Source organism: Rhodococcus sp. KBW08 (assembly GCF_003852455.1).
GTDB classification, from domain to species: Bacteria; Actinomycetota; Actinomycetes; order Mycobacteriales; family Mycobacteriaceae; genus Rhodococcus_F; species Rhodococcus_F baikonurensis.
On sequence record NZ_QAJJ01000004.1, the window covers coordinates 1 to 57,339 of the forward strand.

Annotated in this window: 59 protein-coding genes, 2 tRNA genes and 1 pseudogene (1 of these 62 only partly in view); 48 read left to right on the top strand and 14 right to left on the bottom strand. The window is 61.8% G+C overall.

Features of this window, described 5'->3' with window-relative positions:
* From DBV08_RS04160 to DBV08_RS04190, 7 genes are all read left to right on the top strand, one after another.
* A partial coding sequence (locus DBV08_RS04160; RefSeq protein WP_148090782.1) for an MspA family porin occupies window positions 1–354 on the top strand: 354 nt, incomplete at its 5' end.
* A gap of 128 nt (window positions 355–482) precedes the next feature.
* Complete coding sequence (locus tag DBV08_RS04165; RefSeq protein WP_124566633.1) at window positions 483–878, top strand: hypothetical protein; 396 nt, start codon at window positions 483–485, stop codon at window positions 876–878.
* A gap of 84 nt (window positions 879–962) precedes the next feature.
* Window positions 963–1,304 (top strand): hypothetical protein, encoded by a 342-nt coding sequence (locus DBV08_RS04170; RefSeq protein ID WP_260395296.1) that lies wholly within the window; start codon window positions 963–965, stop codon window positions 1,302–1,304.
* Complete coding sequence (locus DBV08_RS32205) at window positions 1,301–3,421, top strand: hypothetical protein (RefSeq protein WP_185564446.1); 2,121 nt, start codon at window positions 1,301–1,303, stop codon at window positions 3,419–3,421. Before DBV08_RS04170 ends, DBV08_RS32205 begins: the two co-directional genes overlap by 4 nt.
* A 33-nt stretch (window positions 3,422–3,454) precedes the next feature.
* Complete coding sequence (locus tag DBV08_RS04180; protein WP_124566634.1) at window positions 3,455–4,264, top strand: hypothetical protein; 810 nt, start codon at window positions 3,455–3,457, stop codon at window positions 4,262–4,264.
* Window positions 4,261–4,449, top strand: a complete 189-nt coding sequence (locus DBV08_RS04185; RefSeq protein WP_124566635.1) for a hypothetical protein — start codon at window positions 4,261–4,263, stop codon at window positions 4,447–4,449. Before DBV08_RS04180 ends, DBV08_RS04185 begins: the two co-directional genes overlap by 4 nt.
* A 193-nt stretch (window positions 4,450–4,642) precedes the next feature.
* Window positions 4,643–4,996 (top strand): hypothetical protein, encoded by a 354-nt coding sequence (locus DBV08_RS04190; RefSeq protein ID WP_124566636.1) that lies wholly within the window; start codon window positions 4,643–4,645, stop codon window positions 4,994–4,996.
* 571 nt (window positions 4,997–5,567) lie between these two features.
* Here DBV08_RS04190 and DBV08_RS04195 read toward each other — a convergent pair.
* From DBV08_RS04195 to DBV08_RS04205, 3 genes are all read right to left on the bottom strand, one after another.
* Window positions 5,568–6,371, bottom strand: a complete 804-nt coding sequence (locus tag DBV08_RS04195) for a neutral zinc metallopeptidase (protein ID WP_124566637.1) — start codon at window positions 6,369–6,371, stop codon at window positions 5,568–5,570.
* Between the two features lie 210 nt (window positions 6,372–6,581).
* Window positions 6,582–6,962, bottom strand: a complete 381-nt coding sequence (locus DBV08_RS04200) for a hypothetical protein (protein ID WP_030535797.1) — start codon at window positions 6,960–6,962, stop codon at window positions 6,582–6,584.
* Between the two features lie 401 nt (window positions 6,963–7,363).
* Complete coding sequence (locus DBV08_RS04205) at window positions 7,364–7,858, bottom strand: DUF1877 family protein (RefSeq protein WP_124566638.1); 495 nt, start codon at window positions 7,856–7,858, stop codon at window positions 7,364–7,366.
* 251 nt (window positions 7,859–8,109) lie between these two features.
* Between DBV08_RS04205 and DBV08_RS04210 the strand changes: the two genes are divergently transcribed.
* The 24 genes and pseudogenes from DBV08_RS04210 (at window position 8,110) to DBV08_RS04335 (ending at window position 31,248) form a co-directional block, all read left to right on the top strand.
* Entirely contained in the window at window positions 8,110–8,961 is an 852-nt protein-coding gene (locus DBV08_RS04210) for a glycoside hydrolase family 43 protein (RefSeq protein ID WP_260395321.1), read from the top strand.
* A 590-nt stretch (window positions 8,962–9,551) separates the two neighbouring features.
* A complete protein-coding gene (locus tag DBV08_RS04215) occupies window positions 9,552–10,235 on the top strand; it encodes an MspA family porin (protein WP_124566639.1) in 684 nt (227 codons plus the stop codon).
* A 90-nt stretch (window positions 10,236–10,325) separates the two neighbouring features.
* Window positions 10,326–10,724 (top strand): hypothetical protein, encoded by a 399-nt coding sequence (locus tag DBV08_RS04220; RefSeq protein ID WP_069146651.1) that lies wholly within the window; start codon window positions 10,326–10,328, stop codon window positions 10,722–10,724.
* A gap of 62 nt (window positions 10,725–10,786) precedes the next feature.
* Complete coding sequence (locus DBV08_RS04225) at window positions 10,787–11,125, top strand: hypothetical protein (protein ID WP_124566640.1); 339 nt, start codon at window positions 10,787–10,789, stop codon at window positions 11,123–11,125.
* Window positions 11,122–13,908 carry a hypothetical protein gene (locus DBV08_RS32760; RefSeq protein WP_260395299.1) on the top strand — a complete coding sequence of 929 codons (2,787 nt, stop codon included), beginning with the start codon at window positions 11,122–11,124 and terminating at the stop codon, window positions 13,906–13,908. The genes DBV08_RS04225 and DBV08_RS32760 overlap by 4 nt, the downstream gene beginning before the upstream one ends.
* Window positions 13,908–14,585 (top strand): SMI1/KNR4 family protein, encoded by a 678-nt coding sequence (locus tag DBV08_RS04235; RefSeq protein WP_124566641.1) that lies wholly within the window; start codon window positions 13,908–13,910, stop codon window positions 14,583–14,585. Before DBV08_RS32760 ends, DBV08_RS04235 begins: the two co-directional genes overlap by 1 nt.
* A gap of 331 nt (window positions 14,586–14,916) precedes the next feature.
* Window positions 14,917–15,156: pseudogene (locus DBV08_RS04245) on the top strand (hypothetical protein); the annotation flags it as partial.
* Between the two features lie 42 nt (window positions 15,157–15,198).
* Window positions 15,199–15,894, top strand: coding sequence for a hypothetical protein (locus DBV08_RS04250; RefSeq protein WP_003943888.1), 696 nt, complete (start codon window positions 15,199–15,201; stop codon window positions 15,892–15,894).
* 247 nt (window positions 15,895–16,141) lie between these two features.
* Window positions 16,142–16,915 (top strand): hypothetical protein, encoded by a 774-nt coding sequence (locus DBV08_RS04255; RefSeq protein WP_260395300.1) that lies wholly within the window; start codon window positions 16,142–16,144, stop codon window positions 16,913–16,915.
* 532 nt (window positions 16,916–17,447) lie between these two features.
* Window positions 17,448–18,143, top strand: coding sequence for an Imm52 family immunity protein (locus DBV08_RS04265; protein WP_260395301.1), 696 nt, complete (start codon window positions 17,448–17,450; stop codon window positions 18,141–18,143).
* Window positions 18,144–18,235: 92 nt separating this feature from the next.
* A complete protein-coding gene (locus DBV08_RS04270) occupies window positions 18,236–18,925 on the top strand; it encodes an Imm52 family immunity protein (protein WP_260395322.1) in 690 nt (229 codons plus the stop codon).
* A gap of 92 nt (window positions 18,926–19,017) precedes the next feature.
* Window positions 19,018–20,013 carry a squalene cyclase gene (locus DBV08_RS04275; RefSeq protein ID WP_124566642.1) on the top strand — a complete coding sequence of 332 codons (996 nt, stop codon included), beginning with the start codon at window positions 19,018–19,020 and terminating at the stop codon, window positions 20,011–20,013.
* 575 nt (window positions 20,014–20,588) lie between these two features.
* Window positions 20,589–22,268 (top strand): ammonium transporter, encoded by a 1,680-nt coding sequence (amt, locus tag DBV08_RS04280; protein WP_232508993.1) that lies wholly within the window; start codon window positions 20,589–20,591, stop codon window positions 22,266–22,268.
* 51 nt (window positions 22,269–22,319) lie between these two features.
* On the top strand, window positions 22,320–22,622 hold the full coding sequence (locus DBV08_RS04285; protein ID WP_003943837.1) for an urease subunit gamma: 303 nt from the start codon (window positions 22,320–22,322) through the stop codon (window positions 22,620–22,622).
* A gap of 29 nt (window positions 22,623–22,651) precedes the next feature.
* On the top strand, window positions 22,652–23,089 hold the full coding sequence (locus DBV08_RS04290) for an urease subunit beta (protein WP_124566643.1): 438 nt from the start codon (window positions 22,652–22,654) through the stop codon (window positions 23,087–23,089).
* 35 nt (window positions 23,090–23,124) lie between these two features.
* On the top strand, window positions 23,125–24,843 hold the full coding sequence (locus tag DBV08_RS04295) for an urease subunit alpha (RefSeq protein ID WP_003943847.1): 1,719 nt from the start codon (window positions 23,125–23,127) through the stop codon (window positions 24,841–24,843).
* 9 nt (window positions 24,844–24,852) lie between these two features.
* Window positions 24,853–25,500 (top strand): urease accessory protein UreE, encoded by a 648-nt coding sequence (gene ureE / locus DBV08_RS04300; protein WP_019746461.1) that lies wholly within the window; start codon window positions 24,853–24,855, stop codon window positions 25,498–25,500.
* Complete coding sequence (locus DBV08_RS04305) at window positions 25,484–26,197, top strand: urease accessory protein UreF (protein WP_019746462.1); 714 nt, start codon at window positions 25,484–25,486, stop codon at window positions 26,195–26,197. Before ureE ends, DBV08_RS04305 begins: the two co-directional genes overlap by 17 nt.
* 10 nt (window positions 26,198–26,207) lie before the next feature.
* On the top strand, window positions 26,208–26,849 hold the full coding sequence (ureG, locus tag DBV08_RS04310; RefSeq protein WP_019746463.1) for an urease accessory protein UreG: 642 nt from the start codon (window positions 26,208–26,210) through the stop codon (window positions 26,847–26,849).
* Window positions 26,846–27,793 carry an urease accessory protein UreD gene (locus DBV08_RS04315; protein WP_124566644.1) on the top strand — a complete coding sequence of 316 codons (948 nt, stop codon included), beginning with the start codon at window positions 26,846–26,848 and terminating at the stop codon, window positions 27,791–27,793. The genes ureG and DBV08_RS04315 overlap by 4 nt, the downstream gene beginning before the upstream one ends.
* A 34-nt stretch (window positions 27,794–27,827) precedes the next feature.
* Window positions 27,828–28,871, top strand: coding sequence for an urea transporter (gene yut / locus DBV08_RS04320; RefSeq protein WP_095969524.1), 1,044 nt, complete (start codon window positions 27,828–27,830; stop codon window positions 28,869–28,871).
* 104 nt (window positions 28,872–28,975) lie between these two features.
* Window positions 28,976–29,497 (top strand): gluconokinase, encoded by a 522-nt coding sequence (locus tag DBV08_RS04325; RefSeq protein ID WP_185564450.1) that lies wholly within the window; start codon window positions 28,976–28,978, stop codon window positions 29,495–29,497.
* On the top strand, window positions 29,494–30,276 hold the full coding sequence (locus DBV08_RS04330) for an SDR family oxidoreductase (RefSeq protein WP_124566645.1): 783 nt from the start codon (window positions 29,494–29,496) through the stop codon (window positions 30,274–30,276). The genes DBV08_RS04325 and DBV08_RS04330 overlap by 4 nt, the downstream gene beginning before the upstream one ends.
* Window positions 30,277–30,321: 45 nt before the next feature.
* Window positions 30,322–31,248: a D-isomer specific 2-hydroxyacid dehydrogenase family protein gene (locus DBV08_RS04335; RefSeq protein ID WP_124566646.1), complete on the top strand. Its 927-nt coding sequence runs from the start codon at window positions 30,322–30,324 to the stop codon at window positions 31,246–31,248.
* On the opposite strand, the gene nac is transcribed toward DBV08_RS04335, so the two are convergent.
* Window positions 31,242–32,165 carry a nitrogen assimilation transcriptional regulator NAC gene (nac, locus tag DBV08_RS04340; protein WP_030535780.1) on the bottom strand — a complete coding sequence of 308 codons (924 nt, stop codon included), beginning with the start codon at window positions 32,163–32,165 and terminating at the stop codon, window positions 31,242–31,244. The two genes, DBV08_RS04335 and nac, sit on opposite strands and share 7 nt — an antisense overlap.
* Before the next feature lie 191 nt (window positions 32,166–32,356).
* On the opposite strand from nac, the gene DBV08_RS04345 reads away from it, so the two are divergent.
* The 6 genes from DBV08_RS04345 (at window position 32,357) to DBV08_RS04370 (ending at window position 38,168) form a co-directional block, all read left to right on the top strand.
* The gene (locus DBV08_RS04345; protein ID WP_030535779.1) at window positions 32,357–33,160 is read left to right on the top strand and encodes a LamB/YcsF family protein; all 804 of its coding nucleotides are present in this window, start codon (window positions 32,357–32,359) and stop codon (window positions 33,158–33,160) included.
* Window positions 33,157–33,864 (top strand): allophanate hydrolase subunit 1, encoded by a 708-nt coding sequence (locus DBV08_RS04350; protein WP_260395306.1) that lies wholly within the window; start codon window positions 33,157–33,159, stop codon window positions 33,862–33,864. Before DBV08_RS04345 ends, DBV08_RS04350 begins: the two co-directional genes overlap by 4 nt.
* Window positions 33,857–34,930: a biotin-dependent carboxyltransferase family protein gene (locus tag DBV08_RS04355; protein ID WP_124566648.1), complete on the top strand. Its 1,074-nt coding sequence runs from the start codon at window positions 33,857–33,859 to the stop codon at window positions 34,928–34,930. The genes DBV08_RS04350 and DBV08_RS04355 overlap by 8 nt, the downstream gene beginning before the upstream one ends.
* A complete protein-coding gene (locus tag DBV08_RS04360) occupies window positions 34,927–36,261 on the top strand; it encodes an MFS transporter (protein ID WP_020905842.1) in 1,335 nt (444 codons plus the stop codon). The genes DBV08_RS04355 and DBV08_RS04360 overlap by 4 nt, the downstream gene beginning before the upstream one ends.
* A gap of 96 nt (window positions 36,262–36,357) precedes the next feature.
* A complete protein-coding gene (locus DBV08_RS04365; protein WP_124566649.1) occupies window positions 36,358–37,113 on the top strand; it encodes an SDR family oxidoreductase in 756 nt (251 codons plus the stop codon).
* An 11-nt stretch (window positions 37,114–37,124) separates the two neighbouring features.
* The gene (locus DBV08_RS04370; protein WP_124566650.1) at window positions 37,125–38,168 is read left to right on the top strand and encodes an L-idonate 5-dehydrogenase; all 1,044 of its coding nucleotides are present in this window, start codon (window positions 37,125–37,127) and stop codon (window positions 38,166–38,168) included.
* A gap of 59 nt (window positions 38,169–38,227) precedes the next feature.
* Here the strand turns inward: DBV08_RS04370 and DBV08_RS04375 are convergent, their stop codons facing one another.
* From DBV08_RS04375 to DBV08_RS04390, 4 genes are all read right to left on the bottom strand, one after another.
* A complete protein-coding gene (locus tag DBV08_RS04375; RefSeq protein WP_124566651.1) occupies window positions 38,228–38,896 on the bottom strand; it encodes a 4-carboxy-4-hydroxy-2-oxoadipate aldolase/oxaloacetate decarboxylase in 669 nt (222 codons plus the stop codon).
* 25 nt (window positions 38,897–38,921) lie between these two features.
* A complete protein-coding gene (locus tag DBV08_RS04380; protein WP_124566652.1) occupies window positions 38,922–40,130 on the bottom strand; it encodes an aspartate transaminase in 1,209 nt (402 codons plus the stop codon).
* A gap of 160 nt (window positions 40,131–40,290) precedes the next feature.
* Window positions 40,291–40,695 (bottom strand): DUF4259 domain-containing protein, encoded by a 405-nt coding sequence (locus DBV08_RS04385; RefSeq protein WP_124566653.1) that lies wholly within the window; start codon window positions 40,693–40,695, stop codon window positions 40,291–40,293.
* Between the two features lie 25 nt (window positions 40,696–40,720).
* A complete protein-coding gene (locus tag DBV08_RS04390) occupies window positions 40,721–41,341 on the bottom strand; it encodes a LysE family translocator (protein WP_095969527.1) in 621 nt (206 codons plus the stop codon).
* Window positions 41,342–41,740: 399 nt separating this feature from the next.
* On the opposite strand from DBV08_RS04390, the gene DBV08_RS04395 reads away from it, so the two are divergent.
* Complete coding sequence (locus DBV08_RS04395) at window positions 41,741–42,751, top strand: alpha/beta hydrolase family protein (protein ID WP_206029860.1); 1,011 nt, start codon at window positions 41,741–41,743, stop codon at window positions 42,749–42,751.
* 20 nt (window positions 42,752–42,771) lie between these two features.
* Here DBV08_RS04395 and DBV08_RS04400 read toward each other — a convergent pair whose 3' ends face one another.
* The 3 genes from DBV08_RS04400 to hisC form a co-directional block, all read right to left on the bottom strand.
* On the bottom strand, window positions 42,772–43,641 hold the full coding sequence (locus DBV08_RS04400) for an MYG1 family protein (RefSeq protein ID WP_124566654.1): 870 nt from the start codon (window positions 43,639–43,641) through the stop codon (window positions 42,772–42,774).
* 37 nt (window positions 43,642–43,678) lie between these two features.
* Window positions 43,679–45,373: a bifunctional UDP-sugar hydrolase/5'-nucleotidase gene (locus DBV08_RS04405; RefSeq protein ID WP_124566655.1), complete on the bottom strand. Its 1,695-nt coding sequence runs from the start codon at window positions 45,371–45,373 to the stop codon at window positions 43,679–43,681.
* A gap of 100 nt (window positions 45,374–45,473) precedes the next feature.
* Window positions 45,474–46,550, bottom strand: coding sequence for a histidinol-phosphate transaminase (gene hisC, locus DBV08_RS04410; protein WP_124566656.1), 1,077 nt, complete (start codon window positions 46,548–46,550; stop codon window positions 45,474–45,476).
* A 61-nt stretch (window positions 46,551–46,611) separates the two neighbouring features.
* On the opposite strand from hisC, the gene DBV08_RS04415 reads away from it, so the two are divergent.
* The 10 genes from DBV08_RS04415 (at window position 46,612) to DBV08_RS04460 (ending at window position 54,568) form a co-directional block, all read left to right on the top strand.
* Window positions 46,612–47,331: a dienelactone hydrolase family protein gene (locus tag DBV08_RS04415; RefSeq protein ID WP_073512862.1), complete on the top strand. Its 720-nt coding sequence runs from the start codon at window positions 46,612–46,614 to the stop codon at window positions 47,329–47,331.
* A gap of 96 nt (window positions 47,332–47,427) precedes the next feature.
* A tRNA-Ser gene (locus DBV08_RS04420) sits at window positions 47,428–47,519 on the top strand.
* 82 nt (window positions 47,520–47,601) lie between these two features.
* Window positions 47,602–47,674 (top strand) — tRNA-Arg (locus DBV08_RS04425).
* A 187-nt stretch (window positions 47,675–47,861) separates the two neighbouring features.
* Window positions 47,862–48,638 carry an AraC family transcriptional regulator gene (locus tag DBV08_RS04430; RefSeq protein WP_124566657.1) on the top strand — a complete coding sequence of 259 codons (777 nt, stop codon included), beginning with the start codon at window positions 47,862–47,864 and terminating at the stop codon, window positions 48,636–48,638.
* Window positions 48,639–48,793: 155 nt separating this feature from the next.
* Window positions 48,794–49,828 carry an iron-siderophore ABC transporter substrate-binding protein gene (locus tag DBV08_RS04435; protein ID WP_124566658.1) on the top strand — a complete coding sequence of 345 codons (1,035 nt, stop codon included), beginning with the start codon at window positions 48,794–48,796 and terminating at the stop codon, window positions 49,826–49,828.
* On the top strand, window positions 49,825–50,868 hold the full coding sequence (locus tag DBV08_RS04440; RefSeq protein WP_124566659.1) for an iron ABC transporter permease: 1,044 nt from the start codon (window positions 49,825–49,827) through the stop codon (window positions 50,866–50,868). Before DBV08_RS04435 ends, DBV08_RS04440 begins: the two co-directional genes overlap by 4 nt.
* Window positions 50,865–51,917, top strand: coding sequence for an iron chelate uptake ABC transporter family permease subunit (locus DBV08_RS04445; protein ID WP_124566660.1), 1,053 nt, complete (start codon window positions 50,865–50,867; stop codon window positions 51,915–51,917). Before DBV08_RS04440 ends, DBV08_RS04445 begins: the two co-directional genes overlap by 4 nt.
* On the top strand, window positions 51,914–52,729 hold the full coding sequence (locus DBV08_RS04450) for an ABC transporter ATP-binding protein (protein WP_124566661.1): 816 nt from the start codon (window positions 51,914–51,916) through the stop codon (window positions 52,727–52,729). The genes DBV08_RS04445 and DBV08_RS04450 overlap by 4 nt, the downstream gene beginning before the upstream one ends.
* Window positions 52,726–53,355, top strand: a complete 630-nt coding sequence (locus DBV08_RS04455; protein WP_124566662.1) for a pyridoxamine 5'-phosphate oxidase family protein — start codon at window positions 52,726–52,728, stop codon at window positions 53,353–53,355. The genes DBV08_RS04450 and DBV08_RS04455 overlap by 4 nt, the downstream gene beginning before the upstream one ends.
* A 34-nt stretch (window positions 53,356–53,389) precedes the next feature.
* Entirely contained in the window at window positions 53,390–54,568 is a 1,179-nt protein-coding gene (locus DBV08_RS04460; protein WP_124566663.1) for a cation:proton antiporter, read from the top strand.
* A 66-nt stretch (window positions 54,569–54,634) separates the two neighbouring features.
* Here DBV08_RS04460 and DBV08_RS04465 read toward each other — a convergent pair whose 3' ends face one another.
* From DBV08_RS04465 to DBV08_RS04475, 3 genes are all read right to left on the bottom strand, one after another.
* Complete coding sequence (locus DBV08_RS04465; RefSeq protein ID WP_124566664.1) at window positions 54,635–55,834, bottom strand: DUF6461 domain-containing protein; 1,200 nt, start codon at window positions 55,832–55,834, stop codon at window positions 54,635–54,637.
* Between the two features lie 98 nt (window positions 55,835–55,932).
* On the bottom strand, window positions 55,933–57,177 hold the full coding sequence (locus tag DBV08_RS04470; protein WP_124566665.1) for a S9 family peptidase: 1,245 nt from the start codon (window positions 57,175–57,177) through the stop codon (window positions 55,933–55,935).
* An 80-nt stretch (window positions 57,178–57,257) separates the two neighbouring features.
* Window positions 57,258–57,339 carry the 3' portion of a DUF998 domain-containing protein gene (locus tag DBV08_RS04475; RefSeq protein WP_124566666.1) on the bottom strand. 608 nt of this gene lie beyond the right edge of the window, so only the last 82 of its 690 coding nucleotides appear in the window; its start codon lies off the right edge, out of view; it ends in the stop codon at window positions 57,258–57,260.

The following is a 57,339-nucleotide window of genomic DNA, read 5'->3' on the forward strand; positions in this document are numbered from 1 at the left end:
TTGCAGATCGGCTGCCAGATCGATGTGTCCTCCGGACTTGGCTTGGGGCTTGGCTTTTCGCTCGGCCCGTCTGTCGGTGTGAGTATTTCGGGTGTCCCGTCGGCGAACGTGGGTGTGAATGCGTCGGTGAATCCGAGTATTCAGTCGACGATTGCGCCGGGCACGATCACGACGATTCCGTTGGGGAAGAAGGATCTCGAGTCGTCGAAGGCGTCGATCACGGCAGAGAACGTGCACGTGAAGGTTGATGCGTGCATGGGGCCGGTGACGATCCGCTCCTACGCACAACTCGCCGTCTCAACTGCAACCTCGGACAATAGCCTGTTCGTGTATTCCGATCCGACCTGGCTCTAACCCCGAGCAGCCGTCGTCAGCGCTGCATTCTCAACCCACTCTGCGCAGGCCACCATGCCCTCGCACACCCCGTCACACGAGGCCCGAGTCACGGGTTTGCCCATCAATCAGCATCACAGGAGAAGTTCATGAAGATTCGTACCTTGGCCACAGCCGGAGCGCTTACCGCAGGTATCGCCCTCGTCGGTGTTATCGGCGGGGGCGTGGCATCGGCTGCTACCCCGATCGTGCAGCCGGAGCAGGGTCGGATCGGGCTTTCGCTCTCGAATGCGGAGACCGCAGCACTGGCGGCGAGCCCGATCCCCGATGCAATCGCGAACATTGTTCCCGGCTCGCAACGTTGGGTTGGCCGGGCTCCGGGTTCGGTCATCACCAACGTCGATGGCAGGGCAAGCGCCCCCGATCGGGTCGTGATCGCCGAAGCTGCGGCGCATCCGGGTGGCTACGTCAACATCTACGTGTCCGACGCGAACAGCCCCGTCACCGGGGGCTACATCGTGCAGACCTACCAGCACTGGAACTGAACTAGGGCCGGTAACTCCGGACCCTGACTGCTGCCGCCGATCTCGTTGTTTCACTTCACCTATCCGCCGTTTGGAGTTTCTGTCATGACCATCCGCAACGCTGAACACGCTCGGTCCCGCCCGATGACGGAGCCGCCGGCCACAGTGCACAGTGGTCAAAGTGCGGACGTCGACGACTGGGACCCCGACAGTGAGCTGAGCGAAACATCGAAGGCCGTGATCGCCACCGTCTTCGGTCTCGCATTGTTGATTGCGGCGTTCGCGGTGATCGGACGTCTCGGTGGGTGGGCCGCTGATTATGGGACGATTCTGGTGTATCTGGCGTTCTTTCTGTGGATGTCGATCGCGGGCCGGGTGTTCTGGTGGGGCGCGGACAAGCTCATCGCCGAGGCGCGGAAGAAGTCGAACACGGGTGATCGCCGGTGAAGTCCGTGCTGAAGCTGCGCAGGTCCATCGCGGGAGTACTTGCCACCGGAGCGCTGATGACTGGAGTAGCTGGAGCCGTCGGTGCGGGAATCGCACTGATCGCCGCACCTGCGACTGCGGGACCAGCGGAGGACTGTGCGGCGGTGCGGGCACGTGATCATCAGATCTACCTGAATCTGATCGCGTCACTGCCTCCTGGTTCTCCGATCCCGCCTGAGTACATCAACCCGTGCCTGACCGCACCCACCACCACCCCGACGGCCGCCCCGACAACCACCGTCGGACTACCGGGTGCACAGGCTCCGGGCGGTGGCCCGAACGTCGGAGCGAACGCTCCGACGAACTTCCCCACCTACAATGGCACCCCCATTGTTCCCGTGCCAGGTGCGGCGCAACCGGAACAGCCTGGACAACCGAATAGCCCGACACCATCGAGCATCGAGAACCCTGCAGGGATCCCGGTTCCGACGACCACCAGCGGGCCTGCACCGACCACATCGCAACCCGCTGGATCGACCGCACCCGCATCGACCACTGATCGTGGTCCCGGACCGGTTCTCGCGGCGACGCCGAATAGTGCTCCCGGGCAATCGGAATCAACTCCGAATGTCACGACCTCGGGGCTCGACAAAGGCGACGGCCGTGACCGTTACCTCGAACTCGTGTTGGTCGGTGCCGCTGCGTTCACTGCCGGCGGGATCGGGGTACGTGGGCGTCGTTCACCGTTCGGCCCACGCATACCGTTGCGTGGGCGTACGCCGGAATCGATCCTCTCCCAGACAGTCGGTACCCTCGCCTCACCGCTCATGGCGTATGCGAAGGGTGGCCAGTCGAAGATCACGGTCACCGAACCGGGCGGGGGACGTCGTACGTTCTTCCTCATCCACGACGCGACGTCCTCACACGAAGCGGAAATCCCCGTCGAGGTTCCGCCCGGCGGGCATATGAGCGTTGATCCGGACGGCTCAGTCACCGTCTTCGACGCGGACGGAAACCCCGTCTCGGTGGTGGCAGCTCCGTGGGCGTATGACGCCAACGGCAATCCTGTTCCGACTGACTACGAAGTGCGCGACGGCCGCCTGATTCAGACGGTGTACGCCGACGAAGCGACCGCCTATCCGATTTTGGCTGATCCGCCGGAAAAGAAGGCGAAGGCACCCACCTCTGTCGCTTCGAAACAAGTCCAGAAGAATACGAACACCGCCGCACCCAAGCCGAATTCGATGACCTCCCGCACGAGCGCGCAGAAACCGCAAAACAGTGGAAACACGAATTCGGGCAACACTTCCGGTGGGAACACGTCGGCACCGAACTCGATGACCCAGCGCACCCGCGCGAAGAAGCCGCCCGTCAGCGCGGAGCAGCAAGCGACCAACCAACTCGCTGCAGCGCACGGCGAGGTCCCTTCGGGTACAGACACTTCGGGTGCGCCGAACTCGAAGACTTCGCGCACGAGTCCGCAGAACAGTGGGAACACGAATGCGGGCGACACCACTGGCGGGAATACGTCGGCACCGAATTCGATGACAGCGCGCACGACACCTCAAAAGCCATCCGTCAGCGCGGAGCAGCAAGCGGCCAACCAACTCGCTGCAGCGCACGGCGACGTCCCGGACGGTTTCACCGGCAATGTCCCGATCAAACCCGGCACCACCGGCGATGGGGCACCGAATTCGATGACTCCCCGAACGTCACCGCAGGGCAAGCCATCGACCGACGAGAATTGGACTACTCAATTCGGTCCACTCAACGTGATCGGTGGAATTGTTGATACCCCGGGGCAAATGGCAGAACGAGCCACTGCGACGCGAGCGCCGAACGTGTCGACGACACGCGCCGTGTGGCAAGGGGCAGTGAATGGTGTGAAGGGCCTCGCGAAACCGATCCCTGCGCTTGGGTGGATCGTCACAGGAGCAGCGATAGCCTCCGATCTCACATCAGAAAACGGACCTAGTGTCGCCGAATCGGTCGCCACCAACGTGGGAGGAACCGTCGCAGCGGCAGCTGTCGGTGGCGCAGTGCTTGCTGTCAGTGCCGCCCCCGTGGTGGTCGCGGTCGCCGTTGGTGTGGCAGCTGGCTATGCTGCGGCGTGGGCGATATCGAAGTTCTGGGACTAGATGACGAGCTCGGATAGAAGCAAAGGTAGTTCGATGACTTCGAGGACGGAACTTACACGCACCCTCCATGCTCAATGGACCCAGAAACGCGGCGAGCTGGGCTTCCTCGCGTTCATTGTCAGTGTCGTTGTCTTCGCAATCAGTGCGATCGTGATGTACGAGGCGTCCTCGAATGCGGTTTTCGGATTGGGGGCATTTGCTGCGGCCTGCGGCGCTGTGTGCTGCATTTCGCTAGTGACGTTTGTGGCCCTTCCTCCTAAACCCGCGACGAACTCTGAAGAAATAGGTCAAGGCCGCACTTTCACCATGACCGCCGCAACTCGGTGGGCATCGGCGTTGTGGTTGTGGTCGGCGTTGGTCTCCTGTGCTCTGTCTTTCGTCGGTGTCGGTCTTAACTATGCGACCAAATCCGGAGGTAGCTCGTTCAATTCGAATTGGTGGTTGGTGCTCGGCGCTTTATCGATCGGTGCCAGCATTCTCTCTCCCCTGAGGTACGTCGGACGGTTTCGTATCGATATTGACGGCGATGGCATGCGGATGGAACTCGGCCGCGCTTACAGCGGATATCTGCGTTGGTCCGATATTGACAAGATCGAAACCTCCGCCCGCGGGCGCTACGCACTCGACCTCGTGCTCAAGCCAGGTGTCCGTGTCGAGAACACCTCGCACGGATCGTCGCTCTACCGGGTAGGACCGGGAATCATCACCGAAGCCTCGCCCTTTCAAGACGGCTACCTACGCCTCGAATGCGGAGGATGGACGGGTGAGACGAGCGCACTCCCGGAGGAAATCGTGCACCACGTGATCACAGAAGACACCACCGAGCAGAAAGCGGCCTCATGAAGAATCCGGACATGATTGCGCTCGCCGTACTCGGCGCAATAGCAGTTCCCGCAGTGCTGTTCATGGTCTTCTCCGAGTCCGCGTTCGTTTTCGGAGCGTCAATCGCCGCCATTGTCTTCATTGCCGCTCGCGTCGTGCAGATCCTCTTCCAACGATGGCGTCGACAACAACGTCGGGCAGCGTGAGCAACATATCCTGTTCGACGGCCGCTCGGGATTCAGAACCTGGACACGGCAAGAGCCAACAGCTTCCCGCTGTCGCGCTCCTCGGTCTTTGGTTCCAACAGAATCGTCCTGCATGCCGACAACACATCTCCCTACAAGCGACATCATGACCACCGTTTGTGGAATTTGTGCAATCACTGCGGGGGCTGTGGCGATGATCGTATCCACGCCTTACATGATGTACCGCAGTCATGCGAGAGCGATCTACTGGAGTTCGTCGATCCTGACCATCGTTTTCGCCTGGCTCACAGCCCCACAGCGGTCGATTCTCGGACCTGTTCTGTTGTGCGGTTTCGCTGCTGTGTTCGTGGCGTGGTGGTGGACCCCCTTCCTCACGCGAAGGCATCCCACCGGATTCAACGATGTTTTCGGTGCTTGGCTGACACGGGCGCTCTACCGCGAGCAGAAGGATGCACCTCCGGTAAACAGGTACGACAAACTGCACTACAAAGACACTGACCGCCAAGCACGAGATACCGATTCTGACGGAAATCAGGTCAACACCTGAGCCGGCGCGTAGAGCGCTTTGACGTGATGTCCTCAATACGACCCTCGCGCGTACCCGAACAGCTTGTAGCGGGATGCCATGGGAAACAGTACTTTCCACATGGCGGCGTACACCTGCCCGGATGGCGCAAGCTGTACAGCAACCAGGATGACCGGTGGCTCGAAATAGCTCTTCGCGCAGCCCAAGTGGTCCAGTAGCGGTCAGCGCCATCCCGAGCGGTAGCCCTCTTCACCTCAACTCTGCAGGTCATCCCATTTTTCGAGCATCCGCCTCGTCTGGACAGTTAAGTTTGAATGCCATCCACTTGCCTCCGCAGATGCCCCTCACTTGTTCATACAGGTGAGGGGCTTTTTCGTGTCCGATCGTGCCAAGATCGCCGTCGACGAGGTCCGCGTCGGCGCAGAGCGACGTCGCTGCAGTTCCTTCGAGAGCTGGATCCAACCTTTGACAGCGGGATGATCGTTCTTGTCGGGGACTTCCCGCAATCTCGCAACCACTCCACCGCCCCAGTTCCGTCCGAAATGAATGACTATCGATGCCCCCAAAAATGGACTCAGGCCGCGTTACGTATTCACCGAATCTCTGATTCCGGTGCGTTCCACGTGTCGCAGGAGCTGAGTCCCTCCTGCATTCCTCGGTTGAACCACATTCTGTTGTTGGCCTGACTCGGGTGGGTGTCTTCGGGGTCTTCGCCGGGGATGTCGATGTCGTCTTCTTGTACTGACAGTTCGGCGAGGTAGGGCAGGATGTGATTGGCGCTGACGCCGGACAGGCATTCAGCTTGAGCTTCCAGGCGTTGGGTCATCAACATCACCTCGCGGTGATCGTTTTCTCGCGCGGCCAATGACGACAGCTGCGATTCGATCCCCATCGCCTCCTGAAGGTGATGTCCGTATTCGTGGGTGGCGACTCTGACGAGGTCGAGTTCGTTGAAACTGTCGTACGTCCAGATGCGGATGGTCTGGTTTCTGGGGCAGTAGAAACTGATCCCGTAGACGTCTGCGCCTTCTCCGCAGAGGATGGGTGCATCGTCGCCTTCGAGGCGCATGTCGACGTGAGGTGTCACGAGGTTGCCGCCTCTGAGTTCTCTGTCGACAGTGGGGCTCCACATCTCGTCCAGGCAGGCCATCACCCCTTCCGCATACCTCTTTTGACGGGTGATGTCGCCGCGCCAATCGACTGGCGTGCAGTCGATCTCCGGGAACTGCATATCCGTGTCGGTCAATCGTTGGCTGGTTTCGGCGACCGCTTCATATGACGGCAGCACCCGTTTCACCACGGAGGCGGCGAGATTGACCCCGACCACCAGGACGACGACCAGCCCGACCGCGGTGGCGGTCACGATGATCGCTATCTCTTTTCGAGTCCAGCTCATTCGTTCGCCTCAGGGGTCGGTTGTGGATGCGTTATTACGCAGCGGCACAGGGAATTCCCGCACGCATCGGTGCCCGATTGCAGTCCTCGCAAAAGTCGTCCGGGATAACGTCGCCTGTTCAACACTCGGCGACGAACGTGGCCACGGGAAACGAAAAATACTCCGCCCCGCCACAGGAAGAGCGAAGCATCAATTCGACGGCGGAGGGTATTACCAGTTCTGAATGAAGAAGAACTGCTGTGAACCCCTCGCCGGGTTGAGTACGCCGAGAGAAATTTCTCCACCACGGGAGGCTGCTTCGTTGGCGAACTGGTCGAGACGTCCCCAGACGACGTTGGGGCCGCTCTCGAAGCGCGATCCTGGTGCGAGGCGCACGCCGATCTGGGTGGAGTTAGTGATGCTTTCGATCGCAGCGCCGGCATTGAGCTGGCCGAACAATGCCGTCTCACCCTGGTTCAGCTGCACGCCGATGCGCCCGTTGTCGGCGATCGGAGTAACAGCTGATGCTGCGCCCGCGCCGCTGAGTGCGATGGCTGCGATACCGGCAGGTATCAATGCGGCCGCGGTAATCATCTTGCGTAGGTGCGTCATTCGGCTTCTCCCTCGTCGGTGGCCCACTCGAGTTGCGCCTCCACAGGCCACTTTGTCTGATTCTTCCGGTAACAGTCAACGCCATGTCGCAAACAATGAGCAATCCACTGGGTTGGTTTGAGATGCAGCTCACTACTGGAAATCCGTTGAAGAATAAACTGTTTCAGTGAAACTGCTGGTCGAGATCGTGAATGCCAGAGAAGCGCGCGGGCTGTCGTTACGTTTCCGTTACTGCTCGGTCTGGCTGCGAGAAGGACACACACTCGGTCACCCAGAAACGCTGCGGCACAGGAATTGTCACAGCAAGAACCCGCGCAGAGGGTCCTCCACAGTTGAGCGCCACTGTCAAGCGGTCTTTCATTCTTCGAGAGCGCGCTGCTTCGGCGGTGGGCTCTCGACTGTCAGAACCGCATGGTGAATACCACGTGGCGACGCTCTCGGGCCGCGCGCTGGAAAAAGTCCGCCACTTCCCGAAGCCAGCCCCAGGCGTACCCGCGCTCGTCGGAGCCGTACTCCGGGTTGCGGTCGTCGAGTGGCATCGCGTCGTAGCGCACGCCGAACTCGGATTCGGTGATTTCCGCCAGGTACGAGGAGACTTCGGCGACCCGATCGGGTGCCAGGTAGGTGACGAGTTGGTCGTCGGTGTCGGTGTTGAGGTCTTCGTCCCCCAAGATCACGCCGTAGGCCGGCCAGTTCTCGGACACGCGCTCGTACCCCGTGCTGGAGAGGGCGCACAGGATCGGATCCCACGCCTTGTCCGTGTCGCACGAGAACTCGGATCGGCCCGTCTCCTCGATGTCCTCGACCACAGCGCCGAGTTTGTCGTCGTCGCCGCGCGCGTCCAGAAGTTCCGCTGCCACGCTGTCTGACAGCGCGAAATGCACCCCAAGTTCCATGGCGTGATGCTAACGGCCGACCTTGCTGGCGTCCCGCCGTCACTACAAGACGAATCGCCTCAGGTAACGATCCTGCTCTGCCTCCGGCCGAAGTTACCCATGGTGGGCCTGCTGTCATACATACTTCATCGGTGATTCCGACAAAACGGACCGGCCTTTCTGTTGTATCGCTGGTGATCCTCGTCGTCGCGGGGTTGCTGGTCGCAGCCCCTGCCAGCAGCGCCGCGCCGCCGCCTGACTGGAAATACACAATGGTGGCGTTCAGCAATGCCAGCGACCGTGACATGGATGTCTACGAGTCGGCCGACGGCACCGGCTTTCAGCTCGTCCAGCAGTCGGCGTACAGGCCGCCGTCTGGGCTCGTGCGTGATCCGAGCATCTTCCGGAACACGGACGGGTTGTACTACCTCACCTACACGACGGGTGGTGGGGCGAACATCGGGTTCGCACGCAGCAGCGACCGCATCAACTGGACGCCGCTGGGGAACTATCCGGTTCCGTTTTGCTGCGCCTTGATGCCTGGTACGGGAGATGGCACCGGTTCTGCGAGCCCGCCGGGCTTCTCGGGTTCGGCTGGTTTCAGCGACGGGCCGTCGCTGTCACCATTCGTCACCAAGGCCTGGGCGCCTGAATGGTTTGTGGACGGCGATCGTGTCAACGTCATCCTGTCGATGTCGACCGGTGGAGGATTTGTGCCGTATCTGATGACGGCGTTGGAACCGTCGCTCCGGTTGTGGAGCCCGCCTGTTCCGCTCGCCGGGATCGGTGCGGACCACATCGACACCACCGTGGTCAAAGTCGGATCGACCTATCATGCGTTCACCAAGAACGAGACGAGGAAGGTCGTCGAGCATGCGGTCGCTCCTTCGGTGACGGGACCTTATTCGTTTGTGCCGCCAGGGAATTGGGGTTTGCTTGTCGAAGGTCCGGCCGTAGTTCAGTTGCCGAGCGGCGACTGGCGGATCTATCTCGACGCCTATACCGAAGGTAAGTATCTCTACTCCGACAGCACGGACGGGCTGAATACCTGGTCGCCTGTGCAAGAGGTTCCTGGGGTGTCCGGGACTGCACGGCATCTCGGCATCATGAGAGAACCGGCATAACTTTCGACCCCGAGTTGGTAGGGCTCTGATCAAGGACTCCGGTCTTGGTCAGAGCTTTTTCTCGTACTTGCGTACTACTTGTGTGCGTCGCCTGCGCGAATCAGTGATTGACAAGCTAACGATGCGATGCCGTTGGGTCCGACGAGTTCGCGCCGACCACGAAGTGAGCATCTCCGCGTGAGCTGTGCAGAGTTGCGCTCCCAGGCCCCGCTCGGGCACCGTACTTCACGATTGATTGCCAAGTAATGCCTGTTAATTTCATATTCAAGTACGCGCACTGGCTTGATGCCCGCACTTTCGGTCTTCAACTGCTCTGAGGCCCGCGAAATGCGGATTCAATTCGATTTGCCGCACTGTTTCTGACGGATCTTCTCGTCCGTAAACGGTGACCTTGCTCATAGTGGGACCTAGGTCCTTTTCGCTGCTGATAAGCCTGTCGATATATATCTGTTACCGGAAGTTCACCCTAAATCCAAGATGGGGGAGATGGCGCGCTGGCGGGCAAACAGGACGATTGGTACCGTCCGGTAACTAATTCAGTTAGTTGTCGGCTACCGCTCTGGTTGCTGTGTCACGTGGAGGAGCAGTTCATGTCGGTCGAATCGCAAAACGGCGTATCCCATCGTCGATCGAGGGCCGCGGTAGGGCTCGCGGCGTGTGCGGTTGCCGCGCTGTCGTCTGGTGTTGTCTTCGCAGGGAGCGCATCGGCAACGCCGACGGCGTTGGCGGACAAATTCGCGAGTACGGTCACCGATGACGGTTGGTCGTTGGATCTTGCCGCGACGAAACTGTCGGCGAATCCGGTGCCGAATTTGGCGACGACGGCGTTCACCCGTGAGGGGTTTGTGTCGGCGAAGGTGACCGGCACGATTGGTGGTGCGGGCGATTCGGCGGTGAAGACCGGTTATGTCGAGCAGGGATTGCAGATCGGCTGCCAGATCGATGTTTCCTCCGGACTTGGCTTGGGGCTTGGCTTTTCGCTCGGCCCGTCTGTCGGTGTGAGTATTTCGGGTGTCCCGTCGGCGAACGTGGGTGTGAATGCGTCGGTGAATCCGAGTATTCAGTCGACGATTGCGCCGGGCACGATCACGACGATTCCGTTGGGGAAGAAGGATCTCGAGTCGTCGAAGGCGTCGATCACGGCAGAGAACGTGCACGTGAAGGTTGATGCGTGCATGGGGCCGGTGACGATTCGCTCGTATGCGCAACTCTCGGTGTCGACGGCGACGTCGGACAACACGTTGTTCGTGTACTCCGATCCCACCTGGCTCTAACCCACGCAGCCGTCGTCAGCGCTGCTGGCGACTATTCCCGATCCGCCCAGTCCAGGGGTGGTTACTCATCACGCCCACAAAGGAGAAATCATGAAGATTCGTACCTTAGCCACTGCCGGAACTCTCACCGCAGGTATCGCCCTGTTCGGTGTTCTCGGCGCCGGCGTGGCATCTGCCGCAACTCCGATCGTCGAACCTGAGCAGGGTCGGATCGGTCTGTCGCTCTCGAATGCGGAAACCGCGGCGTTGGCGGCGAGCCCGATCCCGGACGCCATCTCCGACATCGTTCCAGGCTCGCAGCGGTGGATTGAGCTCGCACCGGGCTCGGCGCTCACCGTCGGCCCCGATGGCAAGCTCAGCGCCCCCGACCGCGTAGTGATCGGCGAAGCCGCTGCACATGCTGGTGGCTACGTCGATGTCTACCTGGCTGATCCGAACAACCCGGCCAACGCCGGGTACGTCACCCTGGCCTACCAGTACTGGAACTGATACCGCGCCCAGTACCGGCGACTCGTTGTCCCCGCTCTCCCTTCCTGTTTGGAGTTCCAGCCATGACCGTCAACAACGCCGAACGTCGCAGTGTGCAAACGGAACCCGCTGCCGTCGACAGCAAAGACGTTGCAGACGTTGATGACTGGGATCCGGACAGCGAACTCAGTCCTTTTTCCAAGGCTGTGATCGCTACGGCAGTCGGACTGGGGTTGCTGATCGCGGCATTCGCGGTGATCGGGAAGCTTGCCGGCTGGGCGAACGACTACGGGACGATCCTGGTTTACCTGGCATTCTTCTTGTGGATGTCGATCTCCGGACGGTTGTTCTGGTGGGGCGCAGACAAACTCATCGCGCTACTCCGAACGAAGAAGAGTGACAATCGTGGTGCGCACCGGTGAAGTCCGGTAGACGACTTCGCCGGACTCTCGCGGGAGTGCTTGCCGCTGGGGCGCTGTTGACCGGAGCGGCCGGAGCGATCGGTGCGGGAATTGCACTCTCCGCCGCTCCGGCGAACGCGACGCCGGAAGAAGACTGCGCGGCGGTGCGGGCACGTGATCATCAGATCTACCTGAATCTCATTGCGTCGCTGCCACCTGGCGCACCCATCCCGCCAGAGATCATCAACCCGTGCCTGAGCGCGCCGTCCACGACGGCGACGGCTGCGCCGACGACCACCGTCGGGCTCCCCGGTGCGCAAGCTCCAGGCGGTGGCCCGAATGTCGGGGCCAATGCTCCGACGAACTTTCCCACCTACAACGGCACCCCCATCGTCCCGGTTCCGACGATCGAGGTTCCGCCCATTGCTTCCGAGGCCTCGGCCTCGGAAACTGGTGTCGGTGCATTCCCCAATGCATCGGCATCAGCGGTTCCCTCACCCACACCCACCCCGGGTGAGGGAACCACCACCGATCGTGGTCCCGGACCGATCCCCGCGGATTCGGATTCGAATATCGCACCGGCCCAAACGGTTCCGGACCCGGCAACAGATGTTTCCACCGCCGGGGAGGACTCGGGCCGTGACCGGTATCTCGAACTCGCCCTGATCGGCGCTGCAGCGTTCACCGCTGCGGGTATCGGAGTGCGCGGGCGGCCGGGACCTTTCAGCCCCCGCACGCCCGAATCAGTACTCTCCCAGGCGGTCGGGACTGTCGCGTCGCCGTTGACTGCGTACGCACCTGGCGGGCAGTCCTCGTTGCGGGTGTTCGATCCGATCACCGGCGGAAGCCGGTTCTTCTTCCTGATCCACGACGAAACGTCGTCGCACGAATCCGTGATTCCGGTGACGGTGCCGCCCGGCGGTCACATGAGTGTCAACCCCGATCGCACGGTCACCGTCTTCGACGCCGACGGGAATCCGGTCTCGACAATCGATGCCCCGTGGGCGTACGACGCCAACGGCACACCCATCCCGACGCATTACGAGATCCGGGACGGGCAACTCGTGCAGGTCGTCGACACCACGGGTATCGAGAACGTGCTGTATCCGATTTTGGCGGACCCGCAGGATCGCACACAGAGCGGCAAGAAATCCTCTGCTCCGGCGCGCCCGACCAAAATCTCCGGTGAGGACGACGGCACCCGCTCAGATGACGGTCCACATTGGAACGAGACACCGCAGGTCGAAGGCCACAAGGCCCCCAATCCACCAGTCCAGAAACCGAAACCCACTCAACCACCAGTCCCACCCGCGGTCGAGCCCGAACCACAAGTCCCTGAGCAGGCACCGGCGCAAGTCCCTGAGCAGGCTCCGGCGCAAGTGCCGGAGCAGATCCCGCAGCAGTCGCCGGCCGAGGACATCGGCGGGGACGGACCAGGTGCCGGGACATCCCCATCCATCGACCCAGCGCCCGCTACACCGAACGAAACCGACACACCGCAAGCAGAATTGGCAGGAATTCCGATCATCGGCGGCATCTTCAGTGCAGCCGAAGCCGGGCTCATGCTCACCGCTGGAATCGCAGCTTTGTTCGCGCAAATCCTTGCAGGTGTGGGTCTGGGGGATTCGGAACTGTTCGGCCGCATGGAAAGCCTCGAGGAATGGGCGCTCGAGGCCGGAGTAGATCTCGCCGAAGTGCTTGTGAAGGCTATAGCCCTGCTTTCTCCGCAGGATCAGGCACTTCTTCGCACTGTCCTTTCTCCGTTCGTGAAACTGCCCCCAGCGCATGAGCAGGACACTCCCGGCCACACCCAGCCCGGGCCGGCCGGACCTGCCGCGAAGCCGCCGCCTCGGAGGCCCACGCCGCGGCCTGTACCGCGTCTGCCTGGTGATCACGATCCGACCCAGCCGCAAGATCCCTCCAGCGAGCCGGATTCAGGCGATCCGGCAACACCGTCGGATCCGGGTTTCGAACCACCAGTAGACCCCGGCACCACCACACCTGGATTAGTTGACCCCGAACAACCTTCGGCTCCCGAACCTGGCGAGCAACCGGCCGTCGATCCGGTCAACCCAGGCCACATTCCGGTCGATCCCGAGACTCCCGGTGCGCCGACCCAGCCCGGACCCCCGGAGTTCGACCCCTTTGATCCCGACCCGAGCACGATCGCCGATCCGACGGTCCGCCCAGATCCCACCGAACGTTCATCCGTCGAGCGGGTACTAGCGTCGAACTTCATTCACGCGGTGCAAGAAGTCGTAGATTCACTCACCGATGGTGCCGAGACAAGTCCAGAATCACCTCCGCAGCAGTCATCTGATTCGGGTGAGGCTGCACCCGAGGATCCTCGCTTGGATTCCGAAGGCAACCCGCTGACGGCCGCTGACTTAGCTCAATTGTATGCGTCGCTGCGTCGAAAAACGCCGACAAATGTGATCCGCGACATAGTTAACCTTGATCACGAAGGTGGCGGACCGGACCCGGTTCTTCCCGGGCTCACATTGCCCGACGTCCTCGAGGCGGATCACACCGTACCGATGAGGGTCATATTCGACATGCCTGGTTTTACGCAGTTGACCTTCGAGCAGCAAATTCAAGTATTGAACTACGTCGATAACTTCCTGGGTTTGAGCCCGACTGCGAATACGTCAAAGGGCGCCAAGAGTTGGGCAGACTGGTGGGGCTATGTGAAGGGCGGAATCCCGGTTTCCCCTGAATTCCGGGATGCTATGATCGAAATCGAAACTCATCTTACTGAGGAAATTCGTCAAATGATATCTAGTATATTGAATGGAGTTCAGTAGTGGATCTGGTCAAGATTTCGCGGTATATCGACTCGCCCGTGCTTGTGGAGATTGACGACTTGACACCACTTGAACGTACGGCGCTTCCGAATTATTGGTTGGATGCACTAAATGGTGACCTTGCAGCTCGAATTTCGGGGATATTGGACCAATGGGATGCATTTGGGCGACCGATATTGGGCGACACTTACAGAAACATTAAAGAGAATCTATCCGATGTTCGGTTGCTCAGGTCTGAAAATAGGTTTTTTCTTCTATATAAAATTAAAATGGCAGACGGGACCGATCTCTACTATTTGGGTACGCCACCGGTAGTGGATGGTGATGAACTTCCAGGGTATTGGAATAAATTCCCCCCCAGTCTAAAGAATTTCTATTCAAATTTGCACAACGGTTGGTACTATATTGCCGGTAAGACTGTCGGGCCACTGCCTCTTGAAGATATGTTTCGAATTGACAGCTTTGAATGGTCTATTCTGGACGGGCTGTCCCCTGAAGAATACCCAGATCCGGCTCGTTGCATCGCGACATTCAGATCGGGCGGCGGCGGTTATCTTTGCTTGTACTTTGGTGAGGAATCGACAAGGGGTGTTGTGTGGTCATCGACGGAACCCCCTGAATTGGTCGATTACTCCACTTACCTTGATATCTGGACCAACGTCGGACTCGGTGCCTAGAGCCTGCGCCTTGGATATCCAGACTGGAGACAGTCTAAGAAATTTGTGTGCGGTCTTGCCCCACGTGGCACGTGTCTGGGATCCAGTCTCCCAAGAGCAGATGATCAATTTGTCTGACCAAAAGGGATCTCGAGGTCATGATCGGTTTCGGGGGGTACCTCACGCATCGACTCGTTTTCCTGCACCATTGCCGACGAATCGCTGATTGCGCTGGCGTTCAGGGTCGTACAGGGGCTGGCCGATATCTGGGACTCTCGCGTCACCGTGCTCTACCACCGGACCGAATCATCGCCTCAGCGCAAGGTACCCGGCGACGCGATCGTGGGCAGTTCGGGCTCGGTGGAGCATCGGCGACTACCGGCACCTTCAGAATCGGTCGAAAGGTGAGGTGGAGGTGGGATGGGAAACATACTTCCATTCAGGAGTTACGTTCGATCGCAGCAAACTCCCCCAATCTGCGGTGGTAGAGGAGCTGCCCACTGGCACGTTGATTCGGTTGGGGGACAAGCCAATGGAGGTCGATGCCGCCGACATCGTGGCGGTGCGGGCGGCGTTGGGTTACCCGGTGTAGCGCCAGAGACTGTTCCGATTGGTCGATCGTCTTCGAGCAGGAGTGACGTTGTCTGCTTCATCTTTACGTCGCGATCCGGCGTCCGGGTTGACCGTGAAAGTCATGGCGCGGAAGGGGCCGCCGGAAGCCGAATCGGTCACCGCAGTGCTGGCAGCGCGGTCACTGCAGTTCCTTCGAAAGCTTGACCCAGTCTTTGACGTCGACATGTATCGCTCCGTGAGGAATGACCTTCCCGACGGCGTTACGGTCGAGCAGGCTCTGGCATTGAATGGTGGGCGGATCCTCACGCCTCAGGCAGAAGGCCTCCTCGAGGCCGCAATGATCGAGAGCAGAAAGTCTCCTGATGCCGCAGGCGGGATTTACCCACTCTCATTCGGGCATCAACTCAGGTTGTTCACCGACAACGGAAACATCGAAATTCTCATCGGATTCGGGGGTACGGCAGGAGCAGGTTCCTTACTTTGCACCTTCATCTGGCCGTACCCAGGGGGCTTCGCCGATGAATCTCTGATCTCACTGTCATTGAAACTCGTCCAGGGTATGGCCGATATCTGGGACGCTCCCACGGCCGTGCTCTACCGGGATGCGGAGCTCACACCTCAGTACAACGTGCCCGGCGACGCAACGGTGGGCAGTTGCACCTACTTCGGCCCTGAGATGCCGATCAACGAAACGCAGATCCCACCCACTGTCGAAGCTTTTCCGTACAAGAGAAGGAACGATCGTCATCCAGCGTGATCCACGCGCCCCGTTGGTTGCCGACGATATCCGAAGCATCCGTGCAGCAGTCGGCCTGCTGACCGAACGACCGGAGGTTCGCCTACCGAAAGGCTCGCGCCGGCTGTGACACCAGAAGTTACGGCCAAGCTCACGTCCGCAGGTGATGGTGTTCTTAAGAACAAGCTGCTCAGATAATGGAGGATGCGTTCGACGAGGTCATCGGGATGGAGAACATCAACATCATCGTATTTGGAGGGGAGTGAAAGTGCCTACGTCATCACTGCGCCGCAATCCTACGGTGGGCTTGACAGTGAAGGTCATTCCACGAAAGGGTTCGCCTGAAAGCGAAACCGTCACGGCCGCGCTCGTTGCACGTTCGCTACGATTGCTTCGCGACATCGATCGTGTCTTCGACGTCGACTTGTACCAAACAGTAGGCGATGCCCTCCCCGACGGTGCCGGAGTCGAGCAGGCCTTGGCGTCGAATCTCCGTCAGATCCTTGTACCTTCGACGGAAAAATCGATCGAAGCCGCATTGATCGAGCGCAGACGATCCCCCGATGCCACCGGCGGTATGTATCCCCTCTCATTGGGACGACATATGACCCTGTATTCACCCGCTGGAGACGTCAAAGTCGTTGTCAGTTTCGGGGGCACCTCAGGGTCCGGCGCATTCGCATGTGCCTTTGCCGACGAATCACTGATTTCGCTGGCATTGAAGCTCGTTCAGGGGCTAGCCGATATCTGGGACTCGCGTGTCACCGTGCTCTACCGCCGAACCGAATCATCGCCTCAGTTCAACGTACCGGGTGACGCGATCGTGGGCAGTTGCACCTACTTCGGTCCTGAGTTGCCGATCGAGGAAACGCAGCTCCCGCCCAGCGTGGAGGCATTTCCCTACCAGGACGGCACAATCGTCATCCAGAAGAATCTGTCCACGCCGTTAACAGTCGAGGACATCCGAAGCATCCGCGCAGCAGCAGGACTGCCGACCGAACGACCGGAGATTCCTCTACCCAAAGGTTTCAGACGGCTGTGAGCCCTACGTTGGGCGCACTCGGGGCTGCCTGCAGGTAGGGATGGCGCGGACCGACCAGCCTGCCCGCAATTACCGCGCCGCGATCCCGATCCGGCTACGCACCAGCTGATCGACGCTCCGGGTGGAGTGCCACCGCGCGGCATACCCGCCATCGACGGCACAGTTCCACCTGCCGAGCATGATCAACCCTCTGTTCCGTCCGTGAATGAACCTGCACGCCCGGATCCCGCGATTCCGGAACCCTCGCAACCCACTTTCCCGGCGATCCCGATCGTGGCGAGTGGGAATCACTCTCGCCCGGTGGGATTGGCGATTCGGGGTCGAACCCGAGACCCGAGAACTCCACCCTGGAGGCTCCCTCGCCAGGTCGCACCGAGGAACCAAGTGTGCCGACTCTGCCTGATGTCGGTCAGGTGCCGGTGAATCCGGATGCCCCCGGCGCTCCGCAGCAACCCGGACCACAACTGTTCAATGACAATGATTTGCCGAGAACGACTATGACGATCGCAGAGTGGCTGGAAAGGAAAGGTCGATGAATTCGGATCGTGGCGCGACAGTGATCGGGTATTGGGGCCCTCGGACGCAACCGGTAGAAGGCATTGCAGCGGAGGTGTTCTCGTTTCTTCATAGTCTGAGGAACATTGATCCAGCACTTGGACAAGCTTGGGTGTTTTCGCCCGAGACTGCCTCCGAGTCGACCGATCTAAGCGTGGAAGGCCTAGCGAAAATCTTCCGGGCAGCGAAGGATGTCGAAGGGCAATCCGTTGCTGCCTTCGACCTCGGCTACATCGTGAGTTTGTTGCACCCGGACAGATATCAGTTCTTGAGAATCCAATTCTCTCTCGGCCGGAATGTTCCGAGGGTTCCGAATCTCGTCAACGTCACCCTCCCTCCGGAGAAACAAGCAAATGGGGAGGCATCGCGGTTGCTAACCGCAGGCGTCGGTGACGCCATCATGAAAGCGATCATCGAACAGTGGTCTCCAGACAAAGCCCGTTGGGGAACGCCGGTATACCAGAAAGCCCAAGGGAAAAAGGCTGGAGAGGTGGAAGTCGGGTGGGAGACATACATTCGGTCCGGGATCGATCTCGATCACAGCAAACTGCCCGTCGTCGCCGCACTGGAGGAACTCCCCAACGGAACGCTGATTCGGTTGGGCGAGAAACCGTTAGACGTCGATATTGCCGACATCCTGGCGGTGCGGGAAGCACTGGGTTACCCGGTCTAAGACGCCGCGTGACCGCCGACCCTTGCTCATGTCGCGACACGTAGTCGGACGGGGACTATTACGCAGTGGTTGGAAAGGACGGGGCGGTGAGCATGTTCGGGCGGCGGCCGACGGTAGCCGGATATTGGGGCACGCGGGTGCAGTCGAGTCAGGAGGTGGCGCAGACGATGCGGGCTTTCCTCGACGATCTGGCGGCGATCGACCCGGAGTTGGCATTGCCGTGGGTGAATACGAAGCAACGAAGTCGAGGCACTGCGGATCTCAGTGTGGACGGGTTGGTGCGAATCTTCGAGCACTCCCGCTCGGGGGAGATGGGGTACTCGGACACGCCGGGGCCGGGCTACAGCATCAGTTTGTCACCGGAAGACGGAACCGCGCGCGCAATCATCGGCTGGGTCGGAGGCTTGGAAACCAGTGCACCCAACAGCGTTCAAGTGGCGTTGCCGACAGAGAAGGATGTTCCCTCCGAACTACGACGGTTACTCGACCCAGGCATCGGAGACGCGATCGTGAGAGTGATCGTCAAGCATTGGAAACCGGAGCGAGCCTGGTGGAGCATCGGCGACTACAGAAAACTTCAGAAGCGGTCGAAAGGCGAGGTCGAGGTGGGATGGGAGACGTACTTCTATTCCCAGATCGCAGTCGACCGCAGCAAACTCCCCCGGTCTGCGGTGGTAGAGGAACTGCCCACTGGCACGTTGATTCGGTTGGGGGACAAGCCAATGGAGGTCGCTGCCGCCGACATCCTGGCGGTGCGGGCGGCGTTGGATTACCCGGTGTAGGCCACGCAACGGGTCCGGAATTCACCATTGCATCAGATGTCGAGAAATGCGTTAACCGGATGGCCTGCTTCGCCTTTCGATAGTATTGCCAGATGGCACCCCGAACCGACTTGCTCGCGTGGCTGCTCGATTCGGATCCAGCGATTCGGTGGCAGGTGGAGCGCGACCTGCTGAACGAAGCGCCCACTGTGTGGGCGGCGACGCGCGCGTCGATCGCCACCAAAGGATTTGGTGCACGCCTGCTTTCATTACAGGATCGAGACGGCCAATGGGCGGGTGGGGCGTTCTTCCCGGCAGAATTCGACTTCGCGGGAACTGAAGCAGCAGAACAAAGTTCGCAACCCTGGACGGCAACAACATGGACGCTCAACTCATTGCGTGAGTGGGGCCTCGACGCCAGTGTTCTGTGGGAGCGTCGTACCGCAGAACTGCTCGCGGAAAACTGTCGCTGGGAGTACGAGGGCCGGCCGTACTGGGACGGTGAGGTCGATTGCTGCATCAACGCCTGGACGGTGGCAAACGGTGTGTGGCTCGATGTTCGCGTTGATGAACTGGCTGATTGGTTTGTGCGGCATCAACTTCCGGATGGTGGGTGGAACTGCGAGTGGATCGAAGGTTCGACGCGATCGTCGTTTCATTCGACCCTCAATTCCCTCAAAGGGCTTCTCGCGTACGAGATCGCGACCGGGGGAACAAATGAGACGTGCGCGGCTCGACGATCCGGTGAGGAATTCTTGCTGCAGCGCGGTCTGTTCCGGAGACTCTCGACCGGGGAACCGGTGGGGCCCTGGGTCGGCCGGTTCGCGTACCCGTTCCAGTGGCGTTACAACGTGCTCAACGCAGCCGACTACTTCCGTGAAGCGTCGTTGTCGTATGGAAATGAGCCTGATCCGCGAATGGCGGACGCGATCGAGATGATCCGGGCCGCCCGAGCCTCGGATGGGACGTGGCTCCAGGCCGGTCGCCAACCGGGGCGGGTGTGGTTCGAGGTCGACACAGAGGCGGGGGAGCCGTCGAAGTGGCTGACTTTGTCCGGCATCCGAGTGCTCGCCTGGTGGGATCAACCCTCCCTTCTAGGTTCTGCATAACAAAAGAGTTACAGCGAGAGTTTTTTCACCTTTAAAGGTTATCGAAAGGTGATCTTCGACTTTCCGGTCGAAATATCCAGTACGGATGAAGAACATATTAACGACAGGATTGCCCTCAGTGCGGTGAAGGTTAGTCATCTGAACAGGTGAGAAGATGTTCGGTGAAATTACCTACCCGATTGGATAGGCGGGTCACCGACGTTGGTAATCAAACAGGGCGCTCGCGGCTGTCTTGGTTAGGGAGCTAAGTCCCGAGTTGGAAACGGCATTTCTGCTTCGAAAGTGTCGCTCACCTGCGGCTACGTTCCCCATTTTGCAAGACTTAAACCACTTTCGGTGAGAATTGGTCCCGCAATTGTAGGTTGTGGAGCGTCCGCAATGTTCAGGCAAAGTCCCATCTTTTCCCAGAACAATGCTCTACTAAACGTGAAAACCGGATGTTCCCCCGATTTTGCTGAGAAGGTGCAACTATGGGGCGTAGCGTAACTGTCGCAGTGAACCGGAACATCGCGAATTGCTGCTCTAACCAATGACTTTGTTCAGGTCCGAATAATGCTCGGAGGTCGTTGATGTCGATGGAAATGGTGTTAGCCGAAGCAGTGATAGACAGTGGGGACACGGCGTGGGTGCTGATCTCCGCTGGCCTGGTTCTCTTCATGGTTCCCGGACTCGCCTTCTTCTACGCCGGTCTGGTGCGTGGTAGCAGTGCGCTCGTCATGTTGCAGCAGAACCTCGTCCCACTCGGACTCGTCTCGATTACCTGGGTCGTGTTCGGATACAGCTTCGCGTTCAGTGGAGACTGGGGTTCCGGCTTCCTCGGTGACCTCAAATTGTTCGGCTTGCAGGACATACACACTGCCGCCGCCCCGGGCTTCCACCTGATCGAAGGTGCAGTCGCGGTACCGACTCTGGCGTTCGTGGTCTATCAGATGATGTTCGCGATCATCACGCCCGCGCTGATCACCGGTGCGACCGCAAACCGGCTCAAGCCCTTGGGCTGGGCCGTTCTGCTCGTGCTGTGGTCGATCATCGTCTACCCCCCGATTGCGCACTGGCTCTTCAATCCCGAAGGCTGGTTGGCGCTCCGCGGAGCTCAGGACTGGGCCGGCGGAATTGTCGTCCACGCATCCGCCGGCGCCGCCGCTCTGGCAATCTTGCTGGTGGTAGGTAAACGTCCGGGATGGCCCAACGCCGAGGCAGTCCCGCACTCGGTGCCTCTGGCGTTGATCGGCGCAGGCATCCTGTGGTTCGGCTGGTTCGGATTCAACGCAGGCGACGGATTGGCCGCCGATGGTGTGGCGGCACAAGCCTTGATGAACACTCACATCGCCGCAGCAGGCGGCATGGTCGTCTGGCTCGTCATCGAAAGGTATACCGAGGGCAAGGCCACGGCGATCGGTGGAATCACCGGCGCGGTAGCCGGTCTCGCGACCGTTACTCCATGCGCCGGCTTCGTCAGCACCTTCTCCGCGTTGGCGATCGGCGCGCTTGCCGGACTGGTCTGCCACTTCGCGCTCGCGCTCAAGTCGATCTTCAAGTTCGACGACGCGCTCGACGTCATCGCGGTCCACTTCATCGGCGGCATCCTCGGTTCCCTCCTTCTCGGTTTGTTCGGCGAAAAGGCGATCAATTCGATCGGCCGCGATGGACTCTTCTTCGGCGGCGGCGCAGGACTACTCGGCGAGCAGGCGCTGGCGTTGATCGTCGTCATAGCTTTCTCGTTCGTGGTGACCTGGCTGATCGCCACGGGCATCGAGAAGACCATCGGTCTCAAGCTGGCCCCGAAAGACCAGGTGGACATCGACCGTCGTCAGCAAGGCATGGACGCATACCGCTACAACGCCGCATTCGTCGACGCCGGTGGTGCGCCGCAGACCAGCGGGTTCGACTCGGGGGTTCTGGTCGAGGGGGCAAAACTTGTTCCGAACCTCGGCGCCCCGAAGCACGAACTCATCACCGCGGTATTGCAGACCATCGAGTCCGAGAAGCTTCGGGAGGCGCTGCTGGCTGCCGGAGCGGAATCGATAGTCGTATCGGAAGCGCATGTCTCCGCGAGCGGCTCGGCCTCGCTCAAGTTTCGCGGGCAACGCAACGACGTCGTGTTCACGGAGCGGTTGCGTGTCGAGGTGCTGGTCGCGTCGGAACATGCCCAGGCGGTTCTGGACGCGATCAACGAGTACTCGGGCGGCAGGAGGAGCGGTTTCGTCCAGCAGGCGGCCGAACCTCTCACCGAAGCGACGGAACAGGGGAGCTGACATGTATTCGACGACAGGGAGTTACCGCATGATCGACAAGGAGCGTTCGGAATGCATCTGACACCGCGAGAACTCGACAAGCTGACAATTCTCATGTTGGCGGATGTCGCACTGAGGCGAAAGGCAAAGGGGCTCAAACTCAATCATCCGGAGTCCGTCGCAGTCATCACTGCAGCCGCTCTGGAGGGAGCTCGGGAGGGCAAGACCCTCGAGGAGGTCATGGCCGACGCATCGCACGCCTTGACGGTCGACGATGTGATGGAAGGTGTCGCGGAGATGATTCCGCGCGTGCAGGTCGAGGCGGTGTTCCTCGACGGTAGCCGGCTCGTCACCGTGCACTCTCCGATCCAGTAGCCCGACCGAGATGTCAGGAGCACTCCAAGATGGCAAGCAAATCGACGAAGAAGGATTCCGGCGGCGAGAAGAAGGTACCGGTCGGCGGATACGTGTTGCGGGACGAGCCGATCGAACTCAACGAGGGCCGTCCACGTTTGAAGTTGCGAGTCCGAAACACCGGTGATCGTCCCATCCAGGTGGGTTCGCACTACCACTTCATGGAAGTCAATCGCGCGTTGTCCTTCGATCGTGAACAGTCCTTCGGCTGGCGCCTCGATATTCCAGCGGGCACGGCGGTCAGGTTCGAGCCGGGCGACGAGAAGGAAGTGACGTTGGTGCCGTTCGGCGGCAAGCAACGGGTTCAAGGCTTCAACGGACTTGTCGACGGTTGGGCGCCGACCCACGCCGACTACCGCCCTCGGCTTCCCGGAGCCGTCCAGCGTGCCGAAGAACTCGGCTTTCTGTCCGAACCTCAAACCGACTGATTCTCGTTCACGGCGGACGAAGGAGAGCAACACCCATGACAAGCATTTCGAGACAAGAGTATTCAGGTCTGTTCGGGGTCACCACGGGTGACCAGATCAGACTGGGCAATACCGACCTGTACATCGAGGTCGAGGAAGATCTTCGAACCATCGGAGACGAGTCGATCTACGGCGGCGGCAAGACGCTGCGCGACGGCATGGGCCAGGATCCGGAGTCGTGCAGCATCGACGGTGCCCTCGACCTCGTGATCACCAACGTGGTCATCGTCGATGCAACCATCGGCGTCGTCAAGGCAGACGTGGGAATCAAGGACGGGAAGATCGTCGGCTGGGGCAAGGCGGGAAACTCCAGCACGATGGAAGGCGTCACCCCGGGGCTGACCACCGGTCCGGCGACCGACGCGATCTCCGGTGAGCAGATGATTCTCACCGCCGCCGGCATCGATCCACACGTGCACCTCGTGTCACCGCAGCAGGCGTATCACGCGCTCAGTGGGGGAGTGACCACGCTGATCGGTGGCGGCATCGGCCCGACCGACGGAACCAACGGCACCACCATCACTTCCGGCATCTGGAACATGGAGATGATGCTCAAGGCCAACGAGGGTTTGCCGGTCAACGTCTGCATGCTGGGCAAGGGCAACTCGTCCGGGCATCAGTCCCTGGTCGAACAGATCAAGGCCGGTGCGGCCGGTCTGAAGGTCCACGAGGACTGGGGCGCAACCCCGGCCACGATTCGTGAGTCTCTGCGGGTGGCAGACGAAATGGATGTTCAGGTCGCCATTCACACGGATACGCTCAACGAGGCCGGCTACGTCGAGGACACCATCGCGGCCTTCGAAGGACGCACGATTCACACCTATCACAGCGAGGGCGCGGGTGGCGGACACGCACCCGACATTCTGCGGGTGACGGGAGAGGACAACGTACTTCCGGCGTCGACCAACCCGACGTTGCCGTACGGCATCAACACTCAGGCCGAACTCTTCGACATGATCATGGTCTGTCACAACCTCAATCCCAAAGTGCCCTCGGATGTTTCTTTTGCCGAGTCCCGCGTTCGCGCCGAGACGATCGGTGCCGAGAACGTACTGCAGGACATGGGCGTCATCTCGATGTTCTCGAGTGACTCACAGGCGATGGGCCGCGTCGGAGAAAACTGGCTACGCGCGATCCAAACAGCGGACTGCATGAAGCGGTCCCGCGGCAAGCTGCCCGAGGATTCGCCGACACACGACAACTTCCGCGTGTTGCGCTACGTCGCGAAGGTCACGATCAATCCAGCGTTGACGTTCGGTCTTTCGCATGTGGTCGGGTCGATCGGTGTCGGGAAGATGGCGGATCTTGTTCTCTGGGAGCCCGCATTCTTCGGCGCGAAGCCGAAGACGATCATCAAGAACGGTCTGATCAGCTGGCACGCCATGGGAGATCCGAATGCGTCGCTCCCGACACCACAACCGGTGATCTACCGGCCGATGTTCGGTGGATTCGGTAAGGCGTTGCCGCAGAGTTCGGTCTCGTTCGTCTCGCGAGCGGCACTCGACGACGGCATCAAGGACAGGCTCGGTCTCGAACGTCAGGTTGTTGCTGTCGAGGGAACCAGAACAGTCACCAAGCGTGATCTGGTTCGCAACTCGGCCACTCCGGAAATCAAGGTGGACCCGGAGACCTTCGCGGTGACTGCGGACGGCGTCCACGCATACGTCGAACCTGCCGAATCCATTCGCTTGAACCAACTTTACTTCTTCAGTTAGGGGTCTCCTGTGTCGGGAACAATCACACACACGCACGGCGCCGATGCGACGCCACACACGCACGGCGAGATGACCGCGCCGAGCGGAAAGCCGACGCGAATCGACGCGCTGCTCGGGAAGGAGACCGACGAGGAGTGGGTCGGTCGACTCGACAATGCGGTAGTCGACGTCTTGTCGCTCGATCAGTGGGAAGCGCAGAAGAGTCGGCTACGACGCACCACGATCGGTGGCCGTGAATTGGCCGTCTCGCTCGATCGGGGTATTCAGTTGCAGGACGGCGACATTCTGCTGTGGGACGAGCCGGCGAACACCGTCGTCGTGGCCAGGATCAACCTCAAGGACGTGTTGGAGATCGACCTGAGCGCACTGGTCGACGTCACGCCCGAGAAGATGATTCAGACGTGCCTGGAGTTGGGACATGCCGTGGGTAACCAGCACTGGCCTGCCGTGGTGAAGGGAATGAAGGTCTACGTTCCGTTGACGGTCGACAAGGCGGTCATGGGCTCGGTGATGCGGACACATGCTTTCGAGGGCATCGAGTACACCTTCATCCCGGGTGCCGAGGTCATTCCCTACATCGCTCCACACGAGGCACGCCGTTTGTTCGGTGCGGCCGCTCGTGAGGGCGAGGGGCATACCCATGACCCTCTCGTCTGAGGGATCCGGGCTCAGCATCAACCGCGCGATGCGGATGATGCAGTTTTCCGATTCCATGTTCCCGGTCGGTTCCTTCTCGTTCTCCAACGGTTTGGAATCGGCCGTGGCGCAGGGAATTGTCACCGACGGTCCGTCGCTGCGGGAGTTCGTACTCTCGGCGGCGCATCAGGGGGCGACGTGCGACGGTATCGCCGTACTCGCAGCGCACCGGGGCGCGACAGCCGGTGACTTCTCGGCGATCCTCGCCGCCGATCATGCAGTGATCGAACGCAAGCTCAACGAAGAAGCACGCACGATGAGTACCCGGATGGGTAAGAAGTTGGCCGAACTCGGCGGGCGCTTGGCCGGTGAGACCCTGTTCAACAAGTGGTTGGCCGCGATCGCATCGGGGGAGACGCCGGGTACCTACCCCGTCGGCCTCGGAATTGCTTTCGCGGAGATGGGTTCTCCGGAGGAGGACGCTTTCACGGTCAATCAGTACGGTGTCGCGATGACGTTGCTCGGCGCTGCCCTTCGCATCGTCCGAGTAGATCACCTTGCGACACAGGAGATTCTGTTCGAGGTCAATCAGAGCGCCGGCCGTGAGTACGCGGCAGTGCGTGACTACGGACTCGACGACATGTCCAATTTCGCCCCGATGATCGACATTCTGGCTGCGGTTCACGTCAAGGCGCACGTCCGAATGTTCATGAACTAGAAGGAGAAAGATGAAGAAGACAACGCGCATCGGAATCGGCGGACCCGTGGGTTCGGGTAAGACCGCACTCATCGAGGCGATCACACCGGAGTTCATCAAGCGGGGCACCAGCGTTCTGATCATCACCAACGACGTGGTCACCACCGAAGATGCCAAGCATGTGCGCAAGGCTCTCAAAGGTGTTCTCGTGGAGGAACGTATCGTCGGCGTGGAGACGGGAGCCTGCCCACACACCGCCGTCCGCGAAGACCCGAGTATGAATCTCGCGGCCGTCGAGGACATGGAGAAGACGTTCCCGGACACCGACGTGGTCTTCATCGAAAGTGGTGGCGACAACCTCACACTGACGTTCAGCCCTGCTTTGGTCGACTTCTTCATCTACGTCATCGACGTAGCCGCAGGCGACAAGATTCCGCGCAAGAACGGTCCGGGAATCTCGCAGTCCGACATCCTGGTCATCAACAAGACCGATCTCGCACCGTACGTCAACGCAGATCTCGGAGTCATGGATCGCGACTCCAAGGGAATGCGGGGAGACAAGCCGTTCGTCTTCACCAATTGCATGACAGGGGAAGGCATCAAGGACGTGGTGGACCTGATCGTGCACGGAGTCCTCTTCGACGAAGAGGAAGTGGGAGCGAGCGCACCGTGAGCGCACCGCCCGTCCCGGGAGCATCGCGAGCGCTCCCGGGGCCGATCCCGAGCATCCCGGAACTCGACCAGTACCAGGATCAACCGAAGCAGGCCCCAGCCGGCAAGGTCGGGAAGACCGGCGTTCTCGAGATGCGATTTGTCGACCGTGGCGACAAGACGATTCTGCGGGACATGTACCGCAAGACACCGCTGCTGGTTCAGCAGGCGCTGTACTGGGACGAAGCGTTGCCGACCATGCCGTGCGTCTACATGATTTCCACGTCCGGCAGTGTGTTGCAAGGCGATCGACTGTTCCTCACCATCGAGATGGAGCCGGGTTCCCTCGCGCACGTGACCACTCAGTCGGCCACGAAGGTCCACCGGATGGATGCCAATCACGCGTCGCAACTCCAGAAAGTGGTGCTCGCGGAGAATTCGTATCTCGAACTGATGCCGGGGGTGACGATTCCGCACCGCAACGCGAGGTACTACGCGCGCACCGACATCACGGTGGATCCGACTGCAACGCTTTTGTTCTCGGAGATCGTCATGCCAGGTCGTAAGTACCACGACGGCGGAGAGATGTTCGTCTACGACCTGTACTCCACAATGATCAAGGCGGAGCGTCCGGACGGGGAGAACCTCTTCACCGAGAAGCTGGTGATCGAACCGGCACGTTTTCCCGTGCGATACGGCGGAATCATGGGCGATCACGACGTGTTCGGCAATGTCATCTTGTTGACACCGAAGGAGCATGCCGACGCGATTCTCGAAGAGGTAGTTCCGGGCCGTGACGGCAAGGTCGTTTCCGGAGCGAGTCGGCTACCGAACGACGCCGGTCTCATCTTCAAAGTCCTCGGTCCGGAGAGCGAACCCGTCAAGGCAAAGGTTCGTGATTTCTGGGCTCTGGTGCGAAAGGCAGTTCTGGACACCACCATTCCGCCCGTCCCGCTCTGGGGATGACGCGGATCGCCGGAGAAGGATCGAGGGACGTGCGATGACCACCATCACCAAACCGTGGGACGACGTCGCGGACAAGAACGTCGTGCTCAGATTCATCGACACGAATCTCAAAGGCTCCGGGCAAGTGATGTTTCAGGGCAATGCGCTGACCGGCCTGCTGTTTCTGGTCGGCATCTTCTGGGGCGCGACAGCCGCGGACACGATCACCGTCGCGATCGGTGCCGTGGTGGGTCTGGTGGTATCCACCGTCACCGGCATGATGCTGCATTCTGACGACGATTCGATGCGTATCGGCCTGTACGGATACAACGGAATTCTTGTGGGAGCTGCCTTTCCGACATTCCTTGCCGGTGGCGTGATGCTGTGGATCTACCTCGTGGTGGGAGCTGCTGCGTCGACCATCGCGTTCCTGGCGGTTGCCAATGTCTTCAAGACGTGGGGCGTACCGGCACTGACATTTCCGTTCAACCTCGTCAACTGGTTCTTTCTCCTCGCGGCATTCCAGTTCTTGCGGATCGAAACGTCGGACCTCAGCGCGGGCCAGTTTCCGCAACACATCGGGGACGCGTCGGTTCATGCCGACATCACGTTCAGCTTCCTGTGGGACACGCTGTTCCGCAACGTCTCCCAGATCTTTCTGATCAACAACACCGTCACCGGCATCATCTTCGTGATCGCGCTGCTGGTCGCGTCACGCTGGGCGGCGTTGTTCGCGCTCATCGGTTCCGCGATAGCGATGGGTGCGGTGCTGGCGCTGGGTGCCAACACCGTAGACGTCGGCAACGGTCTTTACGGGCTCAGTTCGGTGCTGACGGCAATCGCTCTGGGGTCGGTGTTCTACAACCCGTCGTGGCGTGTGTTCGTCTACACCGTCTTCGGCGTGCTGGTGACTGTTGTCATCCACGGCACGCTGGTATCGGCCTTCGCCCCGATTGGCCTGCCCGCCGGGACGGGCCCGTTCGTCTTCGCTACATGGCTGTTCCTGCTGCCGAAGAAGAAATTCGTTCCCATCCAGCACGACACCATCGAGGGCGGAGCGGCCGAGGGCAAGGATTCGATCGCGAAGGCGAACGGATAGGGCTCGAACGGGCAGAAGTTCCTAGATCGTTCCGCTATGGCACCCTCGCGAACCGGTATCACTCGAGTATTGTCTGGCCTTCGGTAGTCGGGCATGGTCGAAGCATGACCGTGCAGGTAGTTGTGATGGGTGTGGCCGGTGCTGGAAAGAGCACCGTGGCAGTAGGTCTCGCCACGTCTCTCGGAGCAGACTTCGTCGACGGTGACGATCTGCATCCCGAGTCCAATGTCGCCAAGATGCGTTCGGGGACACCGTTGACCGACGAAGATCGTGCGCCGTGGCTCGACGCGATCGCGGCCTGGTTGTCCGAGCGTGCCGATGCGGGACGCACGGGCGTCGTTGCCTGTTCGGCTCTGCGGAAGGACTATCGGGACCGGTTGCGCCCGGACGGTCTCGACGTGCAGTTCGTCCACCTGGCCGGCGATGTCGAGACGATCTCCGCTCGTATGCGTTCCCGCGCCGGGCACTTCATGCCGGAGAGTCTGCTCCTCTCCCAGTTCGACGCTCTCGAACCGCTCGCAGACGACGAGCGCGGCGTCACGCTGAATGTCGTCTCCAAACCGAGCACACTGGTGGGCGAGGCAGTCGACTACATCCATACATCTCAGAGGAGCGTCACAGCGTGAGTAGCACCGCAAGCCCCGGCCCGTTCGATATTTCCGGGAAGGTCGCGCTGGTGACGGGTTCGAGCCGAGGCATCGGCTCGGCCCTCGCTACTGGTCTCGCCGAGGCGGGTGCGGTAGTGGTGCTCAACAGCCGAAATGTCGAGGTGCTCGAAGCCGAGCGTCGACGCATCGCCGACGCGACCGGTGCAACGGTGCACGCATTCGCTTTCGACGTCACCGATTCGGCTGCCGTCCGGGATGCGGCGACACGCATCGAGGCGGAGGTCGGCCCGGTCGAGATCGTTGTCAACAACACCGGCGTGCAACACCGTGCCCCGCTTCTCGAGTTCGGCGACGACGACTTCCGGCGTGTCATGGACACCAACCTGACCAGTGCGTTCTACGTCGGACGTGAATTCGCCCGAGCCATGGTCGAGCGCGGACGCGGGAAGATCGTCAACATCTGCTCGGTGCAGAGCGAACTCGGCCGAGCAGGTATCGCACCGTATGCGGCCAGTAAGGGTGGGCTGAAGATGCTCACCCGCGGAATGTGCGCCGACTGGGCACCCTTCGGTTTGCAGATCAACGCGATCGCACCGGGATACTTCGACACCGAATTGACCTCTGCGCTGGTCAACGATCCGGAGTTCACCGCGTGGCTCGCCAAGCGGACGCCCGCCGGACGCTGGGGCCGTACCGAGGAGCTGATCGGGTCGCTACTGTTCTTGGCATCCCCGGCTTCGGATTTCGTCAACGGTCAGATCCTCTACGTCGACGGCGGAATGACAGCCGTCGTCTGATTGTCCGCTGTTAGATCGTCCGCTACTCGAACAGAAAGCACCCACATGACAGACGCCAGCGCCCCTCGCATCCACCTCGGTCCCGTCGAGGATCCTCACGTCGCCGACGGAATACGCCGAGCCGGTGGAGCTCTCGTTCCACTGGCAGAAGCCGAGGGCGTCGTGTGGGTACAGGGGCCGGAGACGTTCCCGTCGTCGCTACCCGATTCGGTTCGCTGGGTGCAGTTGCCGTTCGCCGGGATCGAGCCCTGGTTCGACGCCGGTGTGATCGACGACAAGCGGGTCTGGACGTCTGCTGCCGGAGCGTACGCGGGCAATGTCGCCGAACATACGATGATGCTTCTCCTCGCCGGAGTTCGCTCTCTCCCCGAACAATTGGCGGCGCAGTCGTGGCGCAAGGAAGAGTTCGACCCGCGGGTGGGCACCTTGCAGGGCTCGACGGTGGCGATCATCGGTTGCGGCGGCATCGGCCGTGCGTTGATCCCGTACCTCGCCGCGTCCAAGGTCAAGGTCATCGCGATCACCCGCTCCGGGACCCCTGTCGAGGGTGCTTCCGAAACGCTCTCGGCCGACCGCACCGGCGAAATCTGGTCCAAGGCTGATCACTTCGTGATCGCGGCGCCGTCGACATCCGCGACGCGGCATCTGGTCGGCAAGGCTGAACTGGACCAGATGTCGGAGTCGAGCTGGATCGTGAACATCGCGCGTGGGACCCTCGTCGACACGGACGCATTGGTCGACGCCCTCGAAGCCGGTTCGATCGGCGGGGCGGCACTGGACGTCACCGATCCCGAGCCGTTGCCGGACGGGCATCGGTTGTGGAAGCTGCCCAACGCGATCATCACTCCACACGTCGCCAACCCGGCTACGACGCTCACCCGCGTCCTGGCAGATCACGTCGCAGCCAACGTCGCTCGGTTCGCCGCAGGTGAGGACCTCGCCGCCGTGATCGATCCGTCGGCGGGCTACTGACCGCTCGCGTTGGTTCCCTTCACATAGTCGGCCACGACGGTGCGCAGAACATCGCGCACCGCCTCGGCAGGTTTGGACAGGGGCTGATTGGCCGGGGTGCCCAGGGAGACATGCACTTCGATGCCCGGCTCGATGCGTCGTAGCTCGAGGGCTTCGACGTCCATGACCCTGCGGGCCACCGACCACGGCAGGACCGTCGCGCCCAATCCGGTGCGTACGGCCTCGGACAACGTCATCACCGATTCCACTTCGGCCACGACGTTCGGTTGCTGCTCTGCCCGGTCGAAAGCCTGCTCCACCACCTTGCGAATGGTGTGCATCCGACCCGGAAGCAGCAGCGGCAGTTCGGCGATCTCGGGCAGGGAAATGTCGGATCCCGATTCGCCTGCCAGTCCGGTACCGAACGGCGCGACCACCACCAGTTCCTCGGTAAGCAAGCGTTCGAATGTCACACCCTTGATCGGGCCCGCGTCGTACAACAACGCCAGATCCATGCGACCGGTCATCATCGCTTCGCTGAGCACACCACCGAAGTTCTCGTTGATGTGCAACAAGATATTCGGGTGCTGCTCGCGTACACGGGCCAAGAGCGGCAACGCAATTGCCGTGGCGGTGCTGTACGGGGCGAGGCCGACGGAGACGCCACCCGCCAGCGCCCGTCCGACCACGGACACCTCGGCCTGAGCGCTCTCCACCTGACGCAGAATCACCTGAGCATGCCGATAGAGTGCATGCCCCGCATCGGTCGGCTCGACACCCTGTTTGCTGCGGATCAGGAGTTGCTGACCGAACTGCGTTTCCAGCGACGTCATCTGTTGGCTCAGGGCGGGTTGTGCGATGTGCAGGATGTCGGCGGCTCGGGTGATGCTGCCGGCATCGACAATTCGTACGAACGAGTAGAGCCTTCTCGTGTCCATGCTGTGCAAACTACCAGCTCAACGGACATATCGAATTCCGATCACCCCAACGCGAAACGGTATTAACAACCCTTTGGCGTTCCTGAGTAGCGTCCCAGAAACACCGAAGTCGATACACAGAACTTCGACAGTCGGACCAGCCACGGGCAACGGCGCCCGTACGAACAAGTAAACGAACCGGAAGGACCGAAATGGCAACCAGCATCGATCTTGTCGCCGATCTCGGCGAAGGATTCGGCACGTGGACCATGGGCGCCGACGATGCTCTGCTCGACACGCTGACTTCGGCCAACATCGCTTGTGGATTCCATGCAGGCGATCCACGAACCATGGATGCAACCGTTCGAGGGTGCGTATCCCGCGGTATCGGAATCGGCGCTCATCCGAGTTTTCCGGACCTCGCCGGATTCGGCCGTCGCGCGATGGATCTCAGCGAGAACGAGGTCCGAACCGACGTGCTGTTCCAACTCGGCGCCCTTCACGCCTTTGCGGTCGCGAACGGAACGTCGTTGTCGCACATCGCTCCCCACGGCAAGCTCGGGAATCTTGTTGCCGTACGCCAGGATTACGCGCGCGCCGTCGTCGATGCGGTCGCGGCCTTCGATCCGTCGTTGATCGTGCTCGCCCAGGACGGGGCGTTGGCCGACGAGGCGACTGCCCGCGGATTGAGCGTCGGCATCGTCGGAATCGCGGATCGCGCATACAACTCCGACGGAACTCTCGTGCCCCGCAGCGAGCCGGGAGCGGTGATTCACGACGTCGACGTTCTGGTCGAGCGGACCGTTCGGATGGTGGTCGAGGAAGTCGTAGAAGCTGTGGACGGCACGTTGATCCCGGTTGTCGCCGATACGGTCCTGGTACACGGTGACAACCCCGGTGCCGTCGCGAACGCGAAGGCGATTCGCGCCGCGCTCGAGGCCGCCGGTGTCACCATTGCGCCGCTGACCCGGGTCGTGGCGTCACGGCGGGCCCGTGATGTCGGGTGTTCCGCGTGAAGACCTACGTCGCCGACTGCGGTGACGCCGCCGTTCGTGTCAGTATCAGCGGCGGGACCGCCGAGCAGAACTGGAACACCGTTCGATCGATCGCTGCACGTTTCGATCTCGGTGCCGACGGCATCGTCAGCGTCATCCCGACATACGACGCCCTGCTGGTCGAGTTCGACAACCTCCTCACCGACCACGACGCCGTCCGCGGCCTGGTTCGCGAAGCAACGACTATCCCCCGACCGCTGGAAGGTGAACCTAGGACGTTCGAGATCCCCGTCGTCTACGGGGGCGAACACGGCCCGGACCTGGGTGAGACAGCGCGGTTCCTCGGCGTCACCGAAGCCGAAGTGGTGCGCCTTCACTCCGCAGCCCCGTTGGTCATGCGTTGCTACGGCTCTCCCGGCGGCGCCCCGATGCTCGACGGCCCGGCGTTCGGTCTCCCCATTCCGCGTCGATCGAGCCCGCGACCGCACGTCGCGGCCGGTTCCGTTGCGGTGGCCGGACGTCAGGCAGTCGTTTCGGCCAGGCCTGCGCCCGGCGGTTGGGCAGTGATCGGCCGTACCCCACTCACCTTGGTCGATCCGACGTCGGATCAGATCTCGGAATACCGCCCCGGTGACCTGTTCGTCTTCCGCGCGATCGACGCCGATCGCTGGGACGAATTCGACGGACGCTCGCTCCTGCCCGTAGGGAGCGAACCCCATGGCTGAGACAGTCACCGTCCTGACTCCCGGAATCAGCTCCGTCCAGGACCTGGGGCGTGGATCGGCGTCGCAGTTCGGTCAGGCGACGGGCGGCGCAGCCGACCAGATCAGCGCGGAGATCGCCAACGCGTTGGTGGGTAGTAGGCGCGAGGCCCCGCTACTGGAGCTGACGGCCCTCGACTTTTCCGCGTCGGCGTCCACGGATCTGCTGATCGCCGTCACGGGCGCACCGGCAACGGTGACCGTCGACGGACATCGGCAACCGCAGTGGGAACCGATCGTCTGGCGCGCCGGTCAGCGGCTTGCCGTCACCGGAATCCACGACGGTTTGCGCGTCTACGTCGCCGTCCACGGAGAGCTGACGGCCGACTATCTCCTGGGGAGCTGCGCTCCCGACCAGGTCCTCGGATTCGGCCGTCACTTGACCGCGGGGGAGACGCTGGTCGTCGACACCGACTGCCCGCCGATCGACCACCCGGTTTTCCGACTACCGCTGTTCCGGCTGCTGCCGGACCGACCGTCCTTCGGCAACGTGTGGACGCTCGACGTGACCGACGGCCCCGACATCGACGACTTCGGTGAGAGTGCAGCCGCGCTGTTCGGCACCGAATTCGTAGTAGGCGATCAGAGCAATCACATCGGGCTGCGGCTGGCACCGGTCGATCAACAGCCGCTCCCACAGCGCACCAGCACCGGCGAGGTCCTCTCGCGCGGCGTCCCCATCGGCGCCGTCGAAGTACCCGCAGGCAACGAACTTCTGGTCTTGCATCGAGGTAGAGGCGTCACCGCCGGCTATCCGGTGCTGGCCGTCGTCACCACCGTTTCACTTTCACAGCTGGGACAGGCCCGACCCGGGCACCGCGTCCGATTCCGGAACTGCAACGTCGCAACGGCGGTTGCAGAGCACCGCGAACAGCAGCACCGCATCGCCTTGCTGAGGCGGCGTGTGGAGAACGTATTCACCACCCTCCGGATACCTCTTCACACCTCGGAAGCCCGAGTACCGAGCCACGTCGGCACCACACGCCCCGCGAGCGCTCCGCGCCGCGCGTCTATTTTGGAGACAGCATGACCAACACCATCGAAGCGGTAGACGGCCAGGTAGCCGACCCGCGCAAGGTTCGAAAAGTCGTCGCAGCGGGCTGCGTCGGCATCTTCGTCGAGCTCTACGACAACGGTGTCTTCGCGTTCATGGCGACGGCACTGGCCATTGTGTTCTTCGACGTGTCGAAGTCGAGCGACGCGCTGATGCTGGTGTTCGCCGGCTACGCGGTCTCGTTCTTCGTTCGGCCCCTCGGCGCGGTGGTCTGCGGCATCCTCGGCGACCGGATCGGTCGACAGAAGATGTTGGTGTTCGTCATCATGCTGATCAGCGTGGCGACCGCCGGTATCGGCTTGCTGCCCACCTACGCGGCCATCGGTATCGCGGCACCGGCACTGCTGATCTTCCTGCGGATCGTGCAGGGATTCTCCGTCGGTGGTGAAGCGGCCGGCGCCATGACGTTCCTCGCCGAACACGCCCCGGAAGGCAAGCGCGGCTTGATCACGAGCTACGCGCAGATCGCGTCGTTCCTGGCCCTGCTGACCGGAACGATGATCGCGTTCGCCATGTCGCCGTGGCTCAACGCCGAAGCGATCAACGGCGGCGGACTCGCATCGTGGGCGTGGCGCATCCCGTTCCTCATGGCCATTCCGATGGGAATCATCGGCTGGTACATCCGTCGCGCGATCTCCGATACCCCGAACTTCGAGCGGCTCAAGGAATCCGGCGGTTTGTCGCGCAATCCGCTCAAGGAAGCGTTCTCCACTCCCGAGCACCGCCGCGCCATGATCCTCGCCCTGTTCATCCCCCTGATGAACGGTTCCGGCTACTACGTTCTGTTCTCGTACATGCCCACGTTCCTCAAAGGCGATCAGATCGGATTCTCCACCGGGACGGCGCTTCTCGTCACCGCATCCAGCCTGGTCGCGATCTGCTTCGCGATCCCGTTCATGGGTGCTCTCTCCGACCGGATCGGTCGCAAGAAGGTCATCGCCGGTGCTGCTGCAGCAATGGCGATCGGAGCGATCCCCTGCTACGCCATGATCGTGACCGGCAACGTCGGACTCGCCGTGCTCGGTGCCTGCCTCATGGCAGTGATCTTCGCCGGGCACACAGCCGTCATCCATATTCTGATCGTCGAACTGTTCCCCACGCGGGTTCGCTACTCCGCCTACGGCTTGGGCTACAACATCTCGTCCGCACTCTTCGGAGGTACCGCGCCGTTGTTGATGACCTGGTTGATCCCCGAATTCGGTATCTACGTTCCCGCCTTCTACGCGGTCATCACCGCAATCGGCACGCTGATCGCGGTCAGCACCATCACCGATCGCGCCCACGTTCCGCTTCGCGACACTCTGTGACTTCTCGCGTGAGTCACTCCTGATCCGGCCCGGTAGTCGCCTGCAGTCCGCGGCGGCTGCCGGGTCATACCAATTTCTTCCTGTAGGAGCACACAAATGCCTTTCTCCGATTACCGCACAGCACTCGTCACCGGCGCCAACACCGGAATGGGTGCCGCCGTCACCGAGATGTTCACCAAGCGTGGACTCACCGTCTACGGAGTCGCCCGCAATGCCGACAAGCTCGCTGAGGTTGCCGATCGAACCGGAATGATCCCGCTGCCCGTGGACATCACCGACACTGCCGCGCTCGCCGAAGCTGTTGGCGGACTGGAGATCGACATCCTCGTCAACAACGCCGGGGTGTCCGCGACCGGGAACATTCTCGACGCCGAAGAGGCGTCGGTGGACGCGATGGTGGACGTGAATCTTCGTGCCGTCCTGCACCTCTGCCGCATTCTGCTACCGGGAATGGTGGAGCGCGATCTCGGCCACGTCGTCAACATCAGTTCCATCGCCGGCCTGTACAACTTCTACGGCCACACTGCGTACCATGCGACCAAGGCTGCGGTGCACCAGATTTCGCGCCAGCTGCGAAACGACTGCATCGGCAAGCGGATTCGAGTGACCGAGATCTGCCCCGGCCGGGTCGAGACCGAGATCTTCGGCCGAAACCTCGGCGGCACGCCCGAGGCCATGCAAGAAGCATGGGAGACCTTCTACGAGGGCTACGAATCCATCACCACCAAGGACATCGCGGATACCATCGAGTTCGCGATCGACGCTCCCGGCCACGTCAACCTGGGTCTCATCGAGGTGCTCCCCACCTTCCAGGTGCCCGGTGGCCTCGACTTCATCCGTCGCAACGACTGAGAGAGCGCATCATGAGTTTTGTACTACCGGAAACGACGCTCGGAGTGGTGGCCCATGCGGCCGGTGACCTGCGGGTCGAGCACGTCGCGTTGACTGCGCCGACCGCTGAGCAGGCAGTGGTCGAGATCGCCTACGGCGGTGTGTGTGGATCAGATCTGCACTACTGGACGCACGGTGCGGCGGGGGAGTCGATTCTGAAGGCACCGATGCTGCTCGGTCACGAGGTGGTCGGCACGGTCGTGACGACCGCGGCCGACGGAACGGGGCCGGTAGTCGGAACTTCCGTAGCCGTACACCCCGCAACGCCCGGTGGGACCACCCCACGGTTTCCGAGCGATCGGCCCAACCTCTCACCCTGCTGCACATACCTGGGAAGTGCAGCGCAGTACCCGCACACCGAGGGGGCATTCGTGAAATACGCAGTGCTCCCGACACGCATGCTCCGGACACTGCCCGAGGGGCTGGACCTGCGGACAGCGTCGGTAGCGGAACCGGCAAGCGTTGCCTGGCACGCTGTCTCGCGAGCGGGAGACGTACGCGGAAAGAAAGCGCTGGTCGTCGGGTGCGGACCCATCGGGGCGCTGGTCGTGGCCGTGCTCAAACGAGCAGGCGCGCAGTCGATCACCGCGGTCGACATGCACGACGTTCCACTGCAGATCGCGTCGACGCTCGGTGCGGATCGAGTTCTGAAGGCCACCGACGTCGACGCCGTCGCTTCAGCCGATGCCGACGTGGTCGTCGAGTGCACCGGCAATCATCGCGGGCTCGAATCCGCTATCCGCGGGGCGACGCGCGGTGGACGGGTGGTCATGCTCGGGCTTCTTCCGTCCGGACCTCAACCGGTACACATCTCGCTGGCGATCACGCGAGAGTTGGAGTTGGTGGGTTCATTCCGCTTCAACGACGAAATCGACGAGGTGCTTATCGCCCTTGCCGACGGTTCGCTTGCTGTCGATGCTGTCCTCACACACGAATATCCGGTCGAGGAAGCTGTGGAAGCCTTCGCGGTGGCCAAGGATGCTTCGGTGTCGGGGAAGGTGCTGTTACGGTTCTGAGGCCTTCGACCCTGTGCGCCTTTATTAACCGCGGGCGGTTAATAAAGGCGCACAGCAGGTTATTCGACCACCAAGCCCTTGGCTTCCAGCAGGGCAGTCAGATTGCTTACCTCGAGCGGAGTTTCGCCCCGCTTGTAACGTTCGATGTACCCGGCTTCGGCTTCGTCACGGGCGCGTGAGAGTTCGATGGCCTCGGCAACCTCCTCGCGGCGGACCACGACAACACCGTCGCAGTCGCCCTTGACGACGTCGCCGGGGTAGACGACCTGATCGCCGAAAACCAGGGGATGGTTGATCGGCCCGAGTGATTCCTTGACAGTTCCCTCGATGTACACGTGCTTGGAGAAGACGGGGAATCCGAGTTCGCGGATTTCCCGGGTGTCGCGCACTCCGCCGTCGGTGACCAGCGCGGTAATGCCGCGTGCGACACAGGCATTGGCCAGAACATCGCCGAACTGGCCGGCGGCTTGATCGCCTGAAGAGACGATCAGAACGTCGCCCGGCTGAGCGTAGCTGATCGCAACCTGCAGCATGAGGTTGTCGCGAGGATGGCATTTGACAGTGAAAGCGGAGCCGCAGAACTTCATGTCGCGGTCGATCGGCTTGATCGCCGGATGCAGCGAACCCTTGCGACCCTGCGCCTCGTGAATCGTGGCCGCGGAGAACGTCCCCAGTTCGGCTATCAGGTCCTTGTCAGCGCGGTCGATCTTGGTCTTGACGTGAATCATCTTGTACTCCAGAAGGTATGGAAGATCAGGAAAGGCGTTCGACTGCAGCGGCGATCTGTGCCGCGGCCTTTTCGAGGACAGCCTTGGAGGCGGCGAAGGAGATGCGGAAGTACGGCGAAGCGCCGTATGCCGAACCCTGAATAGTGGCAACCGACGCCTCGTCGAGGAGATAGAGGACCAGATCCTGGTCGGACTCGATCACGGTGCCGCCCGGGGTCTGCTTGCCGATCAAGGCGGCGCAGTTGACGAACAGGTAGAACGCACCCTGCGGCACGACGGGCTCGAGCCCCGGGACAGCACCGAGGAGGCGAGTCGAGAGGTCGCGTCGAAGTCGGTAGCTCCGTACGGATTCGGTGAGGAAACTCTGGTCGCCGGTGAGGGCTTCCACGGCTGCCGCCTGGCTGATCGAGGACGGGCAGGAAGAACTCTGACCCTGCAGTTTGTTGATGGCGCCGATCAATCCGGAATTTCCGAGTCCGTATCCGAGTCGCCACCCCGTCATGGCATGAGACTTGGAGACACCGTTGGTGACCAGCACTTGATCACGAAGGTGCGGGGCGACCTCGAGCAGACTCGTGATAGGAGCGTCGCCGAAGTTGATCTCGTCGTAGATCTCGTCGACCAACACACTGACATGGGGATTGGCCTCGATCACCTCGGCGATGGCCTGCAACTGCTCGCGCGTGTACACCGATCCGGTGGGGTTGCCCGGGGCATTGAGGATGACCCACTTGGTGTTCGGAGTGATCGCGTCGGCGAGAGCATGGGGAGTGAGAAGGAAGTTGTCGGACTCCTCGCACTGAACGATCACCGGAGTTCCGTCGTGAGCGAGGACCATATCCGGGTACGAAACCCAGTAAGGAGCGGGAACGATGACCTCGACGCCGGCTTCGACCGTCGCCATGAGAGCGAGGAAGATGACCTGCTTCGCTCCGCCGCCGACGGTGATCTGGTTGTCCGCGTACTGGATTCCGGTCCGCGAAGCCGCGCGTGTTGCGATTGCCTCGCGTAGTGCCGGGATGCCGTTGACTGCCGTGTACTTGGTTTGGCCGGTGTTGATCGCCGTGATCGCCGCCGACTTGATGTTGTCGGGTGTGTCGAAATCGGGCTCACCGACCGTCAGGTCGAGTATTTCGCGACCCTGGGCCTTCAGCTCGCGCACTCGTTGTGCGGCAGCCACACTCGGCGACTCCCTGATTCTGTCGACGCGCGCAGCCGGAACGAATGTCGCCATGATGGTCTGCTCCTGGGTCCGGGGTGAGCGTGGATTCCCGTCGTCGACGAGCCACAATTCTCACTCGGTGATCCGTTCGACCATAGGGTCCTACCAGGGCATCTGACCAAGACCGAACCGTTGTGGCCCGATAAGCAAACGTGATGGAGCGGTGACGGAATCAGACCGACAGAACGCGCAGGTCCTCGAGACCGTCCACGACGGGAACTCGCCACGACGCAAGCTCTTCCGGTCCCTGCTCGTCCCACAGTTCGAACAGTTCCGAATCGGTCGATGCGATGGTGCGCTCGACCATCTCGATCAGCCAGGTGAGCCGCTCGCTGGTCAGGGTCGAGGTGAAGGAATCGAGATCGAGGTCTTGGGTGGCAGGGTCGCGTTTGCGATCGGCGCGCACGATCAACACCAATTCGAGCAAGGCGACGGCGATTTGGCCGCCGTCCACCTCGAGGTAGTCGTCCTCGAATGCCCACTCCACCGATTCGAAGGTGAAGTCACCGTGTCCGATGGACGCGATCAAATCCCCTGCACCGTCGTTCTCGAACGGTCCCGATCCCCACGCGCCCACTGTCTACTCTTTTCCGATTGCCGTGTCAGCGCGCTTCGAGCGCGATCTTCGCTCCGAATCCTAGAAGAACTGTTCCGGTTATGCGCTCGAGTGCCTGTCGTACTCGGGGCTTCTCGAAGGTGCTACGCGCCCGCGAGAGAAGGACCACGTAGCCACTGAGCCACACGATGGTGATGGCTGCATGGATGAGCACCAGCAGCGCAAGCGATGGTCCCGTCGGCCATCCGGCCGGAACCAACTGAGGCAGCAGTCCGGTGTAGAAGACGGCGATCTTGGGGTTGAGCAGGTTGGTGGTAAAGCCCGTCTTCCATGTCCCGGCCTTCGGCGCGCGCGGGGCGTCGGCATTGTGTTGCATCCGTGAGGTCCGGCTCTCCCACAGTGCTCGCACACCGAGATAGATCAAGTAGGCAGCACCGGCGAGCTTGACCACGGTGTACGCCTCGGCCGACGCGGCCAGGATCGCCGAAAGCCCGAGGACAGTCAGCAGACCCCACACCAGAAGGCCCGAGACGATGCCGGCCGCTACCCGGAAACCGGCGGATCTGCCCGCGCCGAGAGCTGCCTGCGTCACGACGGCCATGTCCGGCCCCGGGACCAGAGTCAGTAGGGCGAGCACGGCTGTGGCGGCGAGCAGAGCGGTCAGCATGCAACAAGTATGAAGTCGGGGTGGGGAGCGAAGTCGGGCGGTGGTGTCGTGCCTGTGAACAAAGAGTGGCGCCGCGGTGTGAACTGCATGGACACGCCCGGAAACCGGCGTCTCGTGAGCACAGTTCGACAAAGTTATGCACACTGTGGGGAAACGGAACGATGCAGGTAGAAGGAATACCTCTGTTGTAATTCATCCTTTTGTCCACAGGTTATGCACAACTGGGAAGTGGATGTGAATGAAGTTATCCACACCTGTGTGTGCATCGGTGGAGAACTGTCCAACTCCATTGGATACCCGCGAGTAATAAATCCCAACCAGTGGGTTGACCCCGGGACGTTCGTCCTGTCCAATCGAGGGTCAGCGGTAGTCGTGCGATGCTCAGGGGGCGCTTGACGGATGCGGAGATTTGGGTTTGTCGGGATTGTGTTGGTCGTGCTCGCGCTTGTCGTGGGCGCAGTTGCGTATGCCGATCCGGCGCCTGAAAACCCACCCGGAGATCTGGCCGGTCAGACCGGTGCTCACATCAATCGCATCGAGCAATTGTCGCCCACTCGCAGTGCCGTGTTCGTCGAGTCGCCGGCCATGCGACGCGAGGTGCAAGTGCAAGTTCTGCATCCAGCGACCAGTGCAGGTTCGCGTCCGTCCTTCTACCTACTCGACGGAGTAAGTGCCGGTTCGGAATCCGGGTACTCCGAGAGCACCTGGACCCAGAAGACCGACATCGAAACATTTTTCGCCGACAAAAACGTCAACGTCGTTCTCCCCGTTGGCGGTACCGGCAGTTTCTACACCAACTGGAAGAACGACGATCCGAACCTCGGTGTGAACAAGTGGGAATCGTTTCTCGCTGAAGAGCTTCCGGCGTTGATCGATTCTGCGTTCTCCGGAAACGGGACGAATGTGGTCGGTGGGGTGTCCATGGGTGCGCTCGGCGCGGCCAACCTCATCACGCATCACCCGAAGCTCTACACCGGATTAGCCTCGTACAGCGGCTGTCTCGACAACTCCGAGTCGTCTTCGCAGGATTCCGTGCGGCTGACCGTGGCCAGTAAGGCAGGCGACGCCACCAACATGTGGGGCCCGGCATCGGACCCCGACTGGCAAAAGCATGACCCGTCCACCAACGCGGAAACGCTGCGTGGGAAGACGATCTACGTTTCTTCCGGCACGGGCGCGCCCGGAGAGTACGACAACGTCTTCACGCCGAGTGGACTGCAGACTGCCATCGAAGGCGGACCGCTCGAGGCGCTTGCCAACACGTGTACACAACTGTTCGAAGCGAGGTTGGGGGAGTTGTCGATTCCCGCAGTGTTCGCGTATCGAAACGACGGCACCCATTCATGGCCGTACTGGCAAGACGCGCTTCACGATTCCTGGCCGACAGTGAAGACCGCCCTGGGAATGTGAACTGGACTGCGAGCTGAGAACTACTCGGCCAGTGCCAGTTCGAGCAACTGGAGGGCGCCGTCACGGGTCTGCGCAGCCGCGATGAACCCCGCCTTGTGGCAGAACACCGAACCGTCGACGCCCGTCTCGGCAGCAAGGTCCGAGCCGTTCAGGCCGCGCCACGGCTCCGGCAACAGCTTTCGTGAACCGAACTTGGAGTCCGCAGGCTTGACCGTCTGAATCGACCAGCCGCCGTTGGTGTTCGGGAAGATGGTGAACAGAAGTTCCGGCTGGGCCGACGCGGCGCGGCCGTGGGGAACGAAGCGTTCCAGCACGACGAAGCGCGGATCCGACGCTTTCTCGTAGGTCTCGGTGAACTCGCGCTCGGCTGCCGCGTCGCCGGCGTACTTGGCGCGCAGGCGAATCAAGACCTGAGTTGCGAGAACCACGGCCAGCTCGAACTGGGTGTCGAACTCCTCGTCGGTGGACGAGATCGGGTTGAACAGGTCCAGTACCGAAGACAGATCAAAAGGCTTGGTGCCGTAATCGTTGAGGGTGTAGATCTCCTGGCCGTTGTCGACGGCGTCGATGCCCTCGACCAGACGACTGTCGATTCGGCGAAAAACGGAGGCGTCGCCTTCACAGAACTGCAGGCCGTATTCCTGCCAGAGCAGACCGAAGGCGGAGTACAGGATGCCGTTGCTGCGCTCGCCGGCATCGCGCTGATGATGGTCGAAGCGACCCTCGGCCGGGTTGTAGCGACCGCCGACGTCGAGCACGATGTCCGCACTGTCGAGGACGGACTCGTCACGGCTGCGAACGACGGTGGCGTCGGGGTACAGCTGCTTGAGCAGCGATACGCCGAAGACGTCGTCTGCATGGAACTTGCCGTTATGGGTCGCGATGATCACCCGTCGAGACTAGGCAATCGAGCGCGGGGATGCCTATTCAGCCGACGGTGCGGATGCGATCGGTGGCAGGTGGCGAGACCGGGGACCCGGCTGCGAACAGGGCAGTCAAGGCGTCGAGGTCGTTACCCGCACCGGTCATCTGAGTGGAGTTCTTCAGTGCGGTGAAGCCGTCCCCGCCCTCGGCGAGGAACTTGTTCACCACGACGCTGTAGACGCCGTCGGGGGCGATGTCCTGCCCGTTCAAGCGCATTTCCGAGATTCGCGAGCCCGGCGCTGCTCGCCGGTCCATGGCGTAGGTGAAGCCCGCGGACGGGGAGAGGATGCGCTCGGTAGCGGTGCCGTCGAGGTCGATCTGGAATTGCTGTTCGAGAGCGTCCTTCAACACCGCTCCTGTGACGGAGAGCACCTCGAGGCTGTTGCCGAAGGGTTGAACACCGTAGGCCTGGCGGTAGGTGACCTGGCCGGAAGTGCCGAAGTCCAAATCCTCGCGCATGCCGCCCGGGTTCGTCAACGCGAGTTGAGCGCCTCGTGTCGATCCGGCGGCGAGTTGAGCGTCGGCGACCAGGTTGCCGAGTGTCGATTCACCGCTGGGGACGCGGTCCCGTGTCAGATCGGCGGTGATGGTCCCCACCGGTCGCTGAGCGCTTTCCGACGCCTCCGACCAGGCTCGGTCCGCGAGAGCCTGAATATCGGGATCCGGCGAAATATCGTGTGTCACTATCTGATTGAAAGCGGACGTCTGATCGCGAACGACCTCGCGGGTGTTGCGATCGATGGTGACGTCTGCGACGGACACGATCCGGCCGTGCGAAGCACCCTGCATGACGACTCTGGGATTGCCTGCGGGATCAGGGAATTCGCAGTTGTACTGCTGGTGGCTGTCGGCGGTGAAGATGACGTCGACCTTCGGTGAGGCGCGCAACGCAATGTCGCGGGCCGGCCCGGACTCGACGTTGCAGTCGTTGGGTCCACCTTCGACGGCCGGTTCGTCCCCACGGTGCAGGAGGACGGTGATGGCTTTGACGCCGAAGAAGTCGAGGACGTCGGCGGTGCGGTTGATCGCTTCGACCTCGTCGCCGAACTGCAGATCGGCGATCCCGCCGGGCGTGACGATCTGCGACGTGTTGGCGGGGGAAATCGCGATGACTCCGAGCGGAATGCCGTCGACCATGTTCACGGTGAAGGGCAGCGTGGCCGGAGTGCCGTTGGTGTACGTCATGTTCGCGGCCATCAGAGGGAAGTTGGCGCCGTCGAAGGACGGGCTGAACGTGCACGCATCGACGGCGGAGCAGCCGCCGGACTGCATGCGACGGAACTCGGCGAGTCCCTTGTCCAGCTCATGATTGCCGATCGCGGAAGCGTCGATCTTCATCCGGTTCAGCAGTTCGACCGTCGGCTCGTCGTTGAACATCGCCGATTCCAATGCCGACGATCCCCAGTTGTCACCGACCGAGTACAGCAGCGAGTTGGTGGCCTGACTGCGAAGCTGTGTCACGTAGGCCGCGAGGTACGCCGCGCCACCGGCCGGGGTCAGTGAGCCGTCGGCCTGCCTGATCTCGCTGCGAACACCTTCCGGCGGGCGGAGACTGCCGTGCAGATCGTTGAACGCCAACAGGCGTACCGACACCGTGTCCTGGGACTGGGCGGTGGCGACACCGCTCAGGGAGGTCGCGGTGGTGGCGAGAAGGGTTGTCGCGAGCACGGCACACGTTCGTGTCATGCGTCGCGTCATGCGTCGTGCTCCCTCACTCGGACCGGCTTCGAACCTCCCTGAGTGTGCCCGTCTGCCGAAACGAATTCCAGTCCTCGGCGTAACAGTTATGTATCGAGTGTCACGCGGTCACGCCGATGCCGGCTGCCCGCTTCGCGACGTCGGTGTTCGCGAAAGCGAGGAACGCATCGTTCTCGTGCGGATCGCCGATCGTCATCCGGACGCCCTCGGTGCCGTACTGACGGATCAGAATGCCCGCTTCGGTACTCGCCTCGGCGAAACCGGGGGAGAGCTCTCCGAGAGGGAGGTAGACGAAGTTCGCCGACGACTCGGGGACGGTGTAGCCGGCTTCGATCAGCGCGGTTCGAACTCGCGTCCGCTCGGCGATGACGCCCTCGGTGCGGGCAAGCAGTTCGTCTGCTGCAGCCAGAGAAGCGATTGCGGCGGCCTGCGCGACAGCGCTCACGGTGAAGGGGGTGTGCACCTTGCCGAGGGCCACGATGATTTCCGGATCCGCGACCGCGTAACCCACGCGGATTCCTGCGAGGCCGTACGCCTTCGAGAAGGTGCGCAGAACAACCACGTTGGGGCGGCTGCGGAACAGTTCGATGCCGTCGGCGTCCGAGCGTGAGTATTCGAAGTACGCCTCGTCGAGCGCTACGACGACGTGTGCCGGGACAGCGTCGAGGAAGCTTTCGAGCTCCGCCTTCGACAGCGCATTGCCGGTCGGGTTGTTGGGGTTGCAGACGAAGATCAACCGCGTGCGATCGGTGATCGCGGCCAGCATCGCGTCGAGGTCGTGGCCGAAGTCCTCGGTCAGCGGAACCTTGACCGAGACGGCGTGGCCGACCTGGGTGACCACGGGGTACGCCTCGAACGATCGCCACGCGTAGATGACCTCGTCCCCCTGATCGCACGTGATCTGCACGAGTTCCTGGCACAGCGTCACGGAGCCGCAACCAGCGGCGACGTTGGCCGGCTCGACCTTCAGGAACGCAGCCAGCGCCTCGATGAGTGCGACAGCGGCATTGTCCGGGTAACGGTTGGCATTGGCGACTGCGTCGGCGACGGCGTCACGCACACCGGGCAACGGCCCCACGGTCGTTTCGTTGCTCGCCAGTTTGATCGCACCCGGGAAATTGCGTCCGGGAACGTAGGCGGGGATAGAGGCGAGGTCGGGGCGAATGTGTGCGGTCACGAGTCGATTATGCGCGCACTGATGTGGTGCGTTGCGGCCGTCTGCGTGTCAGAGTTAGAAGATGTCGGAAATCTTCCGGGCCACGGCGTATCTGCGCGGAGCCGAAGGGGAGGTCGCCACGGCTGTTCCACTGACGGTGGTGGAGCCGGACGGCCCGACGCGAGGCGGAATCGTCGTCTTGCACGAAGCCCGGCAGTTCAGCCCGGCTCTGCTCAATCTGATGTGCTCACTGGCCGGCGAAGGGTGGGTGAGCGTCGCACCTCACCTGTTCCATCGCGAACCCGAACACATGCAGGGCGAGGTGTTCGGTGACAACCTCTTCGCCGACTTCGACGCGACCCTCGATTGGCTCGTCGGCCGTGAAGTTCTCGCAGACACCATCGGGGTGCTCGGATTCGACGACGCCGGAACCGCTGCGATGCTCGTGGCCACCAGCCGTCCCGTCGGCGCCGCGGTGAGTGTCGCCGCCCGGGGAATCGTCGAAGCGCTGTCGGTGGATGCTCAGGCGCTCGTCGACGCGGCCACTTCCTTGCAGGCACCGTGGTTGGCGCTGTACGGCGAGGACGATCCCAGCACGCCTCGCGAACACGTGACTCTGCTCCGGGAAGCGACCGCGAAGGCCGACGTCGCGACGCTGGTAGTCAGTTACGCCGGACTGGCTCACCGGGCCGACGAGCCGCCACAGCTGTCCGAGGACGCCGACCTCGACGACCCGGATTCGGCCTCGATCATCGAAGCTCAGACCCGGATCTTCGACTGGTTCGACAGTCACCTGCGGTAAGTCGGCAAAACAAGGCGCTGACCACACGTTTTGCCTTTGGTGGCGAAGGGTGTGTAATCTTTCGATCCGGCGGTCCGAAAGGATCGGAACCCCCAGGGAGGCGTGCCAGAGCGGCCGAATGGGACTCACTGCTAATGAGTTGTCCCTTTTACGAGGGACCGGAGGTTCAAATCCTCTCGCCTCCGCCAAGCCGGTGATTTTGACCGGCGGGTTAGAAATGATAGAAATTACGACGGCAGGATACGCAAGACCTGCTGGACAACAGAACATGCGCCCGTAGCTCAACGGATAGAGCACTTGACTACGGATCAAGAGGTTAGGGGTTCGAATCCCTTCGGGCGCACAAGAAAGAAGGTCACAGACTCCCGGTCTGTGGCCTTCTTTTGTTGTAGCACATTCGTAGTTTCTGAATGTGTGTGACGTCACCTCGGCGAATTTCGGGCGGTGATCCTCGCGATCGTAGGAACCGACAACCGATCCCCGCGACCTATGCTTTCTCCGGAGCAGCCGCGCGAACCGAGGAGAACCCGTTGGAGACCGTCGACAGTCGGACGCTCCCGGTCTACTCGGCCGGGGCGGTCGAGGTGCCCTTTGTCATCGCGGGCATGGACGAGCTCGTTTCCCGCGAGACCCGGTGGGAGGCGCACTCGCACCCGACCCACGAGTTGTTGTGGAACGAGCGGGGAGCGTCGAGCGCCACGGTGGGGTCACGAACCTGGACGATCACACCGACGGTCGGTCTGTGGATGCCTGCCGGTGTCCTGCACTCGGCGATCGCACCCGCCGGTACCTGGTATCGGGCCGCTCAGCTCGACATCGCGTCAGTTCCTTCTCTGTCCGACGTGCCGGTGGCGATCGAGGTCACTCCGCTGCTGCGGAATCTCCTCGAGCGACTGGCAGATGATTCACTCGGAACCTCCTCCCGCTCGCTCACGGAGCAGATGGTGATCGACGTGCTGGCACCGTCGCCGAACGAGTTGCTGGTTCTGGTGCCGGACTCGGCGCTTCTGAAACCCATCGTCGACGCGATCGGTGACGATCCGAGTGACATGCGCACGCTGTCCGACTGGGCAAGGCTGCTCGGCGTCAGCCCGCGAACCATCACCCGGGTATTTCGGTCGGAGACCGGGATGAGTTTCGGACAGTGGGTCTCGGCGGTGCGGGCCCAACGGGCCGTGACCCTTCTTGCGCACGGCTTGGATCTGCAAGAGGTTGCCGAGCGGGTGGGATACCACTCGACCAGTGCGTTCGGGGCTGCTTTTCGACGCACCACAGGGGCTACGCCAGGGATGTTCCGGGCCAGCTGATGGCCATCTCAGCCTGACTCGATCGCTACACAGGGTGTCCCAAACACGCGATTGCGCCACAATGCTCTCCCGTATACGGTTTAGGCAAACCTCACCTAAGTGCCTTTTCGAGCCGGGTTGAGGGCCGTACCCCTACTCGAGAGAGTTCTGTTTTCATGCGTTCAAAACGCTTCTTGGCGGTGGCCGCAGCAGCGGTCGCAGTTGCACTCGGTATGACAGCCTGCAGTTCCGACTCCTCGGACACCGCCGACGGCGGCAGCACCGGAAGCGGATCCAGTTCCTTCCCGGTCACGATCGAGCACGCTTTCGGAACGACGACGATCGACGCCAAGCCGGAGCGAGTCGCCACCGTCGCCTGGGCCAATCATGAAGTGCCCCTTGCTCTCGGCGTGGTTCCCGTTGGAATGGCGGCGGCGACGTTCGGCGACGACAACGGCAACGGCATGCTGCCGTGGGTCGAGGAAAAGCTCGACGAACTCGGCGCGAAGCCGCCGGTGCTCTTCGACGAGACCGACGGCATCGACTTCGAAGCCGTCTCCGATACGAACCCTGACGTCATTCTTGCCGCGTATTCCGGTCTGACGCAGGAGGATTACGACACTCTCAGTGAGATCGCCCCGGTCGTGGCATATCCGGAGGGCCCGTGGGCAACCTCGTGGCGTGACGTCATCAAGTTCAACAGCATGGGCCTCGGCATGGAAACCGAAGGGCAGGAACTGATCTCCACCATCGAAAAGGAGATCGCCGACGAGGTTGCCTCGCATCCGCAGCTTGCCGGCAAGGCAACCATGTTCCTGACGCACGTCGACACCGCTGATCTGAGTCAGGTCAGCTTCTACACCGCGAACGACACACGCGCCGCGTTCTTCGAAGACCTCGGACTCTCGACGCCGAAGAGCGTTGCCGACGCCTCGACGGGTGGTGAGTTCTCGAAGAAGGTCAGTGCCGAGCGTGTGGACGTCTTCGACGACGTCGAACTGATCGTCACCTACGGTGACCAGGCGCTTGTCGACGCACTCAAGGCTGACCCGCTGCTCTCGCAGATGCCTGCCGTCGCCAACAACTCGATCGTGTTCCTCAATGGAACCGGGCCGATGGGAACGGCGGCCAACCCGACTCCACTCGCAATTTCGTGGGTACTCGGCGACTACGTCGATCTGCTCGCCGGGGCTGCTGGAAAGTCGGAGTGACTGTAACCTCGCAGGATTCGACGTCGGGCGCCAGCGATACGCGACGCCCGACGTTCGGCAATTCGTTGTGGCTGATCGCCCTTCTCGTTGTCCTCGCGGTGCTCATGTGTACATCAATCGTCGTCGGCTCGCGTGAAGTCGACTGGTCCGACATCGTCGCCGCGCTGGGCGGTTCCACCGACAACATCGGCCAGGGTGCGATCACGAAGCGCATTCCTCGGACGGTGCTCGCGATAATCGTGGGAGCTGCGCTCGGGCTAGCCGGCGCAGTGATGCAGGGGATAACCCGAAACCCGTTGGCAGATCCCGGAATCCTGGGCGTCAACATGGGCGCTTCACTCGCGGTGGTGATCGGAATGGCGTGGTTCGGGCTGTGGACTCGGACCAGTATGATCTGGGTGGCGATACTCGGCGCAGCCGCCGCGGCATTGTTCGTCTACGTAGTCGGCTCACTCGGGCGAGGTGGAGCCACGCCACTCAAGTTGGCTCTCGCCGGGGCCGCAACATCGGCTGCGTTTGCTTCGTTCATCACTGCGATCATGCTGCCGCGAAACGATATTGCCGGCAACATTCGTTCGTGGCAGATCGGCGGCGTCGGTGGTGCGAGCTTCGAGGTGGTCCGGCAGGGTCTGCCTTTCCTCATTGTCGGCTTCGTGATCTGTCTGCTGTCAGCGCGCAGTCTCAACTCCCTTGCGCTCGGCGACGAGGTTGCATCAGGGCTCGGTGAACGTGTTGCGGTGGTCCGGGCAGTGTCAGCGCTCGGTGCAGTGCTGCTCTGCGGTGCAGCCACTGCGATTGCCGGACCGATCGGCTTCGTCGGTTTGGTTGTCCCGCACCTGTGCCGATTGTTGATCGGCATCGACAACCGTTGGCTACTACCGTTTTCTGCGCTGACAGGGGCCGGCCTTCTCGTCGCCGCCGACATTCTCGGACGAATTGTCGCGCGGCCGAGCGAAATCGACGTCGGCATCATCACCGCGCTCATCGGAGCGCCCTTTTTCATCTACATCGTCCGCCGTCAGAAAATGCGTGAGCTGTGACCACCACATTCGTTACTCCCGAAGTCGAGGTCGACGCAGTCGGAGCAAGCCGTATCCGGCGAGGTAGACGACGCCGCATCGTGATTGCAGTGCTGGCGGTCCTCGTTATCGTCTCGTTCGCGGTCACTCTGATGGTGGGAAAAACCTTCTACCCGCCGTCAGCTGTGCTTCGTGTCGTTCTGGGGGAGAACGTACCCGGCGCCTCGTTCACCGTCGGTCGCCTCCGTCTGCCTCGCGCTGTCCTCGCTGTGGTCGCCGGAATCTGTTTCGGCTTGGGCGGCATCACGTTCCAGACGATGTTGCGTAACCCGCTCGCGAGCCCCGACATCATCGGAATCAGCTCCGGGGCAAGCGCTGCAGCAGCTTTCGCGATCATCTCGCTTTCACTCGGCGGCTCGCAGGTCTCGATCTTCGCCATCGCGGTCGGTCTGGGCGTCGCAGTGTTGATCTACGTTCTCTCCTTCCGGGACGGTGTAGCAGGCACTCGGCTGATTCTGATCGGTATCGGCATCGCCGCGATGCTCGACAGCGTCACCGCCTACCTGCTCAGTACTGCCGCCGCGTGGGATCTGCAGGAGACGATGCGTTGGCTCACCGGCAGTCTCAACGTCGCCAACTGGGGTTCGACGGTTCCCGTGCTCCTGGCGTTGATCGTCCTCGGACCGGTGCTGCTGAGTCAATCGCGCAATCTTTCGACCATCCAGCTCGGTGACGACGCAGCGCAAGCACTCGGCGTGAGAGTGGAACGCACGCGCATTCTGGCGATCGTTGCGGCCGTCGGACTCATCGCCTTTGCCACTGCCGCTGCGGGTCCCATCGCCTTCGTCGCATTTCTCTCCGGCCCCATCGCCGCCCGCGTCGTTGGTCCAGGAGCATCGCTGTTGATCCCGTCGGCGCTGGTCGGAGCGCTGCTGGTGCTCGTTGCCGATTTCTGCGGGCAGTACGCCTTCGGCACCCGCTACCCCGTTGGTGTGGTGACCGGCGCGCTGGGAGCGCCGTATCTCGTCTACCTCATCATTCGCTCCAACCGAACGGGAGGTTCGCTGTGACCGAATCCCATACTCTGACTGTCGAAAACCTCGAACTCGGTTACGGAGGGCGGACCGTAGTCGAATCGCTCGACCTCGCTGTGCCGCCGGGAAAGATCACGACCATCGTGGGCGCCAACGCGTGCGGCAAGTCGACGCTGCTGCGGTCGATGTCGCGGCTACTCAGTCCCCGAAGCGGTCATGTTCTGTTGGACGGCAAGGATGTTCATCGCCTGCCCGCGAAGAAGCTCGCTCGCACGCTCGGTCTGCTGCCGCAGTCACCGATCGCACCGGACGGGATAGTCGTCGCCGATCTCGTCGGGCGAGGTCGTCATCCACATCAGCGGGTGCTGTCGAGGTGGAGTCGCGAGGATGACGCAGCTGTCGCCGAAGCGCTTGCGGCAACGGACACAACCGGATTGGCCGAACGATCGGTGGACGAGCTTTCCGGTGGTCAGCGCCAACGTGTGTGGATTGCGATGGCGCTCGCCCAGCAAACCGATCTGCTTTTACTCGACGAACCGACCACCTTCCTGGACGTGAGCCACCAGGTGGAGGTCTTGGACCTGCTCACCGACCTGAACCGGACCCGGGGTACAACGATTGTCATGGTTCTGCACGATCTCAACCTCGCTGCCCGCTACGCCGATCACCTCGTCGCCATGGCAGAACGCCGGGTCTATGCTGCGGGTGATCCTGCCGAGGTGCTCACCAGCGACAACGTCCGCACCGTGTTCGGTCTCGAGAGCCGAATCATCCTCGACCCCGTCTCGGGTAAGCCGTTGGTGTTGCCGCTGGGGCGCCACCACGTCCTCAACGACGTGCTGACGTGACGGCGTCGAGTGTCCCGAGCGGGCGGATCGAATCCGTGGAACAACTCAATGCGCTTCTCGGACAGCCCCATCCGACGATCATGGAGAAGCACACCGCCTACACGACTCCGTTGATCCGTGAATTCATCGACCAGGCACGGTTTTTTGTGCTCGCGACGTCCGATGCAGCCGGAAATTGCGATTGCTCGCCGCGTGGAGACTTGGTCAGTCAGGTTCTGTTTCCCGACGAGAAGACGCTGGTGCTTCCGGATCGTCCGGGCAACCGGCGCGCTGACTCGTACCGGAACATGATCGAGAATCCCCACGTGGGGATCCTCTTTCTCGCGCCCGGCCACGACGAGATCGTGCGCGTCAACGGCACGGCGACCCTCTCGACAGATGCTGATCTGTTGGAGTCGATGGCGATGAACGGCAAGCCGGCGCAGCTTGCGGTGATCGTGAAGATCGACGAGGCGTATCTCCATTGCGCGCGAGCGATTCTGCGGGCAAAGCTCTGGGATCCGGCGACGTGGCCTACTCCCGAGGACGTGCCGAGTCTGCGCGACATGATGGCCGAGCAGCACACCCTCCAGGTCGAGGATCTCGAACCGGCTCGGCAGGAGGCGTACCGCAAGTACCTGTACTGAACGCGGATTTGTCACCTATGTCCGATAATGATCCGTGCCTTCAATTGCCTCATCGCTGTTCTGGATTGCGCTGATCGCGGCCCTCGCGCCGATAGTCGCGGGCTTGATCCCACGTCGGCTCGTTCCCGAAGTGGTGTTGCTGCTTGTCGCGGGCGCAGTGGTCGGGCCGTTCGCCCTCAACATCGCAGCTGACAGCGAAGCGATCGGGATCTTGCGCGAACTCGGCCTCGGCATGCTGTTTCTCCTCGCCGGTTACGAGATCGACCGACAGGAACTCAGTGGCCGGGGTGGCCGTCGTGCGCTCTACACGTGGCTGTTCTGCCTGGCGCTGGCGTTCACGGTGGTCGCGCTGCTGGGCATGAGGAACGTGATTTCCGCCGAAGCCGCTGTTGCCATCGCGATGACGTCGACCGCTCTGGGCACGCTGCTGCCGATCCTCAAGGACAACAAACTCCTCGACACACGCTTGGGCAAGACCGTCCTCAACCACGGGGCCGTCGGCGAACTCGGGCCGGTCGTCGCGATGGCGGTGCTGCTGAGCGCCCGTGGTGCCGTCCTGTCGCTGATCGTCCTTGCCGTCTTCGCCTTGATCGCTGTCATCGTGGCGGTGCTGCCCGGCAAGCTGATTCACGAAGGCTCGTGGACACATCGACTGGTGCGGGCAGGGGCGGACACCACTGCGCAGACGACGGTCCGCCTCACCGTTCTGTTGTTGGTCAGCCTCGGAGTGTTGTCGGCCGTGTTCTCACTCGACGTCATTCTCGGTGCGTTTGCCGCCGGCTTCATCCTGCGGCGACTGATGCCAGAGGGCGACGAGCGCCTCGAGATCAAGCTCGACGGGATCGCCTTCGGGTTCCTCATCCCGATCTTCTTCATCACGTCGGGGATGGCGATCGACGTCTCGGCGGTCGCAGCCAGCCCCGGCATACTGATCGCGTTTCTGATCCTGATCGTTGTCGTCCGCGGCGTGCCGGTGTTCTTCGTGACCAAGTTCGAGAAGGTCGAGCCGCCCTTCACCACGCGCGAAAGTGCGCAGGTCGCGTTGTACGGAGCGACCGGCCTACCGATGATCGTGGCGGTCACGGGCGCTGCCGTCGACGCGCATCAGATGTCTTCGGACAACGCGTCGATTCTTGTCGCGGCGGGTGCGATCACGGTTCTGCTGCTGCCGATGATTGCCACGCTGTTGACGAAAAAAGAGAAAGTGGCTTGATTCAGAGATCCAACTGCTCGTCGAGCCAGTCGAACATCCGCTGATCCGCCTTGCTTGCTTCGATTGTCACGGGCCAGAGAAAAAGAGATCGTCCACGTCGATACCGGTCTCCAACGCCGATATCTCGTGGGTTCCCGTCCTGTTTTCCCACCGCAAGGGAACCCCGGTTTCCGCATCGAAGGCAACCGTGGAGTCACGGCCGGCCCAATCCGGTGGCATCTCGAATTCCCAGGCAGGGCGCCCGTCGACCGCTATTTCCTGCCCTGTCGTGTCGGGTGGGAGTAGGTCGGCAAAAGGTGTGTACGGCCAGGTCCTGTGGATCTGGAAGAGTTGTTCGATATAGATGTCGAGACTGTATCCGGTGCTTCGTCGGTCGAGTACACCGTCGGTGCGGAACCACGTCTGCTTTTGCCGGTTCTGCAGAAACAGCACTCCCTGCTCGTCTACGAGACGGATGCAGGTGCGGGGTTTGAACCAGAATTCGAGACGCGCGGAGGGAACACCGCCCGAGGGGCGCCCGCGGAACATCATCCCGTGTAGCGGTAGCCGCTCCGCTGCTTTGTAGCGGCGGGCTACCTCGCTCCACGCGGCGGGCGATCTCTGCGGGGAAGGCTCGGGTGGCACTGCCGGGGGCGACTGCCTTCTCGTGGGGACAACGACCACCGTAAAGTGACCTGTCTCGAACAGCGAGGCGGGGACTGCGACGCCGGTGATCTGCTCGGCGAGAGCAAAGGCACCCTCCAGTGCATGCTCGCCTGGATAGCCTTGGGCGTCATCGTCGATTCCGATTCCGCCGACATCAAGAATCAGATCCACTATCCGATCGTCCCCGACCACCGGGCTGGATCCGAAGAGTTCGAATTCAGCCACACGTGTCCCGTTCGACCACCAGATGAACTGACTGTCGGCATTGACGCCGAGATAGTGCGAAGCCACCTCGCGATCGGATAGAAGTGGCCGCATCGATTCTTCGGTGACGGCGAAGGAACCGCCGTCGATCTGCATCAACAGTGTGCTGTCGTCACTCACCGCTGCGAGGGCAACTACCGGCCCAGCCCAGGCTGTCTCGGGCTGTTCAGTGAGATCCGACATCACCTCTCCGAGTTCGGCAATCCCGATCGCCTCGGATTGTGTGTTCTCGTCGGCGCCGAGGGCGCTCAACACCTGTGTGGGAGTGGAGTCAGGGATGAGTGCGGCGCAGTATCCGAGAGACAGGCTCGTGTTGAAATACTGCTGAATCCATCCATAGTCGTGATAGGTAGGCACACTCACAAGCTTCCACAGATCGATACCTGACCACTGCCGAATGCCAACGAACGCATGGCAAAACACGCTTCAGTCGATCATTGGTTCGCGGACCTGAATCAGAGATCCAACTGCTCGTCGAGCCAGTCGAACATCCGCTGATCCGTCAGACGCCTCGCCATGGGCTGACAGTGGAAGTTCGCACCCTCGGCCGCGGTGAAGGGAACCACCGTCGTCGGTCCGCCGGAGAGGGCGGCAAGCCGCTTGGATTGTCCAGGCCAGAACTGCTCGCCTTCCGGATCGGTGATGAGCAGGGGAGTGGAGATCGAACCGGCGACGTGTTCGAGGTGATACTTCCGAACGGCGGTGAGAGTGTCGTAGTAGCCACCGGCGAGGTACGGACGCGCACGGAAACGCCAGATCCGGGCGGTGTCCTTCGAGAACTTCATTCCAAGCCCAATCGCCATGTCGCGATCGAACGCCTCCGACTTCTCCTCGTCGAGTAGCTTCTGCATGTTCTTGGGGATATGGGCGAGCCACGACGCGGCCACGTCCACAACTCCCGGATCGGCGATCGCCGCCGCGATCCGATGCTCGAATGCCAAAGACTGCGGCACCCAGTAACCGCCCTGGCTGATCCCGTACATCGCCAGCTTCGACGCATCGACGTCCGGCCGGTCCACGAGATAGTCGACGACAGGCGTGATGACGGCTTCCCAGTCGTGACGGAACGGGATGTTGCGCTCGAAGAGCATCGACTGCTGGCCGGGACCGTCGAACATCAACACGTTGTAGCCCCGCTCGAGTGCCCCGGCACCGCCGCTGCCCCACAGCCCGCTGATCGGGCCGTCGCTACCGTTCACCATGATCAACGTCGGCCGTCGCACGTCGCCGGGTGGCCGGAAGAAGTACCCGGGCAGGTAGGTGTCCTCGTAAGGGATTCGGACGCGTTCGACGGGTTGGGCGGTGGTGTCGACGAAGCGGTGCCACGCCTGTCGGTGACGTTTGAAGGTGGGGACCAGCACGGAGTCGTCACTGAGACCATCGACGGCGTTGATCGCCACACCGAAGTACGACGCCGCCCGCAGGTACGCGTTGGACGCGCTTTGCGAATGTCCGGCCTCGGCGGACTGTTCGGCCTGCCCGAATACCCGTGTGCCGAGGTCGAACCAGGCCTCGTACCAGCCCTCGAGGTCCTTCTCGCCGACATGTGCGATGGCCGAGAGCACTTCGCCGGTGTCTGCCGCGCCGTAGGTGGCTTGTCCGAGGACGACTCGAAGCTCGAAGTCGAAGGATTCGTTTCGATAGAAACCAGCGGTGAACGCCTGGTGTGGGTGGGCGAAGAACGACGACGCGAGAGACATGGGCACACCTTCGCTAGTTCGGGGCAGCCATTTTCAGTTGTACCTCCAGGATCGCCCGAATCGCTTGCCGGAAAACCTTGTCAGCGTGGTGACGCTGTACCCCACGTGGACAACGGCTTCGACATCGCAAATGCCAGGGTGCACAACCACAACGACATTCCC

Excerpts from the sequence above, each read along its gene's own strand:
- ureG (WP_019746463.1), top strand. The coding sequence starts at position 26,208 with ATGAAGAAGACAACGCGCATCGGAATCGGCGGACCCGTGGGTTCGGGT.
- DBV08_RS04295 (WP_003943847.1), top strand. The coding sequence starts at position 23,125 with ATGACAAGCATTTCGAGACAAGAGTATTCAGGTCTGTTCGGGGTCACC.
- DBV08_RS04325 (WP_185564450.1), top strand. The coding sequence starts at position 28,976 with ATGACCGTGCAGGTAGTTGTGATGGGTGTGGCCGGTGCTGGAAAGAGC.
- DBV08_RS04220 (WP_069146651.1), top strand. The coding sequence starts at position 10,326 with ATGAAGATTCGTACCTTAGCCACTGCCGGAACTCTCACCGCAGGTATC.
- DBV08_RS04360 (WP_020905842.1), top strand. The coding sequence starts at position 34,927 with ATGACCAACACCATCGAAGCGGTAGACGGCCAGGTAGCCGACCCGCGC.
- DBV08_RS04225 (WP_124566640.1), top strand. The coding sequence starts at position 10,787 with ATGACCGTCAACAACGCCGAACGTCGCAGTGTGCAAACGGAACCCGCT.
- DBV08_RS04345 (WP_030535779.1), top strand. The coding sequence starts at position 32,357 with ATGGCAACCAGCATCGATCTTGTCGCCGATCTCGGCGAAGGATTCGGC.
- amt (WP_232508993.1), top strand. The coding sequence starts at position 20,589 with ATGGAAATGGTGTTAGCCGAAGCAGTGATAGACAGTGGGGACACGGCG.
- DBV08_RS04180 (WP_124566634.1), top strand. The coding sequence starts at position 3,455 with ATGACTTCGAGGACGGAACTTACACGCACCCTCCATGCTCAATGGACC.
- DBV08_RS04335 (WP_124566646.1), top strand. The coding sequence starts at position 30,322 with ATGACAGACGCCAGCGCCCCTCGCATCCACCTCGGTCCCGTCGAGGAT.
- DBV08_RS04195 (WP_124566637.1), bottom strand. The coding sequence starts at position 6,371 with ATGAGCTGGACTCGAAAAGAGATAGCGATCATCGTGACCGCCACCGCG.
- DBV08_RS04285 (WP_003943837.1), top strand. The coding sequence starts at position 22,320 with ATGCATCTGACACCGCGAGAACTCGACAAGCTGACAATTCTCATGTTG.
- DBV08_RS04165 (WP_124566633.1), top strand. The coding sequence starts at position 483 with ATGAAGATTCGTACCTTGGCCACAGCCGGAGCGCTTACCGCAGGTATC.
- DBV08_RS04265 (WP_260395301.1), top strand. The coding sequence starts at position 17,448 with ATGAATTCGGATCGTGGCGCGACAGTGATCGGGTATTGGGGCCCTCGG.
- DBV08_RS04355 (WP_124566648.1), top strand. The coding sequence starts at position 33,857 with ATGGCTGAGACAGTCACCGTCCTGACTCCCGGAATCAGCTCCGTCCAG.
- DBV08_RS04395 (WP_206029860.1), top strand. The coding sequence starts at position 41,741 with ATGCGGAGATTTGGGTTTGTCGGGATTGTGTTGGTCGTGCTCGCGCTT.
- DBV08_RS04470 (WP_124566665.1), bottom strand. The coding sequence starts at position 57,177 with ATGTCTCTCGCGTCGTCGTTCTTCGCCCACCCACACCAGGCGTTCACC.
- DBV08_RS04190 (WP_124566636.1), top strand. The coding sequence starts at position 4,643 with ATGATCGTATCCACGCCTTACATGATGTACCGCAGTCATGCGAGAGCG.
- DBV08_RS04405 (WP_124566655.1), bottom strand. The coding sequence starts at position 45,373 with ATGACGCGACGCATGACACGAACGTGTGCCGTGCTCGCGACAACCCTT.
- DBV08_RS04275 (WP_124566642.1), top strand. The coding sequence starts at position 19,018 with ATGGCACCCCGAACCGACTTGCTCGCGTGGCTGCTCGATTCGGATCCA.
- DBV08_RS04270 (WP_260395322.1), top strand. The coding sequence starts at position 18,236 with ATGTTCGGGCGGCGGCCGACGGTAGCCGGATATTGGGGCACGCGGGTG.
- DBV08_RS04365 (WP_124566649.1), top strand. The coding sequence starts at position 36,358 with ATGCCTTTCTCCGATTACCGCACAGCACTCGTCACCGGCGCCAACACC.
- DBV08_RS04210 (WP_260395321.1), top strand. The coding sequence starts at position 8,110 with ATGGTGGCGTTCAGCAATGCCAGCGACCGTGACATGGATGTCTACGAG.
- nac (WP_030535780.1), bottom strand. The coding sequence starts at position 32,165 with ATGGACACGAGAAGGCTCTACTCGTTCGTACGAATTGTCGATGCCGGC.
- yut (WP_095969524.1), top strand. The coding sequence starts at position 27,828 with ATGACCACCATCACCAAACCGTGGGACGACGTCGCGGACAAGAACGTC.
- DBV08_RS04375 (WP_124566651.1), bottom strand. The coding sequence starts at position 38,896 with ATGATTCACGTCAAGACCAAGATCGACCGCGCTGACAAGGACCTGATA.
- DBV08_RS04170 (WP_260395296.1), top strand. The coding sequence starts at position 963 with ATGACCATCCGCAACGCTGAACACGCTCGGTCCCGCCCGATGACGGAG.
- DBV08_RS04435 (WP_124566658.1), top strand. The coding sequence starts at position 48,794 with ATGCGTTCAAAACGCTTCTTGGCGGTGGCCGCAGCAGCGGTCGCAGTT.
- DBV08_RS04380 (WP_124566652.1), bottom strand. The coding sequence starts at position 40,130 with ATGGCGACATTCGTTCCGGCTGCGCGCGTCGACAGAATCAGGGAGTCG.
- DBV08_RS04305 (WP_019746462.1), top strand. The coding sequence starts at position 25,484 with ATGACCCTCTCGTCTGAGGGATCCGGGCTCAGCATCAACCGCGCGATG.
- DBV08_RS04215 (WP_124566639.1), top strand. The coding sequence starts at position 9,552 with ATGTCGGTCGAATCGCAAAACGGCGTATCCCATCGTCGATCGAGGGCC.
- DBV08_RS04290 (WP_124566643.1), top strand. The coding sequence starts at position 22,652 with ATGGCAAGCAAATCGACGAAGAAGGATTCCGGCGGCGAGAAGAAGGTA.
- DBV08_RS04415 (WP_073512862.1), top strand. The coding sequence starts at position 46,612 with ATGTCGGAAATCTTCCGGGCCACGGCGTATCTGCGCGGAGCCGAAGGG.
- DBV08_RS04390 (WP_095969527.1), bottom strand. The coding sequence starts at position 41,341 with ATGCTGACCGCTCTGCTCGCCGCCACAGCCGTGCTCGCCCTACTGACT.
- DBV08_RS04185 (WP_124566635.1), top strand. The coding sequence starts at position 4,261 with ATGAAGAATCCGGACATGATTGCGCTCGCCGTACTCGGCGCAATAGCA.
- DBV08_RS04200 (WP_030535797.1), bottom strand. The coding sequence starts at position 6,962 with ATGACGCACCTACGCAAGATGATTACCGCGGCCGCATTGATACCTGCC.
- DBV08_RS04370 (WP_124566650.1), top strand. The coding sequence starts at position 37,125 with ATGAGTTTTGTACTACCGGAAACGACGCTCGGAGTGGTGGCCCATGCG.
- DBV08_RS04205 (WP_124566638.1), bottom strand. The coding sequence starts at position 7,858 with ATGGAACTTGGGGTGCATTTCGCGCTGTCAGACAGCGTGGCAGCGGAA.